This window comes from Cohnella boryungensis (assembly GCF_042651945.1).
Classification (GTDB): domain Bacteria; phylum Bacillota; class Bacilli; order Paenibacillales; family Paenibacillaceae; genus Cohnella; species Cohnella boryungensis.
Genome location: NZ_JBHSED010000013.1, coordinates 1 through 57671 on the forward strand (window position 1 = coordinate 1; position 57671 = coordinate 57671).

Here is a 57671-nt window from a genome sequence, read left to right on the forward strand (position 1 = left end):
TTCTTGCTGGTTTGCCTTCCGACGACCGAAGCCGTCTTCCGACGTTTTTGTTTCTTACGCTCAATGTTCAGTTTTCAAAGAACCATTCGGTGTTTCTTTTGTTTCGCTTGTCGTGCGCCCTCAAGAGGCGACCTGACTAATATATCATAGCCTAGCAACACAATGCAACACCTTTTTATACTTTTTTTCTTTCCACGTAGATATTCCTCTCTTCCGACTGCTTGCCGGGGAATCGGCACTTTCTGCATTAGATGAAGAAATAAATCATCTGCATAAATAAAGAAGCTGCAAACCATTCTCTCTTGTCATCGCCATCGCGATGATTTACGATAAGTTTAATTGCAAGTAATCTTATCTACATTTAGGTGTTTGCACATGCAAGAAATTCCTATGAGATATGTTAAAGCAAACCAGGCGGGGATTGTCCTCTTCGTCGTGCTCGCCTTTCTCGTTCATCAGCCTTGGATTCTAGCCGCATTGTGGCTCGTCCAGGTAGCCGGCTTGCTTAGCGAAGGCCGCCTTAACCTTTTTGTCCGTATAGCCAAGCTTGCGTTGAAGAACAAAGGAGAGGAAACGCAAGCGATAGAGCTGCAGCGCTTCAACAATGTGCTTGCGGTTCTTTTTCTCACACTTGCTCTCGTGTCTTTCGCCTTGGGCTGGCAGATTGTCGGACATGCCTTCTCTGCTATGCTGCTGCTGGCGGCCAGCGCCGCATTGCTGGGATTTTGCATCGGGTGCACGCTGTACTTCTGGGTTAAACAAATTCGCGCGGGGAGAATTGGAAGAAAGAAGGCCTGATGTGGAAAAGCTGTTTCGAGCTGAATCAACGATTGGACAACGCCAACAGCAAGACATCGCCGTGCACTTCTCCGGAGCTGCCTCGGATACAGAGAAGACTTGCCCTGATATCCGCCTTGCGGGGCTCGATTGCAACCTAATCACGCCAGTCAGCGTCTGCATCAGTATCAAAGACGAGGAGAGATGACGATGAGGAAGCGACTGCGGCTCTTGGCGCTAACCGCCCTTGCAGCGTTTGTTCTGTCCGGGTGCGCATCCAGCCCAAGCTCGAACCCTGCGCCGACTAAAGCTAAGCTCGTTATTCAAATCAGCAAGACTGAACCGGACGGAACTACCTACCAACGCTACAAAACCATTGAGGACGCCTCCGTCGTCGCGGAAATTCGTTCCGTTCTCATCAAAGCGGACGAAAGCCGCAGCAGCGCATCGATGTCGCGCGCATCGGATCGCAAGCTCGAAATCATGAATGCCGGTCCGACTGTCGCTTCGGAGATCCAGGTCTACGGAATATGGTTTTCACCCGAGGGAAAGCTTATTGAAGTCGTAATGGAATCCGGTCAAGGCGGTTACATCCAGTTGAATCCCGATGACAGCAAAAAAATTCGTTCCATCCTGTAAAGGACCGATCCGTCTTATTAAATATAATTAAATCAATATATAACCATGCCATTCTTGATGTTCAACTGACGGACACCTTCGCGCTTCGACTGAAGCGCGTCTCTTAACCCCGGCGTATAGATAAAGGCGAGTCCGTTGCCGGACTCGCCTTGTTCGCTATTTAGTTGCCGCGTTCCAGCAGCCGCGCCAATTCCTCTTCGTCCTCAAGCACGGGAATCCCCAAGTCGCGCGCCTTCGTCAGCTTGCTCCCCGCGCTTTCTCCGGCAATGACCAGGTCGGTTTTCTTGGATACGCTGCCCGCGATTTTCGCGCCCAGCGCCTCCAGCTTCTTCGCCGCTTCGTCTCGCGACATCAGAGACAGCGTACCGGTCAAAACGACGGTTTTGCCGAACAATGGATGATCCGAGCTTGCGCTTGCCGCAGCCGGTGCAGCCGCCTGCGGATTTACGCCCAGCTCGCGCATCCGTGAGATACTGGCTTGGTTGAGCGGATCGCGGAAATAGTGGTGAATGCTCTCCGCCACGATTCCTCCCACATCAGGCAGTCCGATCAGCTCATCAACCTCGGCCGCCATAATTCGGTCCAGCTCTCCATAATGCTCGGCTAGCATCTTCGTCGTCGCTTTCCCGGTATTCGGAATGCCCAGCGCATTCAGGAAAGAGGCAAGCCCACGCGACTTGGACCGCTCCAACGCGGCAAGCAAATTGCCGGCCTTCTTCTCCCCGAATCGCTGCAGCTTGACGAGATCGTCCAGAAGCAAGCTATACAGATCCGCAGGCTCCCGAACGTTAAGCTCCTCGTAGAGCTGCTCTGCCGTCTTGCCGCTGAACGTCTCGATGTCCATGCAATCGCGCGAAGCGAAATGCGTGATGCGCCCGATAATCTGCGGCTTGCAGCCCAGTCGGTTGTTGCAGAACAAGTGGGCGCCGCGCATCTCCAGCGGCGCTCCGCAGCCCGGACACACGACGGGGGCCTCAATCGGGCCGCCGGTCTCGTCGTCGGCTTTGCCGAGAATTTCCGGAATCACATCATTCGAACGGCGGATGAATACCCGTGTTCCCAGCGCATGCAACAGATTTTTACGCTCGATATCGCCGATATTGTTCAAAGTACAGTTCTGCACCGTAACGCCGGCAAGCTCTACCGGCTCGACCCGGGCCAACGGCGTCACTTTGCCCGTACGGCCAAGTTCCCAAGAGACCGATTCAAGCACCGTTGTCGTTTCCTCCGCTTCGAACTTGAATGCGACTGCCCATCGAGGGAATTTATCCGTATAGCCGAGCGCCTCTCTCGTCCGCATATCGGTCAGCTTGACGACCGCTCCGTCGATCAAGTAATCCAGACTACTTCTCTTGGCGACGATGGTCTCCAGCTCTTCCACCAGCTCCTCGATCGTTGAATGGTAGGCGACATAAGGATTGACCGGAAGCTTGTTCTCGCGCAGGAACGCCATCATCTCGCGATGATTGGCGAACGAGATGCCCGCTGAATAACCGACGTTATAGAAAAACGCGTCAAGCTTGCGGGATGCGGTCACCTTCGGATCCAGATTGCGGAGAGCGCCCGCGGCCCCGTTCCGAGCATTCTTGAGCGGCTCCGCCGCAGTCTGATTGTACGCCTCAAGGACGGATAAACGCATGAAGCCTTCTCCTTGAACCTCTATCGCGCCTCCGCGATATCCAATCGACAGCGGAACGGTGCGAATGGTCTTCACCTGGGCCAATATTCCTTCGCCGACCTCCCCGTTACCACGCGTGGCCGCTTGCGCGAGCTGCCCCCCGTCATACGTCAGATTCAAAGAAAGACCGTCGAACTTCAGCTCCACGACGTACTCCGGGGGCGGAAGCGGCTGCTCCGGGTTTTTGGCGTTATAATCCGCGATCAGCTTGTTCACCCTTGCCGACCATGCCGTTAGATCCTCAAGATTCTGAGCCTTATCCAAGCTCCACAGCCGGGTAAGGTGCCGATGAGGCTCGAAGCCCTTCAGAATCTCTCCTCCGACTCTGCGGCTTGGAGAATCGGGCAATATCGCCCCGCTCTCCGCTTCCAGCTTCGTCAATTCATCGTACAGCGCATCGTATTCCTTGTCGCTGATCGTAGGATTGTCTTCTGTATAATAGCGATGGCCATGCTCGTTCAGCTCCTTGACGAGCTCCTGCATGCGTTCCATAATACGGCTCTGAGACACAGCTCTCAACCTCACTTGTTCGATAATGGCGGACTTTTCCCTAAGTCTATTTCAGCGCGCGAACGGTTGTCAAATCAAGCCTTGTCCGCTCGTCACAATTCCGGTTTGTTTCATCCTTCGCTCCGCCCGTTTAATAAGGGAATAGTCACATTACTAGGAGGTGGGGGAAATGGACAAGCTTCGTTACTACGTCTCCGTATCGGCCGGTATCGTGGGCACCGAGCCTGCATTGACGGATCAGTTGACCGTGCTGGCAACGGATGAGGAACGAAACCATTTAATCGCCCTGTTGGAAAAGGAGCGTAAAGCGCTGGAATCGACTTACGTTCGCGCGCCTATCCCTTACAAATCTGCGGATCATGATTCCGCAACCAACCGATACAATGACAGTATGATCGAAATTTACAGGTTTATATATCGAATCGGCACCATCGAGACCAAACGCCATATCGAGTATATGGATATTCTAAGGGAGCTCCGAACGCCGGATTATCGTCACCCCGGCTACTAAAGCAAGGATACTCCCGGCTCCAGCCGGTCATAACATGCACAAAGGGTTGGACGCCAGAAACGGCAGTCCAACCCTTTTATACGTTTATACTTTAGTTACCGGAGCAAACGCCGCCAGCAGCCGCTTTACCCCGGTAGGCGCCGGGAACGCAATCTGCAGCTCGGCGTCGTTGCCTGTCCCCTTCACGGAAACGACTGTTCCGACTCCCCATTTGGCATGCTGGACCTTGTCGCCCGCCACGATTGCCATGCCGTCGCCGACAGGCTTGGCCGCCGACGGCGTCTGCGCCTGAGGCCGGGCCGCGGAGCTGCCCGTCATATTCGTCGGAGCTACGGTCGGGCGTGCCCCCAAGCTCGACGGCGGATATCCGCCGTTTCCATTCCCGTAGGACGGGCCGCGCGACGAGCCGTAGCCCCCTGAGCCCGATCGCGAGCCGTAGCTTCCATAGGATCCGGAGCGTCCCCCGCTTGCAGGCTGAACCGCTTCCTTGAGCTCTGTAGGAATTTCCCCCAGAAACCGGGAAGGAGGATTGGAGCTTGTCCTCCCGTATAGCAGCCTCATTCGCGCGCAAGTGAGGTACAGCTTCTTCTCCGCTCTCGTGATGCCGACATAGGCCAGCCGTCTCTCTTCTTCCATTTCCTCATTGTCCATCAGCGAACGGCTTCCCGGGAAAACCCCATCCTCCATACCGATAATGAACACGACAGGAAACTCCAGCCCTTTGGCGCTGTGCATCGTCATCAGAACGACCGCATCGCCGCCCTCTTCCTCGTCATCCATCGAATCGATATCTGCGACAAGCGCCAGCTCCGTCAGGAACGACAGCAACGACTTGTCCTCGTTGCGCTTCTCGAATTCCTGCGTAACCGACAGAAACTCGTCGATATTTTCGAGACGGGATTTCGATTCGAGCGTATTCTCGCGCTGAAGCTCAAGCCGATACTCGGTCAGCTCAAGCATCTTTTCCGTCAGCTCGGTGACCGACAGATAGTCGACCATGGCAGTCAGATTGCGTATAAGCTCGCGGAACCCGGACAACGCAGCTTTGGCGCGCCCTTGAATGTCCAGATGATAAAGTCCGTCGCCCAGCAGGCCGTCGCCTTCATTCAGGAAGCGTAGAATAGAAACGCCCTTCCTCGACGCCTCCTCCTGCACCCGCGCCATCGTCGTGTCGCCAAGCCCTCGCTTCGGAACGTTCACGATCCGCAGCAGGCTGTTATCGTCGTCCGGGTTGGAGATCAGCCGCAAGTACGACAAGATATCCTTGATTTCTTTGCGATCGTAGAACTTGATGCCTCCGACGATCTGGTACGGAATCTCGGATTTGATCAGAATTTCCTCCATTACCCGGGATTGCGCATTCGTTCGGTACAGGATGGCATGATCGCCGTATCGGTAAGAGGCCTGACGATTTTTACGAATTTCCCCGGCGACGAAGTACCCTTCCTCATGCTCGGAATCGCCTTGGTACAGCGTAATCTTGTCCCCGCCGGACTGATCGGTCCAGAGGTTCTTGGCTTTGCGGCCCAGGTTGTTCTTGATCACGGCATTCGCGGCATCCAAAATGTTCGAGGTCGATCGATAATTCTGTTCCAGCAAAATGCTGCACGCCTCGGGGTAATCCGCCTCGAAGTTCAGAATGTTCGTAATATCCGCGCCTCGCCAGCGGTAAATCGATTGGTCGCTGTCCCCAACGACGCAAATATTGTGATGCTTCTCGGCCAGCATTTTGCACAGCGTGTACTGCGCTTTATTCGTATCCTGGTATTCGTCGACGTGAATATATTTGAATTTGTTCTGATAGGAGTCCAGCACTTGCGGATCGTCCTTAAACAATTGAATGGTCAGCAGAATGAGATCGTCGAAATCCAGCGAATTGTTCGCTTTAAGCCTGCGCTGATATTGCGTATACACCTTGGCAACCAGAGATTGAAAATAATCGCCTTGCCGCTGCTCGTATTGCGCCGGGGACAGCAGCTCGTTCTTCGCTCCCCCGATGGCCGCTTGAATCGCCTTCGGCTCGAACTTCTTCGTGTCGATGTTGTTATCCTTCATCACGTTGCGAATGACGGATAGCTGGTCGGTGGAATCGAGAATGCTGAAGTTCGTGCCATATCCGATCCGCTCGATATCCCGGCGCAGAATACGCACGCACATCGAGTGAAACGTGCTGACCCAGATATCCTTGCCTGACGGACCGACGAGCTTGGCCACCCGCTCTTGCATCTCCCTGGCCGCCTTGTTCGTGAACGTAATCGCCAGAATACTCCACGGCGCAGCCAATCGCTTGGAAATCAGATACGCAATGCGATGCGTCAGCACGCGCGTCTTGCCGCTTCCCGCTCCGGCCATAATCAGCAGAGGCCCTTCGGTGGTGACAGCCGCTTCCTTCTGTCTCGGATTTAACTTGTTAATAGAGTCGTCAATTTGGATGGAATGGGCTTGATCCCGTTCAAAAAACATGCGTTTACCCCTTTACCGCTTGGTTGACCGCACTTACCGTAGCAAGCGCGGCATCCAGATTTTCGTATATCGCGTTGCCTACGACTACGGTGTCTGCAAAGCAAGCGGCCATCGCCGCACGCTCGGGGCTGTTGATGCCGCCGCCGTAGAACAGATGCGCTTGCTGCAGGCTGTTTTTAATCGTGCTCAGCAAATCCATATCCCCGAAGGTTCCGCTATATTCTACATAAAGCACAGGCACGTTCCAGAGTCGGTCCGCCACCTGGCTGTAAGCCACCGCCTCGCCAATGGACAACGAGGCATTCGCCCCGGTTAATCGGGCGACCGTCGAGTCCGGATTCAGCACAAGGTAAGCCTCGCCTGCGATCGACTCCCACGGAAGCAAATGTCCGAAGTCTCTCAGCGCCTCAGCGTGACGGCCGATAAGCCATTCCGCACGATTCGTGTTTAAGACGCTTGGGATAAAATAACCGTCGAAGCCCGGAACGCCGCACGCGGGATCGGACAGCTCGAAGGCGCAGGGAACCTCGTATCTGCGAATGCGCGACATCAAGTCTACCGTATTGTCGAACGTTACGCCGCTGGAGCCGCCGACAAGAATTGCATCCGTACCGGACTCGCATAACGCATCAAGCGAGGCATCCGTGATTTCCCGATCCGGGTCAAGCTTAAAAACATGTTTCCAGTCGCTATAAAAAGAAGGACGCATACTGCCTCCGAAGATCATCTAGGATATCCTCTAGTCTACAGGAATTCTCCGGTTCTTCCAAGAAGGAATGACAGGGAGCGCCGCTCCCGTCTCTCGCAGCCTCTCTCTCCCCCTTGGACAATAAAACGCCGCCTGTCCCTCCGAAGAAGTACAAGCGGCGTGTGCTTCATGCCAGCCAAACCTATAGGGTTCAAGCGACAGCCCTCTTCCTGCAACGCTTCAAAACTTTCTGGTCGTTCGGCTCAACGTCCCAGCTTCTCCTCCAGATATGCCCGAACCTCGTCCTTCAGGTCGGGGCGCTCCAGCGCAAAGTCGATAATCGTCTTCAGGTAGCCGAGCTTCTCGCCGGTGTCGTATCGCGTGCCTTCGAACTTGTACGCATAGACGGATTCGTGCCCCATCAAGCGATAGATCGCGTCCGTCAATTGAATCTCGCCTCCTGCGCCGACGTCCTGCGTTTCCAGAATGTCGAAGATCGCGGGCGTCAGCACATACCTGCCGATAATCGCCACATTGGAAGGAGCAAAGCCGGGAGCCGGCTTCTCCACCACGCCGCGCACCCTTAGAATGCGGTCGCCGTCCCCGCCGTCGGGGTCGGGGTCAACGATGCCGTAGCGGGAAACCTCGTCGTCCGGCACGTTCTTCACCGCAAGCACAGAGCCTTGTACCCGGTCATATACGTCCATCATCTGCCTTAGACAGGGGACCTCGGATTGCACGATATCATCGCCAAGCAATACGGCGAACGGCTCATTCCCGATAAACTTGCGGGCGCACCAGATGGCGTGGCCGAGTCCCCTCGGCTCCTTCTGACGAATATAGTGAATGTCAATCAGATCGGACGGCTTCTGTACTTCGGACAGCAGATCGAGCTTGCCCTTCTTAAGCAAGCTTTGCTCCAATTCGTAGGAGCTGTCGAAATGATCCTCGATGGCGCGTTTGCCTTTGCCTGTCACGATCAATATATCTTCAATGCCGGCGGCGACCGCTTCCTCCACGATGTATTGAATTCCCGGCTTGTCGATAATAGGCAGCATTTCCTTCGGCATCGCTTTCGTCGCCGGAAGGAACCTTGTTCCCATCCCCGCCGCAGGTATGATGGCTTTGCGAATTTTCATCCCAGGTATCCCCTCTTCTCGGATTCAGTGCGAGTTTGCCCGCATTCAGCGGCAACCTCTCGGAAAGAACGCCGACCCCGAGTCCGCGCCTTCTTGGCCAACACGTTTCAACAGCGTATTTCTCTCCACGTTATCGGTTGATTTCCGTTTGTTGTGAAGGCCTCCCGCCAACAACCGGCGTCATCGGATATTCTTCAATAATATACCAATTCGACTTCTTTTGTCCTTTTCCTTCACCGCTCGCGATCTTCCCCTTATCACAATAGGAAAGCCCGCCGTCCGCATGGCGCGGAAGACGGGCACCCCCTGCATTATTTCACCAGCTGCCCGCGCGTGACGCCGAGCTGATTAATCGCCTTAAGCTTGCGCCAAACCTCCGTGCCGCCGATTTTGCCGTCGATTGCCGCCCGATAGAGGGTCAACACCTCGTGTACCTTCTCTTCGTTTTCTTCAAGAAACTCGACGCGGTACGAGCTCACGCCCAATTCCATGAACAGATCGAGGTATTCCGCCCCGGACTGCTCGATGGCATTGTAGACGGTATTGCGACAGCCCTCATCCACGCGTACGGGGTGCGACATCCCGATCCGATCCTGCAGAGAAGCCCGCTTCTCTTCGCAGGGACGTCCGCAGTTCGTGAAGTTGGTGCCTTCGCTCATGAACGTGCAGTAGACGCAATGCTCCGTATGGAACATCGGCATATGCTGGTGAATCACGAGCTCCAGACGGGACGTATCCGCGCGGCGAAGCATATCCACCATCTGCTGAATGTTCAGGTCGTAAGAAGGCGTCACCCAGTCGCAGCCCGCTTCGCGGAAAAGATTCACTGTCTTATGGTTCGCTACGTTTAACGAAAAGTCGCCGATCAGGAGCGGATGCGCTTCGTCCGGCTTCTCCATTCGCTCCCGCAAGTAGTAGTAGAGTGCGCCTGTATTGCGAACAAGCACAGCATCCGGCTTCAGGTTCAGGATATTGCGATGGTACCCGTTCTCTCCCGGCATATGAATGCGGGGAGTCGCAAGCGCAATCCGTTTGCCCGCCTCGCGGCAGACTTGAATGGCATCGGGAAATTGCTTGATGAATTCAAAGTCGGCGTAGATCAGCTCCACTTCCGTCTTGACGACGGCCTTCACCTGCTCAAGCGTGCGGCACAGCGCAGTCAGCTTAACTTCGCCGGGCTGGACGGATACGTCCTCCGAGGATACGAAGGCATCCGCGAACTCGTTGACCTGCCGCTTGACGTACCTTGGAGGCAGCTCTCGCATCGCCTCCAGCTTCTCGGCAGCCTCGCGCCTCATCCGGTTCAGCTCGCGCATCGGAACGATCACATCGCCCTTCAGCGCCACCTCAAGCTGATCGAGATAATAAAGCGTGCCGCCCAAGCGTCCCAGTTGCTCTCCCAGCACCTCATGACCCAGCGGACGCTTCTCCGCCAGCTCCAGAGGCATCTCCGATTCGACCGCCACGGTAGTGCCCTTGCCGACATCCGTCCAAATCGTTCTCAGCGGAATGCCTTCCTGACCGAACACCGATACGGCAAGCGGGAACGTCCGGTAGGGCTTCTCCGTCTCGAAGGTGGTGCGCAGGCGCCGATCCAAGGCGGGATCGCTGGTCTTCCATATCCGATCCCCTTCGTGGATTCGGTTCAGATCGACATCGTTGCGGCCAGGCACAATCTCGATCAGCAGGCCTTCCGCCGCCTCGCCCTCCAGCTTTTTGCCGGACAGACGAACGTCATAGACTCGACCGCCCTCTTCCTTCTTCGTCGGATCGCCGGCATCGAAGACGATGCCGTCCCCTCGCTTAAGCGGGGCTTCCAGTCGGCAGACTAGGGCGTCGCGCATAATCTTCTGCACGGTGCCCAGGTAAACGCCGCGGCTCTTGGGGAAAGTCCCTTCCACGAGCTGCTTGTTATTCGTGCCGTCCAAAAAGCCGTGCGTGAATCCCCGGGAGAAGCTTTGCTGCAGCTCCCGCACTTCCTCTTTGGACGGTCCGTTCTCGTCTCCTGAGAAGTACTTGTCAATCTCCCGATTATACTTGCTCACGACGTTCGCCACGTATTCCGGGCTTTTCAACCGTCCCTCGATCTTGAAGGAGGCTACGCCCGCCTCAATCAGCTCCGGGACGATATCGATCGCAGCCAGATCCTTGGGAGACAGCAAATACGCGATATCCCCCATAGGCTGATGAACGCCGTCCACCATCAGATCATAAGGCAAACGACAAGCCTGCGCGCATTCCCCGCGATTGGCCGACCGTCCGCCCCATACCTCGGAGGTTAAGCACTGCCCTGAATAGGACACGCACAGCGCTCCGTGCACGAACACCTCCATCGGGAGCTTGGCCTGCTCGCCGATCTTCTGGATCTGCTTCAGGTTGTTCTCCCGCCCGAGAACGACACGTTCCATCGCGAAGGGCTTCGTGAACTCCACCGCCTCCGGCGAAGTGATCGTCATCTGCGTCGAGCCGTGGATCGGGAAGTCCGGAGATATCTCGCGAATCATTTTGACCAGACCGAGATCCTGAACAATAACCGCATCCACTCCCGCGTCGATGCAGGCTTCGATCAGCTTGCGCGCCTCGGGGAGCTCGTCCTCGAATACGAGAATATTAAAGGTAAGAAAGCCTTTGACCCCGTACTTGTGGAGAAACGCCATAATCTCCGGAAGCTCGTTCGTCTGAAAATTGTGCGCCCGCGCGCGGGCATTAAACTTCTCCACTCCGAAGAAAACCGCATCGGCGCCGTTGGCTACGGCGGCCCTCATGCATTCCCAATCTCCGGCCGGAGCCAGCAATTCAATATCTTCACGCCGCAAGGCGAGCTTGTCCTTCATGTACCATTCCTCCAAACCGCGTACCATACGCGGCATTCGCTGTTCTCATTATTGCTTGAACGAATGAGGAGGTCAAGGCATCAACCGATTCCTTCAAATTATTACCTTCGCAATTCGACTGGTGTAGATAGCTGCATCCTATCGTCCCTCCACGAATGTGAGGGAGCTTAACGTATTTTCAAGGTTTCTGATCACAAATTCGCTTCCGTTAGCAAGGAAATAAGCGCCCCATACGCGGTACACTTTATCTCCTTTGAGGACATAATATTCTATCATCCGATACGGCGAGACGTTAGTGTTTGTCGTATCCTCGGTTACAACCTTGATTGCCGTATATCCCGCATACTGTGTTTGTTGCTTAGAAATGAGTCGATACTTCGAAGACTTAGAGGTTTTCTCGCGATAGAATTCGCTAATAGAAGCATCCAATTCGTAGAACGAATACGACTCCTCCCACGCCTCTACAGAAAACAGCCCGCCCACGAAGCTGTATTCCACCGTTGCCTCCTCGAAGTTTTTCTGATCTCCATACCAGAATTCCGGTAGAGTTACCCGATAGCCATACTTATCGCTTTGTTTCGTAACCTTCGCCTCACGATCTGCATTGTCATAGTCGTCAGGCAGATCCCCCATATTTTTTTCTACCGTAGCGAAGTCTACCTTCATCGTACGCAATACCGTATCCATCAAATTCGAATATTTTGATGCTGAGCTCTTTAGATAAGCCACGGAGGTATAATAACGATATTTCCCCTCGACAGCGAAAATCTCATACTCCTCCCACCATCTTTCGGTGTCCCACGAATAAGAAATCTTCATCGCTTTGGCCGGAATCCCGTTCCAGATAACATCCTTCAGTTCCGGCTCCTTTCTATACGCAGGAGCAAAGGACTGCTCCAGACGGGTCGTCTTCCGCTTCACCCAAGCATCCAGCGTATCCCCGGCAACGACGGACGTCACATCCAGATACAAATACGCATCTTCGGTTTCATAGTAAGGATAGGTAGATTTCTCATCAACCTTCCATTCTTTAGGCAGCTTAACATTTAACCCGTAATCTTCATCGGTGAAGCTCTTGAAGCCATCAAGAATCTGCGTCATGTCCTTAATCGATGAGCTCGAACGGTCGAAAGAGGTACGAAAGCTATCCAGCAAGCTTCCCGATTGCGTCAGCTCGCTCGCCGAGCCCACTCTCTTGCCGTAAACAATAATGTAGAAAAACCCATTTGCCTGAAAGCCGCGGTATTCGTAGAAGAAGCCGCTCTTGAATTTCGTGATTATGCGCTCATAGCTTTTGTCTCCTTCGCCGACCGTTTTTTTGTCGACGGTTTTCTCTCCTTCATCCTGATACTCGGTCATCGCGCTACGCTTCTCGTTAACGCTCATGGTATTTCTCGCTTCCTCGACAAAGATTCCCAAATAATACTCCTTCTTTACATCTTCGAAAATAAGGGAATCTCCATCTTGCGACTGTGCGGATTTCACCAGGCCCGTCGGATAATTCATCGACCACTGATAATAGCTGTCCCCGATCTGGGACTTGCCTGCATCCGTATCGATTGCAGAGTTCTTGCCTCCCGCTGCTCCGGCAGCCGCTTTGAACTTGATCACGATCTCTTTGGTCGTCTCGTCCTTGGCTTGGGAAGCGCCGAAGCTCTTCGCGAGCGGAGTGAGCGGCACCATGGCGACGCCTTGCTTGCTGGCCGGGGCGACGGGAAGCGTCAGCTTCTTACCGTCGATCGTTGCGGCTTTGCTGCCCAGCGTAAGCACGGCTACATGCTTCCCGTAAGTCAGCTTAATAATCTTATTGTTCGTCAACTGCACCTTGGCTCCGAAGCCTTTCGGATTCGTGAATACGGCCAGAGGCACCATAACATGGCCTGCCGATGCGTAGGGAGCCTGCTGGATTTTCACCGTCTCCCCATTTATGTTCATCTGCCCGCTGCCGAGCTTCAGACGAATCTCCGATTGCTTGGCAGCCTCTTCGGCAGCTGCGGGCAGCGCCCCGATTACAAGCAATACAACCGAGAGCAGCAATGCCAACACAGCTGCGCTTCTGGTGCGAAAAATAGCTGTCATTTCTTTATCCCTCTCATCCTATGAATTGTGTAATTAATGAGCCGAACTGGCCGATAATACCAGCTTGCGAGTAACCAGATCACCCTCGGAGAGCAAGGTGACGCTGACGGTCTGTCCCGGAAGATAGGCTTTCAGAAGCTCGTTCAGCTCCACCACCGTCGATACCTGCTTGCCGTTCACCGCATAGAGCTGATCTCCGACAGCGATTCCTGACTTCTCGGCCTGGCCGGAGGTGAGCGCCAGCACGGTCATCGGCTCCTCCGTAGGCAAGCCTACGACAGCAGACCAGCTCTCCTCCAGCTCCAGCCCCAAGGAAGGACGCTTAACCTGACCATACTTGTAAAAATGGCTCAACACATATTGAACCGTATCTGCCGGGATGGCAAATCCCATGCTGTCGATATCGACATCGACGAACTTCATCGAGTTGATGGCTACGACCTCGCCTTTAAGGTTAACCAACGGTCCCCCGCTGTTTCCCGGATTGATGGCGGCATCGGTCTGCAGCAAGTTATAGTCGGACGAGAGCGAGCGGTTCATTCCGCTGATCACGCCGACGGTAGCCGTATTGCGAAGCGCAAAGGACACCGGGGTGCCGATGGCGATGACGGTCTCGCCGACTTCAATCTTCAACGGTGATGCGGCGAATTTCGCGGCCTTGAGCCCTTTCGCGTTAATCTTAACCAGCGCAAGATCGCTTGTGACATCGATCTGCTTGCGGGTACCTGCGTATTCCTTGCCGTCTGATGTGACGACGATAATTCGGTCCATATCCTTGACGACATGCGCATTCGTCACGATCCAGCCGTCGCTTTTTACGATAACGCCCGTGCCGTGAGCAAGCGAAAAGCGATTGCCGCCTTGTCCGTCCGCAGGCTTGCCGATGATGGCAACGACCGAAGGCGATACCTTCTTGATCACATCCGGTATAATTGAAGCTTTAACATATAGCTCTCCATCAATGATTCTGGAAGAGGCCGATGTGTTGCCGCCCGCTGCCGCAACGCTTCCCGCTCCTCCGGCCCATGTCAGCAGAGCTGTCAGCAGAACGAATGACAGCAGCTTTTGTTTCCTCTTGGTAAACAAACGATTCTCCCCCAATGATTTCTAGTAAACAGATTAACTCTATCACAATTATTTCAGGATGAACACGATAATTCAGGATAATTTTCCCTAATGAAACACGAAAAAACGAGTCCAGGGACTTCTCGTCCCCGACTCGTTTATGTATAACGATATTTACCTTACCAGCCGCTAATCATTTTGTAATCCGCTACCACAAATACAAGCAAAGAAACTGCGGCAAAGCCGATTGCAAGCATGTTTTTGCGAGGTCTCTGCATCAGCAGACGTACCAGCCCGATTCCAATGAGAACGGTAAATATAACCATGAAAATATCGAAATGCTCGTATGTGCTCTCCACAGCCGCAGTTGCCGCCTCGGCTAGAAACATGAAGGAGCCCTCCTTTGTCTGTCCTGATAAACCCACCTTTATCTATGTTAGCTTCTCATCGCCCGGGTTGCAAGCCTGAAGTTGCTGTCGTAACAACTTTGTCACACTTTCGCAATGCCCTTTTGCCAGAACAGGTTGACTTTAGTATTCGTAATTTCCACCCATCGTATTCCCCGGCACGAATCTTCGGCACAGCATGAATGACCGAATGTCTTCCTTCATCATACTAACGACTATCCCCGAGGAGGTGCAACCTAGATGGAAACACAGGATTACGCGATTGCCGCGCTGGAGCCGGAGCAGTTGGACGAGCTCAGAACAATGGAGCGGCGTTTGTCCGAGCGCGCCGGACACCCTATCAGCCTTGTCGCTTACGAGGCGGCTCCGGGTTCGACAGACTCCGATTAAAGAAAAAATGGGCTGCCCAGAGAATGGAAAGATTTAAGATGATCATACTAAGGGAGAGTCTACGTATCAGGAGGAACCTACAATGAAACGCATCTTGTACGCCCTGCTTATGATGACGGCGCTAGGGGTCGTCGTGCCCTCGTTGACGTTCGCAAGCTATGGCGAACCCGGTCATCACCACTCGAAGCCTGCGCCGTCTATTGACTGGAGCGCTCTGCCGGCCGACATTCAAACGCTCAAGTCGCAGCTGGATCAGATCGGATCGGAACAGAAAAGCCTGTTCCTGCAGATGAAGACCCAGAATGACCAAATCAAGCAAGCCCGCAGAACGCTGACCTCGGAGCAGCGCAAATTGCTCAAGAAGCCGGCCAAGCAATTGATTATGCAGATGAGAGCGGCGAAAGACGAGATTCGCGATATGCGCGACCGGAAGCACGAAGCCTGGGACAGCTTCCATGAGCACGTCGACAGCAAGGAGTGGGCTTCCGCCAAAAGCGATCTGACTACGATTATTCAACAAAAGCGCTTGATCGTCTCCAAGCAGCAAAACGTCGTTAAGCTGCAGCAGCAGCTCATTACTCTGATTCAACCCCAGCAGCAGCTTCACGTTCACTAGCCCGCAAACAAAATCGTTCCGGCCCGAGAACAAGCGTCTCTGGCTGGAACGATTTTTTCGTCAGGCGTTGGACATTGCGGCTTCCGTACGGGCGCGATCCCGCTCCAGAACCGGCCCGAGATACTTGCCGGTATAAGAAATCGCGACTTGCGATACCTCCTCAGGCGTTCCGGTGGCTACGATTGTTCCGCCGCCGCTGCCCCCTTCCGGACCCAGATCGACGAGATAATCGGCCGTCTTGATGACATCGAGGTTGTGCTCGATGACAAGCACGCTCTCTCCCGAGTCAACGAGACGATGAAGCACTTGCAGTAGGCGGTCGATGTCATCCACATGAAGGCCCGTCGTAGGCTCATCCAGAATGTACAGCGTCTTCCCGGTGCTGCGCCGATGCAGCTCAGCGGCCAACTTCACGCGCTGCGCTTCTCCTCCGGACAATGTCGTTGCCGGTTGCCCCAAGTCCATATACCCTAGCCCGACATCCATAAGCGTCTGCAGCTTTCGATGAATCTTCGGAATGTTCACGAAAAACTCGGTCGCATCCTCAATGGTCATCGCCAGCACTTCGGCAATGCTCTTGCCCTTGTATTTAACCTCCAGCGTCTCGCGATTATAGCGCTTGCCTTTGCAGATTTCGCAAGGGACGTAAACGTCCGGCAGGAAGTGCATTTCGATCTTGATAATTCCGTCGCCCTTGCAGGCTTCGCAGCGTCCGCCCTTGATATTGAAGCTGAACCGGCCCTTCTTATAGCCGCGCACCTTGGACTCGTTCGTAATCGCAAATACGTCGCGAATATCGTCGAATACGCCGGTATACGTAGCCGGATTGGAGCGCGGAGTCCGGCCGATCGGAGATTGGTCGATATCGATCACCTTCTCCAGATGCTCCAGGCCTTTCATCTCCTTATAGGCTCCCGGACGCGTCTTCGCCCTGTTCAGATCGCGCGCAAGCGTCTTGTACAAAATCTCGTTGACGAGCGTCGACTTGCCCGAACCGGAGACGCCCGTCACCGCCGTAAATACGCCCAGCGGGAACTTGGCGTTCAGATTGTTCAGGTTGTTTTCCTTGGCTCCCTTGATCTCGATCCACTTGCCGTTGGGCTTGCGGCGACTCAGCGGAACGGGAATAAACTTGCGGCCGCTTAAGTAGGAGCCCGTAAGCGAATTCTCGTTAGCCATAATCTGCTCCGGGGTTCCTTCTGCAATGACATTGCCTCCGTGCTTGCCCGCTCCCGGCCCGATATCGATAATCCAGTCTGCGGCCATCATCGTATCTTCGTCATGCTCGACGACGATCAGCGTGTTGCCCAGATTGCGCATATGGCTCAGCGTCTGAATCAACCGGTCGTTGTCCCGCTGATGAAGCCCGATGCTGGGCTCATCCAGTATATAAAGAACGCCCATCAGACTGGAGCCGATCTGAGTAGCCAACCGTATGCGTTGGGCTTCTCCGCCGGAGAGCGTACCGGCCGCTCGCGACAATGTCAAATATTCCAGGCCTACGTTCACAAGGAAGCCCAACCGGTTGTTGATTTCCTTCAGAATCAGGTTGGCGATCGAACGCTCCTTCTCCGTAAGCTCCAAACCCGCGAAAAACCGCTGGGCCTCGCCGATAGAGAGAGACGTCGCGTAGGCGATATTCTGGTTGCCGATCGTAACCGCCAGCGTTTCCTTCTTCAGACGGAGTCCCTTGCACTTGGCGCAGGGCTTGGCGCTCATATACGTTTCGATGAATTCCCGAATGCCTTCGGACCCGGTCTCCCGATAGCGTCTCTCCAGATTGTGAACGATACCCTCGAACGGAACCTGCGCGTCGCGGGTGTGACCGAATTCATTCTCGTAACGGAAACGAACCCTCTCCCCGCCCGTACCGTACAGAATGACCTGCATCTGCTTGTCGGTAAGGTCCGCGACGGGCACGTCGGTCGGAATGCCGTAATGAGCGCATACCGCCAGCAGAAATTGCGGGTAATAGTTGGAGGTGCTTCCCGCCCAGGCCTCGAACGCTCCGTCCTCAATGCTCTTGGAGCGATCGGGCACGAGAAGCTCGGGATCGATCTCCATCTTCACGCCCAGACCGTCGCATTCCGGACAGGCGCCGAACGGCGAGTTGAACGAGAACATCCGCGGGGCGAGCTCATCCATGGAAAAGCCGCATTGCGGACAGGCCAGATTGGAATTGAACATCAGCTCTTCCTGATCGATGATGTCCACGATCACTTGTCCGCCGGACAGCTTCAACGCCATCTCCAGCGAATCGGCAAGCCGCGTCTGGACGTCGTCCTTGACGACAATCCGGTCGACGACAACCTCGATCGAATGCTTCTTGTTCTTCTCCAGCTCGATCTTCTCGGAGAGATCGCGAATCTCCCCGTTCACGCGAATGCGCACGTAGCCCTGCTTCTGAATGTCGGCCAGCAGCTTGGCGTGTTCGCCCTTGCGTCCCGATACGACGGGAGCAAGAATCTGCAGACGCGTTCTTTCCGGATATTCCATAATGCGGTCGACCATCTGCTCGACCGTCTGGGACGTGATCTCGATGCCGTGATCCGGGCAGTGAGGCTTGCCGACTCTCGCGTACATCAGACGCAAATAGTCGTAAATCTCCGTAACCGTGCCTACGGTCGAGCGAGGGTTGCGGCTTGTCGTCTTCTGGTCGATCGAGATCGCCGGCGACAGCCCCTCTATAGAGTCCACGTCGGGCTTGTCCATCTGCCCGAGGAATTGGCGTGCGTAGGCGGACAAGGATTCCACGTATCTGCGCTGGCCTTCGGCGTAAATGGTATCGAAGGCCAGCGAGGATTTGCCGGAACCGGACAGGCCGGTCAGCACGACGAACTTGTCCCGCGGAATGCTGACGTCGATATTCTTCAGGTTATGGGCGCGGGCGCCCTTGATCATGATTTTCTCGTTAGCCAAAACGAAAAAGCCCCTTTCGCGACAAAGCGGGGGCTGTGGTGCAAAAAGGCCGGCCGCAGTCGCACTCCGAATAGGAATGTGTGTTCCCATCCATTATACCGAACTGCGACTGGCCTTGCAAATGGTTTGTCTATCCTTTATCTATCCGGTCCGAATCTTATCCTGTCTGGTTGTTCTATAAAAGCTCCTTGCGAAGCTCTTCGGGAGACTTCGGCGAGAGCAGGCCGTAAGGAATGTCGAACACGGTTTGAGCTCCGACTTGTCCGGCTTTCGCCATACGGTATGCCGCACGCGCGTAAGCGACGAGCACGCTTGCCGTAAATTCAGGGTTGCTGTCCAGCTTCAGGCTGAATTCGATCAATTGCGTGCTGCCGTTCTCCGGCCCGGTTTGACCGCTGCGGATGACGTTGCCGCCATGCGGCATCTTGCCGTGCTCCGCCTTAAGCACTTCTTCGCTTACGAAGTGAACGACGGTGTCGTAATCGGCGAAGTAGTTCGGCATGTTCTTGATTTCGTCGGCGACGGCTTCGGCGTTAGCCCCTTCCTCGAGGACGACGAAGCATTCGCGCAGGTGCTTCTCACGCGTCGTCAGCTGCGGATTGCTGCCGCTGCGTACGCGCTCGACCGCCTCTTCGCGAGGGATCGTATACTGAATGCCGTTCTTGACGCCTTCAACCCTGCGAATGGCATCGGAATGCCCTTGGCTTACGCCCTTGCCCCAGAACGTATACTCTTTGCCCTCTGGAAGGATCGCTTCCGCCAGCAGACGGTTCAGGGAGAACAACCCCGGGTCCCAGCCCGTGGAGATCACGCTGATGTTGCCGCCCGTACGCGCCGCGTCGTCGACTTTATTGAAATACTCCGGGATGAGAGCGTGCGTGTCGAAGCTGTCCACCGTGTGGAAATGCTTGGCCAGCGCCGGCCCTTGCTCGGGCAAATCCTTCGCGGAGCCGCCGCACAGAATCATGACGTCGATCTTGCCCTTGTACTGCTCGATATCCGCAATGGATACCATCGGCGTTCCCGATTCCAGAGAACCCGGGTTGCGGCGCGTGAAAATCGCCTCCAGCTTCATGTCCGGATTTTGGCGAATCGCCGCTTCGACTCCCCGTCCCAGGTTGCCGTAGCCTACGATTCCTACCATAATCGTCGTGCTCATCTTCGATATTCCTCCCAAATTATGCGAGGCTCAGCCTCTTGTTGCGTTTTTCACATTGCATCGGCCTCGGCGGCTAATGCCGTCAGGTCTGCGAAACGACGCGCTTCCATATATTTTACCTTAACCTTACTAAGGGAAAAAGCTTAAATTTGTGGATATTATACAAAATAAAATATTGGCAGAGCGGCCGACTTCAGCGCGCAAACAAAGCTGCGTACAAGCCCGGAAAAATCCTCAGCGAGAAGGGCCGGATCGGAGCTCTTGCCTTGCGCTCTCCGATCCGGCCCAGTCCGCTGCTTCGCCTGTTTTCACCGGCAACGCCTCGTTACATGCCCGCCTTCAGCTCAAGCAGCGCATCCCGAAGCTCCGCCGCCCGTTCGAACTGAAGGCTCTTCGCCGCTTCCTTCATCTCGAATTCCAAGCGCTCGATGACGGAGGCGCGGTCCTTCTTAGATAGCTTGCTCAGATTCTCCGCTTCCGTCAAATAGCTGCTCTTCGTTTCCACCGCTTTGGTCGCTTCGATCAGATCCCGGACTTTCTTCACGATCGTCTGCGGCGTAATGCCGTGCTTCTCGTTGTACGCAAGCTGAATGCCGCGACGGCGTTCCGTCTCGCCAATCGCCCTTTCCATCGACTCGGTGATTTTGTCCCCGTACATAATTACGCGGCCCTCCGCGTTCCGCGCGGCTCTCCCGATCGTCTGAATCAAAGAGCGCTCGGACCGAAGGAAGCCTTCCTTGTCGGCATCCAGAATAGCGACCAGGCTGACCTCCGGCAAATCCAATCCTTCCCGCAGCAGGTTGATCCCGACGAGGACGTCGAACACGCCCAGCCGCAGATCGCGCAGGATCGCCATCCGCTCCAGCGTCTTGATGTCCGAATGCAGGTAGCGGACCTTAATGCCGACTTCCTTCATGTAGTCGGTGAGGTCCTCCGACATCTTCTTCGTAAGCGTCGTGACGAGCACCCGCTCATCCTTCGCGATCCGATCCCGAATCTCCCCGAGCAAATCGTCGATCTGCCCCTTGGTCGGGCGAACCTCGATGACGGGATCGACCAGCCCCGTCGGCCGGATGATCTGCTCCACGACCGTCGGACAATGCTCCAGCTCGTAAGGACCGGGGGTTGCGGATACGTAGACGAGTTGTTTGGCCTTCTCCTCGAATTCCTCAAACCTTAACGGACGGTTGTCCTTGGCGGAGGGCAAGCGAAAGCCGTGATCCACGAGCACTGTTTTGCGCGCTTGGTCCCCGTTGTACATCGCCCTGATCTGAGGAAGCGTCACGTGGGATTCGTCAATGACAACCAGATAATCGTCAGGAAAGAAGTCCATCAGCGTATATGGGGTCGCTCCGCGCTCCCTGAACGTCATCGGTCCCGAATAATTCTCGATGCCGGAGCAGAAGCCCATCTCCGCCATCATCTCCAGATCGTAACGAGTGCGTTGCTCCAGCCGCTGCGCTTCCAGCAGCTTGCCCGCTTCCCGCAGCTCTACCAGCCGTTCCTCCAGCTCGTTCTCGATGTTGACAAGCGCCCGCTTCATCTTCTCCTCGCCGGTGACGAAGTGAGAGCCCGGAAAGATGACGACATGCTCCCGCGAGCCGGTAATTTCCCCCGTCAGCACGTCGATCTCTGTAATCCGCTCGATCTCGTCCCCGAACATCTCGACGCGGATGGCAGAATCCGCTCGGGAAACGGGGAAAATCTCGATCACGTCTCCGCGAACGCGAAACGTCCCGCGCACGAAGTTAAGATCGTTGCGTTGGTATTGAATATCGATCAGCTTATGAAGAATGGCGTTGCGCGACTTCTCCATGCCCACCCGCAAGCTAAGGCGAAGATCCCGGTACTCCTCCGGGGACCCGAGGCCGTAGATGCAGGAGACGCTGGCCACGATAATGACGTCCCTCCGCTCGAACAATGATGCGGTCGAGGAGTGGCGCATCTTATCGATCTCGTCGTTGATGCTTGAATCCTTCTCGATATAGGTATCCGTGGAAGGAATATAGGCTTCGGGCTGATAGTAATCGTAGTAGCTGACGAAATACTCCACCGCGTTTTCCGGGAAAAACTCCTTGAACTCGCTGCATAGCTGCATCGCCAGCGTCTTGTTATGCGCGATGATCAGCGTCGGCTTGTTCACCTTAGCGATCGTCTGGGCAATCGTGAACGTCTTCCCCGTGCCCGTCGCGCCGAGCAGCGTCTGATGCCGCTTCCTTGCCTCGATTCCTTCCGCCAGCTGGCCGATCGCGCCCGGCTGGTCGCCGGAAGGCGTATATTCCGACACCAGCTTAAACGACTTGCTCTCTACTTCAGATGCCGCCAATTGCTTGTTAACCCCTTTCGCCTCCGCAGCCCTGTCCAGCCGTAGCTCTGCCCGGCTCTTCAAGCTTGTCGGACTTCATCTGTTCCTATCCGTCAGCAGAATGTGTGTTCCCATCCATTATATCGGTTTGCCGTGTTACCGTCAAAATCTCCAGAAGACGATCGACGCCTTTCCTGCAGCTCTCCGAATTCCGCGAAGGTCGCGCAAATTTCGTGTTTTCCCGTCAGTCGTTCGCCATTTTGTGATAGGATAAGGGAAAAAGGTCCGTCGCCTCGTGGGCTGCGGAGGACTGGAGAGTGGCGCATGGGTTTGTTTGATTTCATCAGGGGGCAGTTTATCGAGGTCATCGAGTGGCTGGACGATCGGGGCATCATGGTGCACCGCTTTCCCGCTTACGACAATGCGATCAAGATGGGAGCCAAGCTCATTGTGCGCGAATCCCAGACTGCGATCTTCGTTAACGAGGGGCAGATTGCCGATGTATTCGGTCCCGGCACCCATACGCTGAGCACGCAGAACCTCCCGGTGCTGACCGCGCTTAATTCCTGGAAGTACGGATTTAACTCTCCCTTTAAGTCCGATGTTTACTTTCTTAATATGACCAATTTCACCGATCAGAAATGGGGAACGACCAACCCCGTCATCCTTCGCGATCCGGAATTCGGTATCATCCGCATGCGCGGGTTCGGCAACTGTTCGTTCCGCATCAGCGATCCCGTCTTGTTCCTTAAGGATATCTTCGGCACGAAGCAGGAGCTGACTACGACCGGCATTACCGGCTTTCTGAAGGCTTCGGTCGTATCCGGCATCAGCGACATGATCGGCGAATCGAAAATTCCCGTCGCGGACCTGGCCAGCTCCTACGACGAGCTCGGCAGACTCGCCATCGACAAGCTGCAGCCGAATTTCTCCGCGATCGGCTTGACGCTGACGAATGTCACGATCGAAAACCTGTCGCTTCCCGAGGAAGTGGAGAAGATGATCGATCGCAAGTCGTCGATGAGCATCGCCGGCAACCTCGACGACTATATGAAATACCAGACGGCGGAAGCGATTCGCGAAGCGGCGAACAATCCCGACGGCGGCGCCGCCGGAACCGGAGCAGGCCTCGGGGCGGGAATGGCCATGGGGCAGATGATGGGGCAAATGTTCGGGCAGATGAACGGACGTCCCGCCGAGCCCTCCGCGGGCGGCGATCAGCGCTCTCCCCAGGCAGCCAATGCCGGCCAGCCTTCCGCTTCCGGCAGCAAGAAGTTCTGCTCCGAATGCGGCAGCCGGCTGAACGACAACGCGAAATTCTGCTCCGATTGCGGCAGCAAAGTCTAGACGGAGGCGCACATGAGCAACTCACCGGCCGTCATTCGTTTTCCATGCGCCAGCTGCGCGGGACCGATGGTCTTCGATGCGGAAAGCCAGAACTTGAAATGCCAATATTGCGGCTCGGAGCAGCAAATCGAGAACGCCATGAAGGCGCCTGTCGAGCATCCCTTCCACAACCTGTCCGAGCAGTTGGACGGCCTTCAGGATTGGGGGACGGAGCAGCAGGCCATTCATTGCGACGCCTGCGGAGGCGAAACGTTGATCCCCGCCGGACAGACGACCTCGACTTGCGTATTCTGCGGCTCTCCCAAGGTGCTCGGTCAGGCCAACGTCCGGAGCATCCGTCCGGAATCCGTCATTCCGTTTCAGCTGTCCCGCGACGAAGCGCTGACCTCGTTCGCCGCCTGGAAGAAGAAACGCTGGTTTCTTCCGAACGGCTTCAAGAGGGCGAACGTCAGCTCGCAGCTTCACGGAATCTATATCCCATACTGGACCTATGACACCGAGACGTATTCAATCTACTCGGCAGAGGTCGGCATCTATCATTATCGCACGGTAACCCGCACGAGAGTCGTCAACGGAAAGACCGAGACGTATACCGACACCGAACGCTATACGGTCTGGCATTCCACGCGAGGGGATTACGACAGAAGCTTCGACGATATTCTGATTCCCGCCTCCGGGCATTACGATGGGACGCTGCTGGAGAAGCTGGGAGATTTCAAGCTCGGCGAGCTGATCGGCTACAAACCGGAGTATCTCAGCGGCTATATCTCCGAGCGTTATTCGATATCGCGGGACGAAGGCTGGGAAAGGGCTCAAGCGGCCGCGGACAGCACCCTCGATTCGGAAATTCGCAGAAAGATCGGAGGCGACGAGATTCGCAACCTGAGAATCCGCACGACCTTCGATCAGGTCACCTTCAAGCATCTGTTGCTTCCCGTCTGGAACGCGAACTATAGCTATAAATCCAAAACCTACTATTACATGGTCAACGGACAGACCGGTACGGTATCCGGCCGGGTTCCGCGCAGTGCGGCCAAAATCGCGCTGTTCACTTTGTTCTGTCTCGGAATAGCGGGGACGATCGCCTGGTTTTTCTTAAGCAACCCCGAGTATTTCTCCTCCTGATCGGCGGAGCCGATCTCATTCAAGATAACGTCTTCTCCTAAGAGGACGTTTTTTTTGTTTGGCCTCGCCCTCTTTAGGCCTCTATTCGCCTGTCAAACCGTCTGTGAAAATGTCACCTTAACTCGTCCGAGAAAATGTCATGTTCAAGTGGTGCCGAGGCGATTCACCAGAGCGCATCGACATAGCGATTATGTTGAGAATACAGGACGCCATGGGAATTGCCCTTGCTTGTGGTATGCTGGATACCTGCTCCGTGCTGGCCGTTAGTTTCACTTTGCAGCACTATTCTGCTCCTCACCTGCTCCGTGCTGGTCGTTAGTTCGATTTTGCAGCACTACTCTTCTCATCACCTGCTCCGTGCTGGCTGTTAGTTCGACTTTGCAGCACTATTCTGCTCAGCACCTACTCCGTGCTGGTCGTTAGTTCGACTTTGCAGCACTACTCTTCTCATCCCCTGCTTCGTGCTGGTCGTTAGTTCGACTTTGTAGCACTATTCCTCTTCTCACCTGCTCCGTGCAAACTCTGACTCTGAGGAATTAATGTTTTCCAAACACATACTCGCTCGGGCCAAGTGCTGCCGCTCCTTCCGCATTCGTCATATGTCCATTAATAATTTTCTCCACCACGATAACTTTCTTCATCTCTGCTCAGTGTCATTGTCTCCTGTCTCAGGGTGACATTATCACAGACGAACAACATTAGGCCTCTATTCGCCTTGACATATTTTAATATTTAGCTTATTGTCTAAATACAAGTTTAGATATTTGTCTAAATGTCTAATTCACTTAAAGATTACCCCCTTCCTGAAAGGAGGGAACGCAAGTCATGAACGACGCATTCAAAGCGCTGTCCGACCCTACCCGGCGCAAAATTCTTCAACTGCTGAAAGAGAGCGATCTATCGGCCGGCGACATCGCAGAGCATTTCAACATTTCGAAGCCAAGCATCTCTCATCATCTAAACATTCTCAAGCAGGCCCACCTGGTTCAAGACGAGAGACGCGGGCAAAGCATTATATACTCCCTCAATCTAACCGTTATGCAGGAAGCCATGAGCTGGCTGCTCGGCATGATCGGTACAAAAGGAGCCCACCCGGATGACGAACCCAAATGAAACCTTCAAGGCTAGCTGGTCGCGCAACGATTGGTTTCTGCTCGGCACGAACGTAATCCTGTTTGCCGTCCTGTTCTTCCTCTTCGACAAGCGGCTTCCCGAGCATGTCGCCTCGCACTTCAACCTGCAGGGCGAACAGGATCGGTCCATGGCTAAAGGCGGCTTCTGGCTCATGTATGCCGGACTCGGCATCGCCCTGCCTGCCTTTCTGTCGTTCGCTCGATATCTGGACCCTCGCAAAGCCAATTACGCCCGGTTCGAACGCTTCTATACGCTGACGCGCTGGGCAATCAGCCTGTTCCTGCACGGAATCATGCTCTGCATGATCTTGGTCAGTCTCGATTACCGCATTTCCATTCCGAATGTCGTCATCGGAGGTCTGGGGTTGCTGTGGATGGTGATCGGCAATGGAATGAGTCAGGTTCGCAGCAATTTTTTCATCGGCATTCGTACGCCCTGGGCGCTCATGGACGAGCGTAACTGGCAGCTCACTCATCGCTTCGGCGCACGAATGTGGTTCCTTGCGGGAGCCGTGATGTTCATCTCTGCCTGGTTTGTTTCTCCGGTTGGGGGCTTTATCGTCGTGATAACCGGTGCGCTGGTCAGCTCACTCGTTCCGCTCGTTTACTCCTTTATCCTGTTCAAACGGAATTCCCGGGCTTGATAAGCCGCAAGCTTCTAAATCTCTGGAGGTGCTTTATATGAAAAAAATATCGCTCGTTGTCCTCTCCCTCATCCTGCTGCTCACCTCGCTTCCGGTCACGGCTTCGGCATCCTCGCTCAAGCTGAGCGTCGACAACCGTGAGGTTCGCTTCTCCGACGCGCTGCCCTATCGAAACGGAAGCACGATCATGATTCCGCTCCGGCAAACGCTCGCGGCCCTTGGCTTGAAAATCGGCTTTGCGCAATCCAGAGCAGAGATTAGCATTACCGCATCGGGAGCTGCGCTTTACCATAAAGCGGGCAGCGATCAAATCCGCTTCTCCGACGGCCGCACCCTTACCCTCGGAGCCAAATCCGCCGTAAAGCATAATCGGATTTACGTACCGCTTTCCTTCTTCGAGCAAGCGCTTGGATTTGCCGTCTCGTTCCATGAAGACACGGGAGAAGCCGTCATCATCGCCTCCCGCGGCAACGAAGAGGTCGTCAAAAGCGTTGTCCAGCATCTCGCTTCAGGCAAATATGCCGAGTTGTTCGACGATTATCTGGAAGGCGAGATTAAACAGGTTGTTTCAGCAGAAGCGCTTAAAGCCGGATGGGAGCAATTGATTGCTGCCATCGGCTCCTACTCGGGCATCGAACGGATTGAGCCTGACTCGGACACAATTCGGGCTCTGCTCGCATTCTCCAAAGGGAAAGCCGTGTTGACCTTGCAATTGAACGCGGATAACCGCGTGACCGGCCTCTCCCTCAAGCCGATCGCGCCGCAAGCCGACCTCCCCAACGGCCTGACCGAGGAAGAGGTCGTCTTCCAAGCGGATGCGAGCTATCCGTTAACCGGCACGCTGACGCTGCCGAAGGGGGCTAGCGGCCCCTTGCCCGCCGTCGTGCTCGTGCACGGGTCCGGTCCAAGCGATCGCGACGAAACCGTAGGCACTCTGAAGCCGTTTCGCGATATCGCTTGGGGACTTGCCCAGAAGGGCATTGCCGTACTTCGCTATGAGAAGAGAACCTATGCCTACGGGCAAAGCTTCACTCCCGATATGCTGTCCCGTTTCACGGTTAAGGAGGAGACGGTCGACGATGCGATCGCAGCCGCCAAGCTGTTGAAGGACGACAAGCGCATCGACGCTTCCCAAGTGTACGTTGCCGGCCACAGCCTGGGCGGCATGCTTGCTCCAAGAATCGACGCGGATGGCGGGAACTTCGCCGGACTGATTATTCTGGCCGGATCGACCCGAACCCTGTGGGAAATTATCGCCGACCAGAATGCGGACTATATCGCGACGCTGGGAGATCAAGACCCGCAGAAGAAAGCCAATGAAGCGTGGCTTGCAGCCGAGCTTGAGAGAGCCCGCAGCCTTGGCAAGCTGTCGGATGCGGAAGCGATGGCCCAAACCTTATTCGGCATTCCGGCTTTTTACTTCAAGGAAATGGACAGCAGAAGCGCCGCAGAGCTGGCTCCCAAGCTGACCAAACCGATTTTCGTGCTGCAAGGGGAGGACGACGTCCAAGTATACGCAGACAAGGATTATCCGCTATGGCAGAAGGCGCTTCATCATAACGTTAAGGCAAGCTACAAGCTCTATCCGGGCCTGAATCACTTTTTTGCCGACAGCAAGGGCTCCGTAAGCACCAACGCTCAAGTGATCCAAGATATGGCCGAATGGATTAAGAAACCTAAATAACCGCCGTCAAAGCTGACTGCGAATCAAAGACAAGCAGAAGGAAACTTCTCTTGTCTTTTTTTGCGCAACAATAAAGCCCGATAGCATCGTTGAGCAGCCGCCGCGCCTGTCGGGCAGCCAGCCGTCATCGATACTCCCGGGCAATTATCCTTCCGTACCGTACACCCTGCCGGGTTGTCAAGATTTCTTCTGGGCGCCCGCAGAGCGCGGAGGAAGTCCTTCCATCGCCTCGAGCTTCGCCTGCTCGGCGGCCAGCGCTTCCGCTTGTCTGGCGGCCGCTTGCTCCGCCGCAGCCTGCTCCGCCTCCCTGAGCGCCCTCAGCTTCATCGTGGGCGAATTGCGCAGCCGTCTTGCGCCGGATGCTCGCAAGATTTGCCACAGCGAAGCGGAGCGCGGAGCCGCCACAAACTCCGCGTCCTCGTCAGGCGCCAGAATAATGCCGAGCTGATGATGCTCGCCTTCATATCGCGCTCGTTGAACAAACTTCACATGGCCCTCGCGATTAACCACTTCCAGCTTGCAGAAGGCCGACTGAAGCTGCATCGCCGCATGCAGCTGCTCCTTGTTGCGGACAACCGCTCCATTCACCTTCTGAATTCGCTCCCCGGCCAGCAGGCCCATCTCGGCGGCCGGAGTCCCCGGCAGCACCGCCAATACCTTGACGTCGTTGCCCTCCTGGGCAAACCGGGGCTCCTTGCCCGCTTCCCCCATCCGGCTGGTCCAGAGCAAGCCTTCATGCAGCGCGAAGGCCGCAATCGCAGCTATGACGCTTGCCGGAGGCCAGTATACGGCCGCGATGGCCATTGCTCCGATAATTGCCCCGTACAGCATTAACCGGTTGCCCGATGATTTCGCCTTGTCCTCCGGCCATTGCGTCGTCGTGCGGTCGCTAAAGCCGATCAATACCGGGAATGCCAGCAGACTCCACAGGCCGACCCCGTCTCCGAAGAGCGGCTGCCAAGGCAGCGCAAAGCCTCCGTCGCCAGACGGCACAAGCCACAGCAACGGGATCGGCCAGACGCCCGACAGCGCGTAACCGCCCAGGGGCTTGCCTCTCTTTCCTTGCAGGAACAGAGGCACCGCCAGCTTTCTGCGCTGTAGCCTTACCAGCAGGCCTTCGGCAATATGCAGAAGGCCTGCCGCGAGAATCAAGCCGGGGACGTCCAGCGCCGCTACGACCCGAATCGCTTCGGCTGCCGGCTCGTAGGCTTGCGCCGCCTCCGAGGCTTTCAGTCCCGTCCAATCCGCGATCCCCTGCAGCAGACCGAGCGCCCCCGCCGCATAAGCTAGACAAACATATCTGAGCCGGAACAGCGCCAGAACGGCCATGGCGATCCATAAGGCGGCCAGCGTTTCTCCGTTAAACCTCGCTCCGATTCCCAAGCTAGCCAGCGAAAGCACGAGTCCGACGGCAAGTCCCGCTCCAACCCTCGTCAGAGTGAGCGTCAGCATGCTGTATAGCCGAACGTGGTATAGCCTGCGTTGAAGCGTAACCGTATGCCGGGCATGCCAGACAACCAGCGCGATCGCCATATAGAAATACGGATAAGTGAACAAGCCGATAGCGGCTCGCCCCGATTCCCGTACAATATCCAGAAGAGAATCCACTCGCCTCTCCCCTTTCGTCCAAGTCGCTCCCGCCTGCCGACCCGTCAAGCCGACAAACGAAAAAAGGAGGTTGACCGCATAAGGTCAACCTCCTACGTATTCGACGGCGGGCCTTAAATTCCTGCTCCCGGGCCCTCCTCCGGGCTCTGCCGTTTTATGGTCACGGGGCGGACGCCCGCAATTCCCGGGCCTTGTTCATCGCCGCTTGCCACTGCGCATCGTTCTCCCGCTTCTGAATGCCCGCATACAGCCTCTCTTCCAGCCTTTGCGCCGTTTTGGCGTCCACCTCTCCTGTAACGGGCAACGATTCGCTCGTCTGAAACCGTTCAACGGCCCTTTTCGTCTCCTCGCTGAAATAGCCGTCCTTGCGGTCCGCCGGATAGCCGACGCCGGCAAGAATGCTCTGGAGGTTGCTGACCGATTCGCCCGTTGTGTCATACTTCAACTCGATGTCGCGAGGAAGACGCCAAGCCTGGAAGTAGTCCGGCTGGGCGACGGGGATGTCGGGCTTGATGCCCTCGCCGTTAATCCACGTGCCGTCCGGCAGAAGCCATTTGTACACGGTGAGCTTAATCAGGCTGCGATCGCCGAGCTCGCCGTTAAAGGGAACCTGCACCGTGCCCTTGCCGTACGTCGTCTCCCCGATGAGCACCGCTCCGCCGGACTGCTTCAGAGCTCCCGCCAGTATTTCCGCCGCGCTGGCGCTTCCCTTGTTCATAAGAACGACCAGCGGATACCGTCGGTCATTCTTCGCGCCGTTCTGGGCGACATCCGTCTTCCGCTCGCCATCGCGGTATTCCGATTGCACAATCGGCTGCCCTTGCTCCAGCAGCTGATCCGCCACCTCGACGACCGATTGCAAATATCCTCCCGGATTGTCTCTCACATCGAGCAAGAGCACCTTTAGGCCCCTCGCCTCCAACGCTTTCAGCTCCTGAGCCACCTGAGCGGAAGTATCTTCCGTAAACTGATTGATCGTCAGATACCCGATGCCGTCCTCGCTCATCTCGGAATGGACCGTCTCCAGATCGATGCGGTCGCGGACAAGCTCAAGGTCGAGCGGCTCGGCCAGGCCGCTGCGCTGCACCTTAAGCTTAGCTTTCGTCCCCTTGGGCCCTCTGATCTTCGTGACCGCCTCGCTTAAAGTCAGTCCTTGCAAGCTCTCGCCGTTAATGGACAACAACACGTCAAGCGGCTGAAGGCCCGCTCTCTCCGCTGGCGAGCCGCGAATCGGAGATTCGACGATAACCGCCCCGTTCTCCACCCTCAGCTCCGCGCCGATCCCCGTAAAAGCGCCTTGAAGCGCATCATTGAATTTCTCCGCTTCCTCCTCCGGCTTATAGACGGAATACGGATCGCTCAGGGATTCAACCATGCCGTTCACGGCGCCGTCGAGCAGTCTGTTGCGATCCGTGGGCAGCAGGAAGCGTCGTTCGATAAGCGAAACCGCTTTATTCAGCTTGTTCACTTCCTCTTCCCGCAGTGCCGCCTGACCGGCTTCTTTGCCGCTTACCCCGGAAGAGCCCAGCTTCCAGTCCGGGAGCTCCAGCAAGGCGTAAGTCGCCGAGCAGGCAACGACTGTCGTCAGCACCAGCAGCGCCGCGACAGTGCGACCTCGAAACCACACGAACCTCACTCCCCCGAATACCCGATAGTAGTAGATTATGTCAAGCTTATTCCAATTATCTGCTTTGTACAAGCAAAAACACCTCCGGTGTCTTCAGACAGCAGGAGAAGCTTTGCGGAGACGATACAGATAAGGATAAGCGTGAAACTTATAAAGTCTGTATCGTCAAGTAAAAACGGCTTCGCCATTCTTGGACGGCGGCAGACGTTTTGTATCGAGCTATCAGATGAGTATAAAGGAGGTCAGCATCTTATACTTTCTGATAGTACAAGTAAAAACGGCTTCGCCGTCCTTGGACGGCGGCAGACGTTTTGTATCGAGCTATCAGTTGGGATAAGCGGTCTAAATTTTATACTTTCTGATATGGCAACAAAATCCGGTTAAAGTCGCCCGAATATAAAACAGCCGACATCCGACAGCAATTGTCGGAGGATCGGCTGCTCCTCGATTCCTACTTCAAGTAAGGCGCGGGATCGACCGGCTCGGCATTCTTACGTACCTCGAAATGCAGATGGTTGCCCGTCGATTGTCCGGTCGAACCGACAAGCCCGATCTTGTCTCCTCGCTTGACCGTCTCGCCTTTCTCGACCAGAATCTCGCTCATATGCCCGTACAGCGTCCACAAGCCCCCGCCGTGATCGATAATGACGCAATTGCCATAGCCGCTCCACGATTGGGCGATCGTTACGACGCCCGTCTCGGCCGCATAGATCGGCGTCCCCTTGGGCGCAGCCATATCCATGCCCGCATGCAGCTTCTTCTTCCCCGTAATCGGGTGATTCCGATAACCGAAGGCCGAGGACATCCGATAGTCCGATTTCAGCGGCATGCCCAGCTTCCCGCCTGTGTAATAGGTCTTAATCCGATTCTTCTTCGCTTCCAGAGCCGAAGCTTCCTTGGCAAGCTCTGTCAACTGGCGTTCGGATTCCTCGCTGATTTCCTCCATATCCTCGATTTCCTTGGCCAGCTTGGAGATCAGCACTTCCTTGTCCTTCTCTTCCTGCTCAAGCGAGCTCTTATGGCTCTCGACTTCCTCGTACAGCTTCTTGATTTCCACAAGCTCCTGCTCGCTTTGCTTCTTCAGATCGGCGACCTCGATCGCATATTTCTTCTTCTCGTCCAGAATGCTGCGATCTTGGGAGGCGATCGATTCGACGGCATCGAACCGATCCAGGAAATCGGAGAAGCTGGCCGCGCTCAGCAGCACATCCAGGAAGGATACCGGACCTGCCGTATAAGCCATTCTGACCCGGTTAGCCATCAGCTCGTCGCGGTTGTCGCGCTGCTTGATCGCATCCTCCAACTCCTGCCCGGTCTGCAGCAGCTTTTCCTCGGCCGCGGCGATTTTATTCTGCGTGTTCTCCAGCCTCTTCTGAACCGTCTCGATTCGGCTGAGCAGTTGCTCGATATCCTCTTTGGTCGCCTGTTGCTTGCCGGTCAGCTCCAGGACCGACTTTTCCGCGTATCTCTGGTTGTGGGCCGCACGCTCCATATCTTGCTTGACCTTCTTCAGGTTCTGCTCGATTTTCTCAAGCTCCGACTGGGCCTGTCCTTCGTAAGGGTTGACGAGCATTCCCGTAACCAGCAGCATGGCGATCAACAGCAGCATTTTGCTTTTCACAATAGTCCTCCTTCAGATGATGGCCCCTCGTTCTCCATTCTCTGTTGCTTATCCTTAAACTCTTAGATATCTGCGGACGGAAATCGTGCTGCCAAAAATTCCTAGAAGCGTTCCCAAAGCCAAAAGCGTTCCTCCGACCATGCTCCTGACTTCGTCCATGCCTGCAAATTGCAGCATATACAGGCCGACTGTCGCGCTGGTCGATTCAACGAGCTGCGAATATCCGAAGAGCAGAATCAACGCGCTGAGCAGCGAGCCGAAAAATCCGATAATCGCCCCTTCGATGAAAAAAGGCCAGCGGATAAAGCTGTTGGTCGCGCCGACGAGCTTCATAATGGCGATTTCCCGACGTCTGGCGAGAATGGTCATCTTAATGGTCGTAGAGATCAGGAACATGGCCATCACGGTCAGGCCGAGCACGATCACGATTCCGATATTGCGCACTGCGTTGGTGATGCTGAACAGCTTCTCGATCGTGTCTTTGCCATACTTGATCTTCGCGATCGACTTGTCGGGATCGGTCAGGTTAATCGCTTCAATCTGCTTGGCTATGTAAGCGATCTGCTGCGGATCGAAGGCTTCGATCTCGAATGCGTCGGGCAGCGGGTTGTTCTCCTTGTCATAGCCGTCCAACGCTTCCTTGCCCTCATCCCCCATGCTCTCGCGGAAGCGATTCAAGCCTTCCTCCTTGGAGACGAAGGTGACGGACTTCACTTCCGGAATCCGCTTGATCGAGCGTTCGATCCCTTCCGCCTTCTCCTTGGCCGTATCGACCTGGAGATATACGTTGATCTGAACCTGATTGTCCAACTGATCCGCCAGCTTGTTGACGTTCAAAGCCAGCAGCATAAATATGCCGAGGATAAATAACGAAACGGCGATGGAGCTTAAGGAGGCGAATGTCATCCAGCCGTTACGGCCGACGTTCTTTAAGCCTTCGCGCAAATGCCGGAAGAGAGTGCTAATTTTCATAGCCGTACTCCCCTCTCAGCTGATCCCGAACGATCTCGCCGCGCTCGATGGCGATCACGCGCTTGCGCATGGTGTTTACGATTTCTTTGTTATGCGTGGCCATCACGATGGTCGTACCGCGAAAATTGATCTCTTCCAGCAGGTTCATAATTCCCCAGGAGGTCTCAGGGTCGAGGTTGCCTGTAGGTTCGTCCGCGACGATGACCGCGGGGTTGTTGACGATGGCCCGGGCGATGGCGACGCGCTGCTGCTCTCCCCCTGAGAGCTGCGCCGGCAGGCTGCCGGCTTTGTGCTTCAGCCCCACAAGCTCCAGCACTTCCATCGTGCGGCGTCGGATAAGACGGCTAGGGGTCTCGATCACTTCCATGGCGAACGCTACATTCTCAAAAGCCGTAAGCTTGGGAAGCAGCTTGTAGTCTTGGAAAATAACTCCGATGTTGCGGCGGACGAACGGAATTTTGCGATGCTTGAGCTTTCCTATATTAAATCCGTTAACCGATATTTGGCCTTTGGTCGGGTATTCCTCCCGGTAGATCAGCTTCATGAACGTGGATTTGCCCGCTCCGGACGGACCCACGATATATACGAATTCATTCCGGTCGATGACGACGTTAATGCCATGAAGCGCCGTCGTACCGTCTGCATAGGTCTTCGATATGTCCTGCATTTCAATCACGCATTATCACTTCCTGTTAAGATTCAGACTTTAGATACTTCGACATCATGCCCGATATTCCTCTCTCTGTCGATGGTTTCCGGGGAGAATTGTGTCGACATGACCGAGACAATCCTATACCCTGTCTGGGTTCGCGGAATTTTTTGAGAATTTTTTAATGTAGCGGTACAACAATTTGGACGGCAGATCGTATATGTATTTAGGAACATTTGTAAAAAAGGTATGATTTTCTGAAGGGGCGGGTCGCCATGAAAAAAATAGGTCTAATCACGATGATCATCCTGTTGATGATGGTCGGGGCCGGCGTAGGCAGCGCAATGAGCTACGGCAGCGACGAGGCGCTTCCGGAGGAGTTCAGCGTAGGAGGCTTAGCGCTCGGCGGCTTGTCCCCCGATGCGGCGATTGTAAAGCTGAACTCGCGAATCTCGGAGCTGGAAGCGACTCAGGTAACCCTCGATTCGAACGGCTTGAATCTATCGTCGGAATCGAATGCCAGCGCTGGTGTCGCCGTGCTGTCGCTTAAGGAATTAGGATTGGACATACAGGCCGAGGAAGCGATTCGGGCAATCGAACGCCATCGCGGCTATTCCTGGTGGGAACGGGCGAAGCAACGGATTCAGGGAATGCCAAGCGAATCCTACGGCATTAACGTCGCCTGGGATGAAGCGGTATTATCCCGAACCGCCAATCAGGCGTGGGGAAGCCTCATTCAGGAGACGGGAGCGAATGCGACCCGAACGATCGACGAGCGGGATACCGTCGTCTACAAGCCGGAACGGATGGGGCGGCGTATCGAGCTGGAAGGCGCCATTCGGGAAATCCGCAAGCTCGCGCCCGCCTCTCTCGCCGATACCGGAGGAAATCAGGTTCATCGGGTCGAAGCGGCTGTTCTGGAAGTCCCTCCGGAAATCACGGTCGCTCGTCTGAAGGAGGACGGCCTGGAGCGCAAGCTTGTGGAGTTCACGACCTCCTTCGCCACCAGCGGCGAGGGTCGCTCTCACAATGTGACGGCAGCCGCGAAGGCTTTGAACGACACCCTGCTGAAGCCTGGAGAAGTATTCGAATACGGCAAAATCGTCGCGAAGGCAGAGAAGGAATACGGCTATAAGGAAGCTCCCGTCATTCTCAAGGGCAAGCTTACTCCGGGCATCGGCGGCGGCATCTGCCAGGTTTCGAGCACGCTGTACAATGCCGCTCTGCTGACCGGGCTTGAGATTGTCGAGCGGCGCAACCATTCCCTGCCTGTCAGCTACTTGCCGCGCGGTCTGGACGCGACGTTCGCGGATGGCTACGTCAACTTCAAGTTTCGCAATTCGACGGGCAAACAGCTGCTCATTCGTACGGTCGTCAGCGACAAGACCGTCACCGTCAAGCTGTTCGGAACGATGCCGGACAACGTATCGTATCGCACGGAAACGGCCGAGCTGAAAGTGAATCCGCCGAAGACGCAGTTCGTCGCCGACCCCGCCGTCACGCCTGGCCAGCAGAAGCTGGTTCAGAAGGGCGCCAGCGGCTACGTCGTCGAAGCCTTCCTGATCAAGAGCGTCGATGGGATCGTTGCGGAGCGGAAGAAACTGTCCAAGGATACGTATCGCACTCAGGATACGCTGATCGCCGTTCATCCGGACGATCCGCGGCTGCTTCCCAATGGCAGCGGGAAGATCCCGCAGACGGACCGCAGCGAGACACCTCCGTCCGGGGAACCTAGCAGGGAGATCATAGAGCCGATATAATCAAAGCCTTCGGATCGGGATCGCCCGGACAGCAAGATTATCCCGTTCCGATATTAAGAAGAAGCGCGCCCCTGAAGATTCCGGCAGGGCGCGCTTCTTTATGCTGAATGATCCGGTTTACCGGCTTCTTTCCTCGTATTCCTCGACCCATGCCGCCGTGCGGGAAAGCCCGGCTTCCGCGCGCGCGATGGCGGCCTCCACTTGCGGAGTTGCCGTGCCGCCGTAGACGTCGCGGGCGTTGACGACGGCTTCCGGCTGAAGCACGGCATAGATCCGGTCGTCGAACAGCTCGGAGAATTGCTTGAACTCGTCCAGAGTCAGATCGAGCAGGAACTTGTTCTGCTGGATGCAGTACAGAACAGTCTTGCCGATGACTTCGTGCGCTTGGCGGAAAGGCAAGCCCTTGCCGACGAGGAAGTCCGCAATGTCCGTCGCATTCGAGAAGTCCTGGTCGACGGCGCGCCGCATCTTGTCCTTGCGCACCTTCATCGTCTCGATCATGGAAGCGAACAGCTGCAGCGCTCCTTGCAGCGTTTTGACCGTGTCGAACATGCCTTCCTTGTCTTCCTGCATGTCCTTGTTGTAGGCAAGCGGCAGCGACTTCAGCACGGTCAGCAGGCCGACGAGGTTGCCATAGACGCGGCCGGTCTTCCCGCGGACGAGCTCCGGCACATCCGGGTTTTTCTTCTGCGGCATGATGCTGGAGCCGGTGCAGAAGGCGTCATCGAGCTCGACAAACTGGAACTCGGTGCTGGACCAGAGAATCAGCTCTTCGCTCATGCGGGACAGGTGCGTCATGATCAGCGATGCCCCGGCCAGGAATTCGACAATGAAGTCGCGGTCGCTGACGGCATCGAGGCTGTTCTCGTAGACGCGGCCAAAATTCAGCTGCTCCGCCGTAAAGTGGCGGTCGATCGCGAATGTCGTGCCGGCCAAAGCGCCAGCGCCGAGCGGCAGCGCGTCGACGCGCTTGTAGCTGTCCTGCAGGCGCTCGATATCGCGGCCGAACATCGAGACGTACGCCATCAGGTGATGTGCGAACAGAATCGGCTGCGCCCGCTGAAGATGCGTGTAGCCCGGCACGATCGTGTCGAGGTTTTGTTTGGCTTGTCCGATCAGCGCCGATTGAAGCTTGCGCAGCATCTCTACGAACTCGACGACACGCTTGCGAAGGTACAGGTGCATGTCGGTGGCGACTTGGTCGTTGCGGCTGCGTCCCGTATGCAGCTTGCCCCCGACCGGTCCGACCTCTTCGATCAGCGCCTTCTCGATGTTCATGTGGATGTCTTCGTCGGCGATCAGGAACCGCTGCTCTCCGCTGCGGATTTTCTCGCGCACCTTCAGCAGACCCGCTTTGATCGTCTCCACGTCCTCGGCCGGGAGAATGCCGCATTTGCCAAGCATCGTCACGTGCGCCAGGCTACCTTGGATGTCCTCTTCGGCCAATTCCTTGTCGAACGTAATCGATGCCGTATATTCTTCAACCAGTTGGTCCGTTTGCTTCGTGAAACGGCCTCCCCACAGCTTGCTCATTTATCGAATACCCCTCTCTTCTGAAGAACTGCTCCGAACGGCAAAAGGGGAGCGCCGCGCGGCGAAGGTGCCTCCCGTCATGGCCCCGGCTGACGGGGGATGGTTCGGCAGGCTTCGGGCGCGGTTCTCCCTTTTGCTCTTTATCGATTAAATGCCGGAAGCCCCGTTGACGCCGGAAGAAACCTTCAGGCGAAGAGCGTTCAGGCGGATAAAGCCGGTAGCGTCGCCTTGATCGTACGCTTGCGTAGGATCGGCCTCCATCGTCGCGATGTGCGGGTTGTAGAGGCTGACCGGGCTTTTCAGTCCGGCGGCGATGATGTTGCCTTTGTAGAGCTTCAGGCGGACGGTGCCCGTCACGTTATTCTGGCTCTCGTTCACGAGCGCTTGGATGGCCAGACGCTCAGGCGCAAACCAGAAGCCGTTGTACACCAGGGTGCTATATTTGGAGATCAAGGAATCGCGGAGGTGCATGACGTCGCGATCCATGGTCAGGGACTCAATCTTGCGGTGAGCGGCGAACAGGATGCTGCCGCCCGGCGTTTCGTACACGCCGCGGCTCTTCATGCCGACGAAGCGGTTCTCGACCATGTCGACGCGCCCGATGCCGTGCTTGCCGCCGACTTCATTCAGCTTCTCCATCACGTCCAGCGGGCTCAAGCGTTCGCCGTTGATCGCGACGCAGTTGCCGGCTTCGAAGTCGAGCTCGATATACTCGGCTTGATCCGGAGCTCTCTCCGGCGATACGCTGAGCACATACATCTCCTCGACCTCCGGCGCGCTCGGATCGAACCAAGGGTCCTCCAGCATTCCGCTTTCGAAGCTGATGTGCAGCAGGTTGCGGTCCGTCGAGTACGGCTTGGCGGCCGACGCCTGAACCGGAATACCGTGCTTCTCGGCGTAAGCGATCATCTCGGCGCGGCCCGGAAAGGCTGCGCGGAACGCTTCGTTGCGCCATGGCGCAATGACTTCGATGTTAGGCGCCAGGGCCGCGGCCGTCAGCTCGAAACGAACCTGGTCGTTGCCCTTACCGGTCGCGCCGTGCGCGATGTAGGTTGCGCCTTCCGCTTGCGCGATCTCAACCATGCGCTTGGCGATGAGCGGACGCGCGATGCTCGTGCCGAGCAGGTATTGTCCCTCGTACAGGGCTCCCGCTTGGAACATCGGGAAGATGAAGTCTTTGGCGAACTCCGCGCGGAGATCGTCGATGTACACTTTGGAAGCGCCGGTCTTGAGCGCTTTCTCCTCGAGGCCGTCGAGTTCGTCCTTCTGGCCGATGTCCGCGGTGAAGGTGATGATCTCGGCGTCGTACGTTTCCTTCAGCCACGTGAGGATGACCGAGGTGTCCAGACCGCCGGAGTAGGCGAGCACGATTTTGTTTTTTGCCATGGGAATGGGTAGCTCCTTTGAAATCAATATCGTTCGTAAATGGGGTCTCCCCTTCGCTCGGGAGGGCTTGCCGCTGATGCGATGGCGCTCTGCCTCGGTGGATTTCCCATCCGCTCAGAATTGTCGGATTCGTCCCTGCACCGTTCTCCCATCCGCATAGGCGCCGGAATTCGGTTGCTGCCACCGCCCTCCCATTCGCTCAGTGCGCCGGGATTCGGTCATCAAAGACAATTGCAAAAACTGCAACTAACTACCGAGTTCTAGCTACCGTTAAACAGAATAGATGCAATTCATACAACTCTATCCGACGAAACGTCTGAGCAAAGGGCAATCCGCCGTAATTAGTTGTACAAAATACAATTCATGCGCCACATGACACCCGGAGGCGATTAATTAATTGTACTCTATACAACTAACACCTGTCAGAGTACGCGATTGGCCTTGAAGAATCGGCCTATCCAACTTCCTTCCGCAGCTTACATAATTGCGGCCATGATCGCTTTCTGAGCGTGAAGACGGTTCTCGGCTTCGTCGAAAATGACGGAGTTTTTGCCGTCGATCACGCCTTCGGTGACTTCCTCGCCGCGGTGGGCGGGCAAGCAATGCATGAACAGGTAGTCCGCTTTAGCGTATTTGACGAGTTCCTCGTTGATCTGGTAGTTTTTGAACGCTTTCTCGCGTTCCTTCTGCTCTTCCTCGAAGCCCATGCTCGCCCACACATCCGTATAGACGACATCGGCTCCTTCAATTGCTTCCCGAGGATCTCTGAGAATTTGGACGCTGCCTCCGGTTTCGGCCGCCGCTTCCTTGGACGACTGGACGGACCGCTCGCTTGGATCATAGCCTTCCGGCGACGCGCTGGCGAAATTCATCCCCAGCTTGGCCGCGCCCATCATCAACGAGTGGAGCACATTGTTGCCGTCGCCGATGTAAGCGACCTTGAGGCCTTCCAGCTTTCCCTTGTGCTCAAGGACCGTCTGATAGTCGGCCAGCGCCTGGCACGGATGGGATTGGTCGGACAACGCATTAATGACGGGAATCGTCGCTCCGCGAGCCAACTCCACTACATTGCGGTGTCCGAAGGTACGGATAATCATGCCGTCGAGGTAACGCGACATAACCTGTGCCGTATCCAGTATCGTCTCGCCGCGTCCCATCTGAATGTCGTTGCGGCTCAGGAACAGAGCCTGACCGCCAAGCTGGTACATGCCGACCTCGAACGAGACGCGGGTACGCGTAGAAGACTTTTCAAAAATCATGCCCAGAGATTTGCCCTTCAAGGGCTGATAGATCTCGCCGGCTTTCTGCTTCCGTTTAATATCGATAGCCAGATCGAGCAAATACCGAATTTCTTCCGGCGAGTAATCCACCAGACCGAGAAAGTCGCGGCCCTTCAATTGAATGGCGAGCTGTTCCAGATTCGCTGCCGTAGTCAAGGCTGCCGCCTCCTTTAATAGTAAGATACAACGCCCTTGCGCCTTCGCGAAGAACGGCTGATTTAAGAACTAACGGGCTTGGCGGCCGCTTGCTCCGCAAGCACGGTTGCAATCAGACCGACTGCCGTATCGATCTCTTCGTGCGTAACGAGCAGATTCGGAAGCAGTCGAATGACGTTGGGACCGGCCGGTACAACCAGCAAGCCCCGCTTGTGCAGCTCCGCGATCGCTTCGGCGGAAGGCCCATGGCATAGGATGCCGACAAGCAGTCCCTTGCCGCGCACCTGATCGACGTTCGGCAGCCCATCCAGCTTCTCGTGAAGCTGCGCCAGCAGGTAATCTGCAGCCTCAGCCGCGCGCTCGACAACATTCTCCTTAAGCATCGTCTCGATCGTAGCTGCGACTACCGCCATCGCAATCGGCGTGCCGCCGAATGTCGTCGCATGCGCGCCAGGCACGAATGCGGGGCTCACGTGCGCCTTCGCCAGCATCGCGCCGACAGGGAAGCCGCTTCCGATGCCCTTGGCCAAGGTGAAGATGTCAGGCTCCACATCGTAATGCTCGTAGGCGAACAGCTTGCCTGTACGCCCCATTCCGGTCTGAACCTCGTCGAGGATCAGCAGCAGGCCATGGCGATCGCACAGAGCGCGCACTCCCCGCAGGAAGTCCGGATCGACGGGGATGACGCCGCCTTCGGCTTGCACCAGCTCCAGCATGATCGCCGCCGTCTTGTCGTTCACCGCCGCTTCGAGCGCCGCCAGGTCGTGCAGAGGCACGTGCGCGAACCCTTCCGGCAAAGGCAGGAAGCCTTCCTTGACTTTGTCCTGTCCCGTTGCGGTCAGCGTTGCGAGCGTTCGTCCGTGGAACGACTGGTTAAAGGTAATTACCTCATAACGGTCGTTGCCCTTCAGCTTCTGCTGATAGCGACGGGCAAGCTTGATCGCGGCTTCGTTCGCCTCTGCGCCGCTGTTGCAGAAGAACACCGCGTCGGCGCAGCTATTGTCGACCAGCAGCCTTGCCGCCTTCTCCTGGTTCGGATTGCTGAACAGATTGGACACATGCCAAAGCTGGTCGAGCTGCTTCACCAGGGCATCCTTGACCGCATCCGGCACATGGCCAAGATTGGTTACCGCCAGCCCGCTCATGAAATCAAGGTATTCCTTCCCTTGATCGTCCCACAGCCGGCTGCCCTTCCCCTTCACCAGCGTAATGGGATATCTTGCATACGTCGAGAACATCGCGCTTTCACTCATTCGTATCTCTCCTTTATCCGCCGAATCTCCTTGGCCTCTCTAGGCTCTGACGATTCGGGTCCCAATGTCGCCTTCCGCGAGCGCCCGGCTTAGTACGCGTTCGATGGAGCCGTCCACGATCAGCACTTCCTTCACTTGGCCGTGCAGGCAGCTCATAGCGGCTCGCACCTTCGGAATCATGCCGCCGTAGATTTCCTCCGTGCGAATCATCTCTTCGATCTCCGCGAACGTAACCTGAGGAAGCACTTGTTTCTTCCCGTCCACGCTGCGCATAATGCCCGGCACATCGGTCACGACGATCATTGTATCGACGCCGAGAGAAGACGCGACCGCTCCTGCCGCCGTATCTGCGTTAATATTGTACCGCTGACCGGCCTCGTCGATGCCGATCGGGGCGATCACGGGCAAAAAGCCCAAGCCGATGATGCCTTCTACCATCGCCGCATTCACGCCGGTAACGTCCCCGACAAGACCGACCTCGTTCGCGTTCTCGACCGGCTTTGCCAGAATGAGCTTGCCGTCCGTGCCGGAGAGTCCGATCGATTGCGCTCCGTTCTGCTGCAGCTTGCGAACGATCTCCTTGTTGATGCGTCCCGCCAGCACCATCTCCACGACATCCAGCGTCGCCTCGTCGGTCACGCGGAGTCCGTTCACGAAGCGGCTCTCGATGCCCAGCTTGCCTAGCGTTTCGTTAATGGCGGGTCCTCCACCATGCACGATAACCGGCTCAACGCCTTGCGATTGCAGCTCGCGCAAATCCTGAAAAAATACGTCCGGGAGCGCCGCGAGCGTGCTCCCCCCGCATTTCATGACGAATCGTCGTTTGCTCATGTCCCTCTTCCTCTCCTTACGTCCGATACGCAGCGTTGATACGCACGTAATCGTACGTCAGATCGCAGCCCCAAGCCGTAGCCTGCCCGCTGCCCATGTTAAGGTTGACGTGAATGCCGACGGTATCGCCCTTTAAGTAAGCCAAAGCCAGCTCCTCGTCAAAAGGAATCGGACGGGACTGCTCCAGAACGACAATCTCTCCCAAGCGGATATCGACCGTAGCCACGTCGACCGGCTGTCCGGCACGTCCTACGGCGGCAATGATACGTCCCCAGTTGGCATCCGCGCCGTAGACAGCGGATTTCACGAGACTGGAGCCGATAATCGTCTTGGCGATCGCTTGCGCGGCTTCGTCGCTGCTCGCGCCGACCACCGTCGTCTCAATCAGCTTCGTAGCGCCTTCGCCATCCCGCGCGATCGCCTTGGCCAACTCCGCGCACACATGACGCAAGCCGTCCGCAAACGCGGCGAAATCCGGATGCTCGCGGGTAAGCTCGTTGTTCTCGGCCAAGCCGCTGGCCATTGCGACCAGCATGTCGTTCGTGCTTGTATCGCCATCCACCGTAATCATGTTAAAGCTCACGTTGGTCACTTCGCGAAGCACCTCTTGCAGCAGGGAAGATCCGATGAGCGCATCCGTCGTGACGAAGCCGAGCATCGTCGCCATGTTCGGATGAATCATGCCGGAGCCCTTCGCCGCCCCCGCGATCGTTACGGTTCTGCCGTCAACGTCCAGCGTCACGCAGCTAACCTTCTTCACGAGATCCGTAGTAAGAATCGCCTGGCAGAAATCATCCGAGCCTTGAGCGTCGCTTCTCAGCTTGCCGGGAAGCTTCTCAATGCCGGCATTTACCCGGTCCATCTTCAACAGCTCGCCGATGACTCCCGTGGAGGCCACCGCTACCTCATCTGCGCCGACGCCGAGCGCCAGCGCCGCGTTCGCCTGCATCGCGCGGGCGTCCGCTTCCCCCTGCGCTCCCGTGCAGGCGTTGGCGTTGCCGCTGTTCACGATAACCGCGCGGAGAACGCCGCCCTTGTCCAGCGCTTCCCGCGTGACCAGAAGCGGAGCCGCTTGGAATAAATTCGTCGTATATACGGCAGCGGCAGCAGCCGGAACCTCGCACGCAATGACCCCCAGATCGTGGCGCTCCGTCTTCTTCAAGCCGCAATGAAGACCTCCCGCCTTAAAGCCCTTAGGCGTTGTTACGCCGCCATCCTCCACGATCTTGTAGCTTTGTTTTCCCATGATTGTCGGTTCGTTCCTCTCGTCCGTATATTAAGGGTACACCGGCGTGAATTGAAGCCCGAGCGTCTCGTCCCAATTCATGAGCAGGTTCAAATTCTGAATGGCTTGGCCAGCCGCGCCCTTCACCAGGTTGTCAATGACGGAAATGAATGTCACGCGACCGGTTCTCTCGTCGACCGAGAACCCGATGTCGCAGTAGTTCGTGCCGTAGACCTCTTTCGTCGCCGGCCAATGCCCTTCCGGGCGGACGCGCACGAACTTGCGTCCTTCATAGAACTGACGGTACAGCTCCACGAAGTCCGCGCTCGATCTTGGCTCCGTCAAGGTCGCGTACATCGTTGTCATGATGCCGCGGGTCATCGGCACGAGGTGAGTCGTGAACGTCGTCACGACCGGACGCCCCGCCGCCTCGGACAGCACTTGCTCGATCTCCGGCGTATGCTGGTGCTTATTCACCTTGTAGGCTTTGAAATTTTCGTTGATCTCGGAATAGTGAGCGCTCAGATTCAAGCCGCGACCCGCGCCGGAAACGCCGGACTTCGCGTCGATGATCAGGCTGTCGGGATTAACCCAGCCCGCCTTCACCGCCGGATACAGTCCAAGCAGCGCGGAGGTTGTAAAGCAGCCGGGATTGGAAATAAAGTCCGTCCGGGGCACCTGATCTCCGTACACTTCCGCCAAGCCGTACACTGCCCGGTCTATCAGCGCCTTGTCGGCAGGCTCGTGCTTGTACCATTGTTTATAAACATCGCCCGACTTCAATCGGAAATCGCCGGACAGATCGATCACCTTCAAGCCCGCTTCAAGAAATTGCGGCGCCAGCTTCATGCTTACGCCATGCGGCGTAGCCAGAAATACGACATCCGCCTTGTCGCGAATGGCTGGAATATCGAGTCCGTCCAACAGATCCGTGCGAATCTCCGTCAGATGGGGGAAGCCCTCGGCGATCGGAGTCCCTGCGGTCGAGGAGGAGATCACGGAGGTGACCGTTACGTTAGGATGAGATTGCAGCAATCGGATCAACTCTACTCCGCCGTAGCCGGTGGACCCGACAATTGCCGCGCGAATCAGCTTTGCATTCATAAGGATATTCCCCCTGCGTATAAAAAAGTATGGCTTGTATAACGCATTGCCTCCGCCATGCGCGGAGCAAAAACCATCCTCAATTGTAACGGATTACGTTGGCGAATGAAAGAACGGATGTGAAGATGGGGCCGAATTTGAAATATGTATTATTATACATCCGAAGTATTATTTATTCAATGGCCGTTTAAATATAAGTTTATCCCTCATCGCTATGCCCCTATCGGCTCTTTTCCCGCATATCGGGCTGTCTCCGGGCAGGTGATCGGCTTCGTCTGTCGGTCACTTTCGCCGGCTCTATTGAAACCGATCTTCGTGAAAGCCCTCCCCCAGCACTTCGGCTGCGTTCGTGATGATCACGAACGCGTCCGGGTCCGCATCGCGAACGAGCAGCTTCAGCCGGACCACTTCGTTCTGTCCGACGACTACCAGCAGAACCGGACGATCGTCGCCTGTGTAGCCGCCCACCCCTTGAAGCCTTGTCAGCCCCCTGTCCAGCTCGTGAAGGATGGCTCCCGATACGCGGTCGGGGCACTTGGAGATGATAAAGGCGGCTTTGGAGGTTTGCAGTCCGGACTGAATCAGATCAATGGTCTTGCTCGTCGTAAACAAGCCGATCAGCGCATACAGCGCGTTTTCGAGCGAAATGAACAACCCCGCCGACAGAATCACCAGACCGTCGAGCGTCGCCACCGCCAAGCCGAGACGCAGACCCAGCACTCGATGTATAATTTGCGCCGCGACATCCAGTCCGCCCGTCGATCCTCGTCCGCGAAAAACAAGTCCCAGGCCGACGCCGACTCCCAGACCACCGTATAAAGCGGCAAGGAGCGGATCGTGAGTCGGCGGCGTCCAGTGAGAGGTCAACAGCACAAACAAAGGCAAGCACACCGAGCCCACTGCCGTTTTCATGCCGAAATGCTTGCCCAGTACAAGCACCCCCGCGATGAAAAGGGGGATGTTCAATGCCCACTGCGTATAGGCGGGGGGAATCTGCGCAAGCGTATATATAATGACGGAAATACCGGAGATGCCTCCTGAAGCGATCTGATTCGGCAGAAGGAACAGGTTAAAGCTGGCCGCAATGAAAAAAGCACCCAGCAGCATAGAAATATAACTGAAGATCGTATATGTGCGCTTAGAGAATCGCGGCGATCTTCGCTTGTTCGGAAGAGTTGGAATCAAGGTCGCTCTCTCTTCATTCTGGACCATGGCGTGAACCTCATCTCGCTTTAATCGGTTGGCATCCCGCGGCTTGCTTGTTCTCCGGTTGAAGAAGCCATGAGACCTCATCTTTCATTATATACGGAAAGCTTAGGATTTACAGATGGTTGCGGAGGCAGGGACGCCTCCTCCGATTCCACGCAGAGGGGCGCCTCACTCGCTTAATGACGCAAAAGAACCTCCTGCGCAAGATCGCGCAGGAGGTTCTGTCGGAATTACAAGGCTTACTGGACTTCCTGCTTGATCTGGCTGCGCAGGTAGCCGTCGATGAAAGAGCCGATATCGCCATCCATCACCGCGCCTACATTCCCTGTCTCAACGGATGTCCGATGGTCCTTGACCATGCTGTACGGGTGAAAAACGTAAGAGCGGATCTGGCTGCCCCAGGCAATCTCCATCTGCTCGCCGCGCACTTCGGCCAGCTCCTTCTGCTGCTCTTGAATCTTAAGCTCGTAGAGCTTGGACTGGAGCATCTTCATCGCCTTCTCGCGGTTCTGAATCTGCGAGCGCTGCGTCTGGCAAGCGACGACAATGCCGGTGGGCAAGTGGGTGATGCGAATAGCCGAATCGGTTTTATTGATATGTTGGCCGCCCGCTCCGCTGGAACGATAGGTATCGATGCGAAGATCGTCCGGACGGATGTCGACCTGAATCTCGTCGTTGATCTCCGGCACGACATCGCAGGATACAAAGGAAGTATGTCGTCTCCCCGAAGCGTCGAACGGAGAGATTCGCACCAGTCGATGCACACCCTTCTCCGCCTTCAGGTAGCCGTATGCGTTGTGGCCTCTCACTTGAATCGTTACGCTCTTGATACCCGCCTCGTCGCCGGGAAGATAATCCAGCAACTCAACCTTAAAGCCGTTTTTCTCCGCCCATCTCGTGTACATCCGGTACAGCATCTGGGCCCAATCCTGCGACTCGGTGCCGCCGGCTCCGGGGTGAAGCTCAAGGATCGCGTCCAGCTTGTCGTAAGGCTGATTCAGCAGCAATTGCAGCTCGAAGGCGTCGACTTTGGCGGAAAGCTTCCCTACACTTTCGTTCCACTCGCCCGCCATGGACTCGTCGGCTTCCTCTTCCAAAATCTCCAGCATGTCTTCGAGATCGCGGCATTCGCTCGCCAAGCCTTCGTACTGATCGACAACCGACTTGATGGCGTTCATCTCTCCGATAAGGGATTGCGCCTTCTCGTTATCGTCCCAGAAATTCGGATCGCTCATTTTGACTTCGTAGTTCTCGATCTGTTCTTTCTTCAGATCTAAGTCAAAGAGACCCCCTAAGTTGCTGAAGTCGCTTCGCATTCGCGCGAAGGTCTTGCTTAACGGAAACATCTAGCTCGAACATCGTTGAATCACCTCGTCGAAATCTTGTGCCGGCAACGCGGCTGCGCCTCGTTGATTCAGGCTTTAATCAGTCTATGCGGCCATGGCACATTTTGTATTTCTTCCCGCTTCCGCACGGGCATGGATCGTTGCGACCGACAGCGCTGACGTTGCGGGTCTTCGGCTTCTTCGGACCTTCCTCCGCTTTCGCGTCAACGGCTTGTCCTTCCGCAACGGCCTCACGCTTGGGCGCGGCTTGCACCTGGGCTTTCATAATGTAGAGGGTAACCTCTTCCTCGATCCTTTCGATCATGGAGAGGAACATGTTATGGCCTTCGAATTGATATTCGCGAAGCGGATCGTTTCCTCCGTAGGCGCGCAGATGTATGCCTTGGCGCAAGTGATCCATGGAGTCGATATGATCCATCCACTTGCTGTCTACCGCGCGAAGGACGACTACTTTCTCGAATTCCCTCATCGTCTCCAGGCCGATCGTTTCTTCGCGTTCGTCGTAGAGCTTGTTCACCGACTCGACGAGCATCTCGATCATTTCTTCCTTTTCCTTGCCCCAGAGATCGTCCTTCGTCAGACGATCCTCCGGAAGGAAGTGCGTATGCGCGTAGGTAATCAAGCTGTCGAAGTCCCAATCCTCCGGCACGTCGTTGTCGGGACAGTGGCTTTCGACCGCCTTGGCAATGACCGAGCGGATCATTCCGGTAATGATCTCGCGAATATTGTCGGAATTGAGAATCGCCCGGCGATCTCCGTAGATTCTCTCCCGTTGCAGGTTAATTACGTCGTCGTACTGAAGGACAATTCTTCGAGTATCGAAGTTGCTGCCTTCGACGCGTTTCTGGGCAGACTCGATCGCCCTTGTAATGAGGCGGCTCTCAATAGGAGACTCCTCATCGAAGCCAAGCCGCTCCATCATACCCATGATGTTGTCTGCGCCAAACCTTCTCATTAGCTCGTCCTGCATGGACAGGTAAAACTGCGAGGACCCCGGATCTCCCTGGCGTCCCGCACGGCCGCGCAGCTGGTTGTCGATCCGGCGCGATTCGTGACGCTCCGTACCGATAATGTGCAGGCCGCCCTTGTCAGCCACGCCTTCGCCGAGCAGAATGTCCGTACCGCGTCCGGCCATATTCGTCGCAATCGTTACTGTGCCATACTGGCCGGCGTTCGTAATGATGGCGGCTTCCTCGGCATGGTACTTGGCGTTGAGAACCTGGTGGGTGACACCCTTCTTCTTCAGCATCTCCGAGATGCGCTCGGAGTTCTCGATCGAGACGGTGCCGACGAGCACAGGCTGTCCCGTCGCATGACGGCTGACGATCTCCTCGACAACCGCCTTGTACTTGCCGTTCTCGGATTTGTAGACGACATCCGGAATATCGGTACGGATCATCGGACGGTTGGTCGGCACCTGCACAACCTCCAGACCGTAGATCCGCTTGAATTCCTCTTCCTCCGTCTTTGCCGTACCGGTCATGCCGGCCAGCTTGCCGTACATTCGGAAGTAGTTCTGGAACGTAATCGTCGCAAGCGTCATGCTCTCGTTCTGTACGGTGAGCTGCTCCTTCGCCTCGATGGCTTGATGAAGGCCCTCGCTGTAACGGCGGCCGGCCATCAGACGGCCCGTAAATTCGTCGACGATGACGACTTCGTCTTCCTGAACGACGTAATCGACGTCGCGCTTCATAATGTAACGGGCGCGCAACGCCTGGTTAACGTGATGGTTCAACGTGACATGCTCATGCGAGAACAGGTTGTCGATGTTGAACGCGCGCTCGACCTTGGTAACCCCCGTCTCGGTTAAGGCGATGCTGCGCATCTTGATGTCGACGGTAAAGTCCTCTGTATCGGTCAGGCGGCTGACAAGACGATCGGCCGCGTAATACAGCTCGGTAGACTTCTGGGCTTGACCGGATATGATAAGCGGCGTACGGGCTTCGTCGACGAGAATGGAATCGACTTCGTCGATGATCGCATAACGAAGCGGACGCTGAACCATCTGCTCCTTGTAAAGCACCATATTGTCGCGCAGGTAATCAAACCCGAACTCGTTGTTCGTGCCGTAAGTAATATCGCAAGCGTAAGCTTCCTGCTTCTCTTCATGAGACAGACCATGAAGGTTGCAGCCCACCGTCATCCCCAGGAAGCTGTAGATTTGTCCCATGAGCGCGCTATCCCGCTGCGCCAGATAATCGTTCACGGTGATGACGTGAACGCCCTCGCCCTGCAGGGCGTTCAAATAGACCGCAAGCGTGCCGACGAGCGTCTTGCCTTCTCCGGTTCTCATCTCGGCGATCTTGCCGTGATGAAGCACCATGCCCCCGATGAGCTGCACGTCGAAATGGCGCATATTAAGCACGCGCTTGGAAGCTTCCCGGACGACCGCGAACGCCTCCGGCAAAATATCGTCCAACGACTCGCCCTTAGCGACGCGTCCGCGGAATTCCTGCGTCTTGTCGCGAAGCTGATCGTCGCTAAGCGAGGCAATCCCGGTTTCCAGTCCGTTGATCTGATCTACGGTCTTAAGAAGTCGCTTCACCTCACGTTCATTGGCATCTCCGAATATTTTTTTGACCAGTCCAAGCATATCGAATGTACCCCTCTCTCACGGGTCTAACTATATCTTTACATTTTATCAGTTTGGGCAATGCGGGGCAAGGAAGGGAGTTCAAGGAAAATGCTGAAAAAAATGCGATCGGACGCTTCAGGAATAAAGGAGCTTCATCCGTTCTAATTAAAGGCTCGCGATCTTCCGATAGCAATAGGAAGAAGTACCCATACGGAGGAATTCCCATGAACTACAGAATCAGCGGTTCCCAATCCGTCCCGACATCACCCAAATCCCACGCAGCTTCGCCCCGAGACAGCGAAATCCAGCAGCTTAACAAGCAAAAAGCAAAATGGCAAGAGGAGCTCCAGAAGGTTAACTCCAACGCGGAGCTTGACTCCAAAATCAAAGCGGAGCGCGTAAGATCGATCACAAGCAACATTCAACAGATCGAAATGCGGATCTCGGAAATTAGAGCGGAGGAAATCAAGCAGAAGACGGAGGAGGCGCAGCCCTCCACGCCTGCTCCCCAGGAAACGAAGCCCGAGCTGGACCCCCATCTCGTGGCCGTCATCGAGAAAAGCGTTTCATACGACCAGCTCAGTAAAATGGTGAGCCAAAAAACCGATATGAAGGGCAGCATTACCCGTCTGGAAGGCGAAGTGCGCATGGATCGGGCTATGCTGGAACATAATCCACATAACGACTCGGGAAAATCGTTGATGCTTGAGAATGCAGAGAATACGACCTTCAAGATGAAACGTGAAATGGCACAGGAGCTCCAAGGCCACATTCATTCCACGAATCAGAAAATCGGAGAGCTGATATCAAGCATTAACGAAACGAACGAAGCCGTTGAGCCGGCCAAGCAAGAAGATAAATCGACAGACAACGGTGTAACCGGGCAGCCGTCCAAGCCGAGCGACAAAAGTGCTGGAGACTCTCCTGTCTCGGAAAGCCGGAACGAACCTGCGGCCATCGACATTAAGGTGTAGCCGCGTTCCGGATTTCTATGGGTTGGCTCTTCAAGAACAATGCCCCGAAGCGTTCGGGGCATTGTCCTTTGCGTAGCTTCCCTTCTCCTCTCATCTTCCTTGCTCATACTCGCCGATTTGCCGCAAGCACAGCTCCTTGACAGGGTCGCCCCGCAAGAAAGCGCGATGCCATTCGACCGTTTTCTCCAGCGATGCCTTTAAATCCCACGGCGGCGCCCAGCCTAATCTGGCTCTCGCCTTGGCGCTATCCAATTGAAGAAGGTTGGCTTCTCGATACTCGACCGGATTGCGATGCCCATTGCTGTCGATAGCGCCGCCTCCCCATATTCGGCTGACCTCCTTAGCTACCTCTTCTACAGAGTGGATATCCTGCTCGCTCGGACCGAAGTTCCAAGCTTCGAACATATCGGTATTCTCCTCCAGGTAAAGGCGCTGCGCCAGCCGAAGATAGCCGTCCAAAGAAGCCAGCACATGCTGCCACGGACGCACGGAACTAGGGTTCCGAAGCGAGATGGCCGTTCCGCCGGCCAGCGCCCTCAAGCAGTCTGGAACCAAGCGATCCTCCGACCAATCTCCTCCCCCGATAATGTTGCCGGCCCGCGCGGTAGCGACGGCAGCCCCATGCCCGCCGCTGACAGCCCGCCGAAGCAGGAAAGACTCGGCATAGCAGCGAGTGGCCAGCTCCGCGCAGGCTTTAGAAGCCGAATAAGGGTCTTTGCCTCCCAGCCGCTCATTCTCGCGATACCCCCACAGCCATTCCCGGTTTTCGTATACCTTGTCTGTCGTCACGATCACCGCCGCACGAACGGAGGGGCACTGCCGAATCGCCTCAAGCAGATGAACCGTCCCCATCACATTGGTCGCGAAGGTGCCGACAGGTTCGGTATAGGATTGCCGTACGAGCGGCTGCGCAGCTAGATGGAAGACAATCTCCGGTTCGCACCGATTTACCGCTTGCCGTAGACGCTCCTCATCCCGAATATCTCCCTCATCCTGCGTGAAGCTCGCCTGCAAGCCGCTTAGCTTGAACAGGGCAGGCTCGGACGCAGGCGAAAGCCCGTAGCCCGATAGACGAGCGCCAAGCTTGAGAAGCCACAAGGAAAGCCAGCTTCCCTTAAAGCCGGTATGGCCTGTAACAAGCACTTTTTTCCCCGACCAGAACGTTGCGTTCATCCAGCACCTCCGAATAGGGGCGAAGCCCGATGCTTCATCCTATTACGGCAAACCGTAAAACGACTGTACAGCAGACCAAGTCATAACGCGAAGCCGCTTCAGGAGCTTCTCCTTTCTATTTTGTCAGACAACCAAAAGATCCCCTCCGGCAACCGCGTCAGCGCAATATACATGGGCGCGCTTCTGCGGGATCCGGGAGGGGATCGTCTTATTCGAATTTATTCAGCGGACTCGATGAGCCCGTATTTGCCGTCCGTCCGACGGTAGACGACATTCACTTCCTTCGTATCGGTATTGGCGAATACGTAGAAGTTGTGCCCGACGAGGTTCATCTGGAGGATGGCTTCTTCCACGTTCATCGGCTTCAGGTTAAACCGCTTCGTGCGAACGAGCTCCAGATCGTCCTCTTCGTCGCGGGACAGCGTCGTCACGCCGTTTCCGTTGCCGAAGTCTTCCTTGAAGAGCGCTCTGGCCGAGCCAGGCTCGCGGAAGTTGCGGTTGATTTTCGTCTTGTGCTTGCGAATTTGCCTTTCTAATTTGTCCACTACGAAATCGATAGATGCGTACATGTCGTCCCTCTTCTCCTCGGCGCGCAACAGCGCTCCCGGAAGAGGAATCGTAACCTCGACAGCCTGCTGACCTTTTGTCACGTTCAAGGTAACATTGACATCGGATTGCGGAGGTGCTTCAAAATACCTTTCCAAACGACTCAGCTTCTTCTCGACGTAATCTCTCAATGCATCCGTAACTTCTAAACGCTGACCTCGAATGTTGTATTTCATGGGGCAACTCCTCCTTTGCTTACCCACATCATACCACATTCGGATTAACCGTATCAAAACATTCCACAAATAATTTTGAATTATTTGAAAACTTAAAATAGAAGAGTTTGACAGAGACGACGCAAGAAAAAAACCCTGGATTTCTCCAGGGGATCGTTGGACATACAATAGCTTTGTTGCCCAAAACATGTATGATGGTTCGACGCCTCGGACGTCGGGATGATTACACTTTTGTAACGTTCGCTGCTTGAGGACCTCTCGCGCCTTGCACGATGTCGAATTCTACTGTTTGGCCTTCTTCAAGAGCTTTGTAACCGTCCATTTGAATAGCGGAGAAGTGAACGAACACGTCGCCACCTTGCTCTGATTCGATGAATCCGTAACCTTTTTCTGCGTTAAACCATTTTACTTTACCTTGCATGTGTTAAACATTCCCTTCATATTCAAATGACGTTAAGCATAAGCGTTTTGCCCAGCTTACATTTCGAATATAACATCAGGCAAAGATTGGTGTCAACAACTTTCTGAAAGCGGATACAATGGCGCTGCGCCAGTATATCGTTCCAACATACGTCATACATTCTAACTACGGTACCGCCGATCCTAGTATGCTTCGCTCATGGCTCCTTGACTCCAAGAAACTCTCTTAAGGCCTCGCGCCACGGACGCAAGTCGGACAAGCCGTTACGGGGAATCGCCGCGCGATCCAACACAGAATACGCAGGTCGCGGCGCCGGACGACGAAACTCTGCCGTTGTGCACGGTTCCACGCGCACATTCATGCCTTTCTCAGAGAATATCTCCCGTGCGAAAGTATACCATGAACAACTGCCAGAATTGGTGGCATGATAGATGCCGTACTTCTCCGTATGCACCAACTGAATTAAGAACGCCGCGAGATCGCGCGCATACGTCGGCGATCCTATCTGATCCGCAACGACCGTAATCGTATCCCGTTCCGTTGCAAGCTTCAACATCGTGCGCACGAAGTTGCTGCCATATTGGCCATACACCCAAGAGGTTCGCACGATAAAATAACGGCTCGACAAATCGAGCACGAACTCCTCGCCCGCTCGCTTGGTCTTGCCGTATACACTCTGCGGGTTCGTCTCGGTCGACTCTTCGTACGGCGTCGTCCCCGTCCCGTCGAACACGTAATCTGTGCTGACGAATACCAGCTTTGCCCCTATCTCCTCAGCCGCGACTGCCAGATTACGTGTGCCGATCGCATTCACGCGGTAAGCTTCGTCCGGTTCCGACTCTGCCTTATCGACCGCAGTATACGCCGCGGTGTGGATAATTCCATGAGGCTTCACTTCAGCCAGAACTTCACGGCATCGGTTGAGATCCGTAATGTCGAGTTGGTCACGGCCGAACCCGGCAATCTGGATGCGGGCATTGCCCATATGAACCAGCTCTTGGCCCAATTGCCCGTTCGCTCCCGTCACCAATAGCTTCACCGCATCCGTTCCCATTATGCTATCCTCCCAGATGTTCACCGTACTGCTTTTCGTAATATTTTATGTAACTCCCGGACTTTACCCGTTCCATCCATTCATGGTTGCTCAAATACCAGCGAATCGTCTCCACTATGCCGGTTTCATAGTTATATTTCGGAAGCCAGCCCAGCTGTTCGCGAATTTTGGTCGCATCGATCGCATAACGGCGATCGTGACCGGGACGATCCTTAACAAATGCGATCAACGACTCCGGCTTGTTCAGCTCCTTCAGAATCGTCCTCACCACCTGCAGATTGTTCCGCTCGTTATTGCCGCCGATATTGTAAACCTCGCCGTTCTCGCCTTTACGAATGACCAAGTCAATCGCGCTGCAATGATCTTCGACGTAAAGCCAATCTCTCACGTTCAGTCCATCGCCATAGACCGGCAGAGATTGGCCGGCGAGTGCGTTCTGTATCATTAGCGGAATAAGCTTCTCCGGGAATTGATAAGGACCGTAGTTATTCGAGCAGCGCGTAATGTTTACCGGCAACCCGAAGGTCTCATGATACGCGCGTACAAGCAGATCAGCGCCTGCCTTGCTGGCGGAGTAGGGACTATTGGCGGCAAGCGGCGTAAGCTCTGTGAATAAACCCGTGTCGCCGAGCGTTCCGTACACCTCGTCCGTGGATACCTGAACGAATTTCTCAATCCCGAACTCCTTCGACAGGTCGAGCAACGTCTGCGTCCCTAGAACATTCGTGCGCACGAACACGTCCGGTTCCAAGATGCTGCGATCCACATGCGACTCAGCGGCAAAGTTGACTACCACCTCAATCCCCTGCTCGAAGATTGAACGAAGTGCGCTGCGATCCGTAATGTCGATACGGGCGAATTGGTAGTTCGGCTGTTGGGCAGCGGCATGCAAGTTCTCCAGATTCCCTGCATACGTCAACGAATCCACATTGATAATCGTATCCTCAGGATGTTCACGCAGCATATAGTGGACAAAGTTGCTGCCGATAAATCCGGCTCCGCCGGTAACGAGCAGTTTCATGATTCATTCACCCTCAAATACAAAGTTGTGCTTAGTCTGAGCAAGCGTCGGATGCTTCTCGTCTTTATCCGATAGAACGGGCGAACGGGTCGGCCACTCGATGCCAAGCGACGGATCGTCCCACGCGATGCCGCGGTCGTGCTCCGAAGAGTACAGTTCATCCACCTTATACATGACCTCGGAATTCGCTACCAACGTACAGAAGCCGTGCGCAAAGCCTTTCGGCACGAGCAGTTGACGCTTATTCGCCGCGGACAGAATAAACCCTTGCCACTGTCCGAATGTTGGGGAGCCTTGACGAATATCGACAACGACATCGTAAATCGCTCCCGCCGTGACACGAACCAGCTTCGTCTGCGCCTTCGGGTTCAATTGATAATGCAGCCCGCGCAGCACCCCGGCTTCCGCAGACAACGAATGATTGTCTTGCACAAAACGATTCGTTATTCCGTTCTCCGCGAACCGTTCGGCATTATAGGACTCCATGAAAAACCCGCGATGATCGCCGAATACACTTGGTTCGATCAACTTAACGCCTGCTAATCGAGTTGCAGCTATTTTCACGTAAGGCGCAGTCCTTTCTTAATAGCTATAATACGTGACTATGATTCCCTACAACTTCAACTTGCCAAACTCTTCGCCGAACTGGAGGTTCTGGGCAAGTTCATTCGCCTTCGCTAATGAAGCGTGCGTACCGGCGTCCGTCCACCAACCCTTAAGAATCTCGTAACCCAATTCACCTGCTGCGATATATGCATTATTAACATCGGTAATTTCTAGCTCTCCGCGTGCCGATGGGCGGAGCCTCTTGATGATATCGAACACGCGAGCGTCGAACATATAGATTCCTGTGACCGCGTAGCTGCTCTTCGGTTCGTTCGGCTTCTCCTCGATCGACACGATGCGGCTCTCATCCAGCTCCGGCACACCGTAGCGCTGCGGATCGTGAACCTCATGCAACAAAATCTTCGCTCCCTTGCCCTGTTCGGCAAAAGTTCGTGCGTACGGAGCAATACTATCAGAAAATACATTATCGCCGAGAATGACGACGACCGGGACGCCGCCGGCGAAGTTCTCCGCAAGCCCTAGAGCTTGCGCGATGCCTCCCGCTTCATCCTGCACTTTGTACGTGAAAGTGACCCCCATATCGCTGCCGCTGCCCAGGAGATTCACGACGTCTCCCATATGTTCTTTGCCCGTTACGATCAAGATATCGGTTATTTCCGCTTCTTTCAGCTTGGCGACCGCATGGAAGATCATTGGATACTTGCCTACCGGAAGCAAATGCTTGTTGGTGACTTTCGTAAGCGGATATAAGCGCGATCCTGTGCCACCTGCTAGTATTATACCCTTCATGATAGATCCTCCTAAACCTAAACTATTCCACTTTTGAGAACTTGATTGATTCATGATGGTCGCCATCCCCAAATAAAATAGGCAGCATCTGGTCCTGTGTGAAATAAAAGATCCATAATGGAGACATAGTGATCAAATGGCGGATTTAGTTGCGGGTATTCTGGATAGCCTGAATAGTCTTTATAAACAAGCTCTATACCTGCTTCAAAAAAGCTTTCGCTCTTAATATACGAGTTCGCCGCTGGACCTGAAATGTAGGTATCCGCTTGCACTTGCTTCAATAAATCGATCAGACGGTCCAAGCTTACTCCTGATGCCGAATACTCCCTAGAATCCGCAAACAAGGTTTCAATTCCTAAAAACTCTTTGGAAATGATCTTGATCAGATACTGATTCAATTCAGATAAATAGCACCATTCTCTTTCTAAATACACATGCTCTAGGAATGCCAGGTAGCGATGAAAATATGGAGTTTTCGAATAGTTCATTTTCAATGTGTTGAAATGTTTTTTTGCCCATAACTTATTGGAAATTTCCACCTCGTTAATCAACTGGCTATTATGCGAGCCAATTGGCACCGTTATCCACTGGGTTCCTTGGTTGGACTTAACTCGGTTACGGTTTCTCCAATCATTCTTTGTAT

Annotated in this window: 46 protein-coding genes (1 of these 46 running past the window's edge); 12 read left to right on the forward strand and 34 right to left on the reverse strand. The window is 55.4% G+C overall.

Going from position 1 to position 57671, the window contains the following annotated elements:
• The first annotated feature begins 375 nt into the window (after positions 1-375).
• Positions 376-798, forward strand: coding sequence for a DUF4395 domain-containing protein (locus ACFO1S_RS07850; RefSeq protein WP_204602906.1), 423 nt, complete (start codon positions 376-378; stop codon positions 796-798).
• A gap of 189 nt (positions 799-987) precedes the next feature.
• Positions 988-1416 (forward strand): hypothetical protein, encoded by a 429-nt coding sequence (locus ACFO1S_RS07855; RefSeq protein WP_204602905.1) that lies wholly within the window; start codon positions 988-990, stop codon positions 1414-1416.
• 160 nt (positions 1417-1576) lie between these two features.
• On the opposite strand, the gene ligA is transcribed toward ACFO1S_RS07855, so the two are convergent.
• Complete coding sequence (gene ligA / locus ACFO1S_RS07860) at positions 1577-3586, reverse strand: NAD-dependent DNA ligase LigA (protein ID WP_204602904.1); 2010 nt, start codon at positions 3584-3586, stop codon at positions 1577-1579.
• Positions 3587-3773: 187 nt separating this feature from the next.
• On the opposite strand from ligA, the gene ACFO1S_RS07865 reads away from it, so the two are divergent.
• A complete protein-coding gene (locus tag ACFO1S_RS07865) occupies positions 3774-4115 on the forward strand; it encodes a hypothetical protein (RefSeq protein ID WP_378126557.1) in 342 nt (113 codons plus the stop codon).
• 84 nt (positions 4116-4199) lie between these two features.
• Here the strand turns inward: ACFO1S_RS07865 and pcrA are convergent, their stop codons facing one another.
• From pcrA to ACFO1S_RS07900, 7 genes are all read right to left on the reverse strand, one after another.
• Complete coding sequence (pcrA, locus tag ACFO1S_RS07870) at positions 4200-6578, reverse strand: DNA helicase PcrA (protein ID WP_204602902.1); 2379 nt, start codon at positions 6576-6578, stop codon at positions 4200-4202.
• Positions 6579-6582: 4 nt separating this feature from the next.
• Positions 6583-7287: a heptaprenylglyceryl phosphate synthase gene (pcrB, locus tag ACFO1S_RS07875; RefSeq protein ID WP_204602901.1), complete on the reverse strand. Its 705-nt coding sequence runs from the start codon at positions 7285-7287 to the stop codon at positions 6583-6585.
• Positions 7288-7529: 242 nt separating this feature from the next.
• Entirely contained in the window at positions 7530-8405 is an 876-nt protein-coding gene (galU, locus tag ACFO1S_RS07880; RefSeq protein WP_204602900.1) for a UTP--glucose-1-phosphate uridylyltransferase GalU, read from the reverse strand.
• A 311-nt stretch (positions 8406-8716) separates the two neighbouring features.
• The gene (locus ACFO1S_RS07885; RefSeq protein ID WP_378126560.1) at positions 8717-11275 is read right to left on the reverse strand and encodes a U32 family peptidase; all 2559 of its coding nucleotides are present in this window, start codon (positions 11273-11275) and stop codon (positions 8717-8719) included.
• 102 nt (positions 11276-11377) lie between these two features.
• A complete protein-coding gene (locus ACFO1S_RS07890; RefSeq protein WP_204602899.1) occupies positions 11378-13318 on the reverse strand; it encodes a stalk domain-containing protein in 1941 nt (646 codons plus the stop codon).
• Positions 13319-13351: 33 nt separating this feature from the next.
• Entirely contained in the window at positions 13352-14404 is a 1053-nt protein-coding gene (locus ACFO1S_RS07895) for a S1C family serine protease (RefSeq protein ID WP_204602898.1), read from the reverse strand.
• Positions 14405-14562: 158 nt separating this feature from the next.
• Positions 14563-14772, reverse strand: coding sequence for a hypothetical protein (locus ACFO1S_RS07900; RefSeq protein WP_204602897.1), 210 nt, complete (start codon positions 14770-14772; stop codon positions 14563-14565).
• Positions 14773-15030: 258 nt separating this feature from the next.
• Between ACFO1S_RS07900 and ACFO1S_RS07905 the strand changes: the two genes are divergently transcribed.
• Positions 15031-15180 (forward strand): hypothetical protein, encoded by a 150-nt coding sequence (locus ACFO1S_RS07905; RefSeq protein ID WP_204602896.1) that lies wholly within the window; start codon positions 15031-15033, stop codon positions 15178-15180.
• A gap of 82 nt (positions 15181-15262) precedes the next feature.
• A complete protein-coding gene (locus ACFO1S_RS07910) occupies positions 15263-15796 on the forward strand; it encodes a hypothetical protein (RefSeq protein ID WP_204602895.1) in 534 nt (177 codons plus the stop codon).
• A 60-nt stretch (positions 15797-15856) separates the two neighbouring features.
• Here the strand turns inward: ACFO1S_RS07910 and uvrA are convergent, their stop codons facing one another.
• The 3 genes from uvrA to uvrB form a co-directional block, all read right to left on the reverse strand.
• Complete coding sequence (uvrA, locus tag ACFO1S_RS07915; protein WP_204602894.1) at positions 15857-18715, reverse strand: excinuclease ABC subunit UvrA; 2859 nt, start codon at positions 18713-18715, stop codon at positions 15857-15859.
• Between the two features lie 175 nt (positions 18716-18890).
• Positions 18891-19874 (reverse strand): diaminopimelate dehydrogenase, encoded by a 984-nt coding sequence (locus ACFO1S_RS07920; RefSeq protein WP_204602893.1) that lies wholly within the window; start codon positions 19872-19874, stop codon positions 18891-18893.
• A 325-nt stretch (positions 19875-20199) separates the two neighbouring features.
• Positions 20200-22200, reverse strand: coding sequence for an excinuclease ABC subunit UvrB (gene uvrB, locus ACFO1S_RS07925; RefSeq protein ID WP_204602928.1), 2001 nt, complete (start codon positions 22198-22200; stop codon positions 20200-20202).
• Positions 22201-22503: 303 nt separating this feature from the next.
• On the opposite strand from uvrB, the gene ACFO1S_RS07930 reads away from it, so the two are divergent.
• The 5 genes from ACFO1S_RS07930 (at position 22504) to ACFO1S_RS07950 (ending at position 28112) form a co-directional block, all read left to right on the forward strand.
• On the forward strand, positions 22504-23526 hold the full coding sequence (locus ACFO1S_RS07930; RefSeq protein WP_204602892.1) for an SPFH domain-containing protein: 1023 nt from the start codon (positions 22504-22506) through the stop codon (positions 23524-23526).
• Between the two features lie 12 nt (positions 23527-23538).
• Positions 23539-24651 carry a TFIIB-type zinc ribbon-containing protein gene (locus ACFO1S_RS07935; protein WP_204602891.1) on the forward strand — a complete coding sequence of 371 codons (1113 nt, stop codon included), beginning with the start codon at positions 23539-23541 and terminating at the stop codon, positions 24649-24651.
• Between the two features lie 825 nt (positions 24652-25476).
• The gene (locus ACFO1S_RS07940) at positions 25477-25764 is read left to right on the forward strand and encodes an autorepressor SdpR family transcription factor (RefSeq protein ID WP_204602890.1); all 288 of its coding nucleotides are present in this window, start codon (positions 25477-25479) and stop codon (positions 25762-25764) included.
• Entirely contained in the window at positions 25748-26428 is a 681-nt protein-coding gene (locus tag ACFO1S_RS07945) for an SdpI family protein (RefSeq protein ID WP_204602889.1), read from the forward strand. Before ACFO1S_RS07940 ends, ACFO1S_RS07945 begins: the two co-directional genes overlap by 17 nt.
• A 37-nt stretch (positions 26429-26465) precedes the next feature.
• Entirely contained in the window at positions 26466-28112 is a 1647-nt protein-coding gene (locus ACFO1S_RS07950) for an alpha/beta fold hydrolase (protein ID WP_204602888.1), read from the forward strand.
• A gap of 177 nt (positions 28113-28289) precedes the next feature.
• Here the strand turns inward: ACFO1S_RS07950 and ACFO1S_RS07955 are convergent, their stop codons facing one another.
• From ACFO1S_RS07955 to ftsE, 5 genes are all read right to left on the reverse strand, one after another.
• Positions 28290-29720 carry a PDZ domain-containing protein gene (locus tag ACFO1S_RS07955; protein WP_204602887.1) on the reverse strand — a complete coding sequence of 477 codons (1431 nt, stop codon included), beginning with the start codon at positions 29718-29720 and terminating at the stop codon, positions 28290-28292.
• Between the two features lie 160 nt (positions 29721-29880).
• Positions 29881-31419 (reverse strand): S41 family peptidase, encoded by a 1539-nt coding sequence (locus ACFO1S_RS07960; RefSeq protein ID WP_378126564.1) that lies wholly within the window; start codon positions 31417-31419, stop codon positions 29881-29883.
• A gap of 379 nt (positions 31420-31798) precedes the next feature.
• Entirely contained in the window at positions 31799-32968 is a 1170-nt protein-coding gene (locus tag ACFO1S_RS07965; protein ID WP_204602886.1) for a murein hydrolase activator EnvC family protein, read from the reverse strand.
• A gap of 54 nt (positions 32969-33022) precedes the next feature.
• The gene (gene ftsX, locus ACFO1S_RS07970) at positions 33023-33940 is read right to left on the reverse strand and encodes a permease-like cell division protein FtsX (RefSeq protein WP_204602885.1); all 918 of its coding nucleotides are present in this window, start codon (positions 33938-33940) and stop codon (positions 33023-33025) included.
• Entirely contained in the window at positions 33930-34616 is a 687-nt protein-coding gene (gene ftsE, locus ACFO1S_RS07975; RefSeq protein ID WP_204602884.1) for a cell division ATP-binding protein FtsE, read from the reverse strand. The genes ftsX and ftsE overlap by 11 nt, the downstream gene beginning before the upstream one ends.
• A gap of 248 nt (positions 34617-34864) precedes the next feature.
• Here ftsE and ACFO1S_RS07980 point away from each other — a divergent pair, with 248 nt between their 5' ends.
• A complete protein-coding gene (locus tag ACFO1S_RS07980; RefSeq protein WP_204602883.1) occupies positions 34865-36349 on the forward strand; it encodes a VanW family protein in 1485 nt (494 codons plus the stop codon).
• 117 nt (positions 36350-36466) lie between these two features.
• On the opposite strand, the gene argH is transcribed toward ACFO1S_RS07980, so the two are convergent.
• The 10 genes from argH to secA form a co-directional block, all read right to left on the reverse strand.
• Entirely contained in the window at positions 36467-37882 is a 1416-nt protein-coding gene (gene argH, locus ACFO1S_RS07985) for an argininosuccinate lyase (protein WP_204602882.1), read from the reverse strand.
• Between the two features lie 147 nt (positions 37883-38029).
• Positions 38030-39268: an argininosuccinate synthase gene (locus ACFO1S_RS07990; protein ID WP_204602881.1), complete on the reverse strand. Its 1239-nt coding sequence runs from the start codon at positions 39266-39268 to the stop codon at positions 38030-38032.
• A gap of 476 nt (positions 39269-39744) precedes the next feature.
• Complete coding sequence (gene argF / locus ACFO1S_RS07995) at positions 39745-40704, reverse strand: ornithine carbamoyltransferase (RefSeq protein ID WP_378126567.1); 960 nt, start codon at positions 40702-40704, stop codon at positions 39745-39747.
• 62 nt (positions 40705-40766) lie between these two features.
• Positions 40767-41957: an acetylornithine transaminase gene (locus tag ACFO1S_RS08000; RefSeq protein ID WP_204602880.1), complete on the reverse strand. Its 1191-nt coding sequence runs from the start codon at positions 41955-41957 to the stop codon at positions 40767-40769.
• 39 nt (positions 41958-41996) lie between these two features.
• Complete coding sequence (gene argB / locus ACFO1S_RS08005) at positions 41997-42788, reverse strand: acetylglutamate kinase (RefSeq protein WP_204602879.1); 792 nt, start codon at positions 42786-42788, stop codon at positions 41997-41999.
• A 16-nt stretch (positions 42789-42804) separates the two neighbouring features.
• Positions 42805-44034, reverse strand: a complete 1230-nt coding sequence (gene argJ / locus ACFO1S_RS08010; protein WP_204602878.1) for a bifunctional glutamate N-acetyltransferase/amino-acid acetyltransferase ArgJ — start codon at positions 44032-44034, stop codon at positions 42805-42807.
• Positions 44035-44064: 30 nt separating this feature from the next.
• Positions 44065-45117, reverse strand: a complete 1053-nt coding sequence (gene argC / locus ACFO1S_RS08015) for an N-acetyl-gamma-glutamyl-phosphate reductase (RefSeq protein WP_204602877.1) — start codon at positions 45115-45117, stop codon at positions 44065-44067.
• Positions 45118-45414: 297 nt separating this feature from the next.
• A complete protein-coding gene (locus tag ACFO1S_RS08020) occupies positions 45415-46329 on the reverse strand; it encodes a YitT family protein (protein ID WP_204602876.1) in 915 nt (304 codons plus the stop codon).
• A 236-nt stretch (positions 46330-46565) separates the two neighbouring features.
• Positions 46566-47685, reverse strand: a protein-coding gene (gene prfB / locus ACFO1S_RS08025) for a peptide chain release factor 2 (RefSeq protein ID WP_378126569.1) whose coding sequence is annotated in 2 segments (ribosomal slippage) — positions 46566-47606 and positions 47608-47685 — 1119 coding nt in all. Because the reading frame shifts where the segments join, the coding sequence is not laid out codon by codon here.
• Between the two features lie 66 nt (positions 47686-47751).
• Positions 47752-50265 (reverse strand): preprotein translocase subunit SecA, encoded by a 2514-nt coding sequence (gene secA / locus ACFO1S_RS08030; RefSeq protein WP_204602874.1) that lies wholly within the window; start codon positions 50263-50265, stop codon positions 47752-47754.
• A 206-nt stretch (positions 50266-50471) separates the two neighbouring features.
• Here secA and ACFO1S_RS08035 point away from each other — a divergent pair, with 206 nt between their 5' ends.
• The gene (locus tag ACFO1S_RS08035; RefSeq protein WP_204602873.1) at positions 50472-51221 is read left to right on the forward strand and encodes a FlxA-like family protein; all 750 of its coding nucleotides are present in this window, start codon (positions 50472-50474) and stop codon (positions 51219-51221) included.
• A 90-nt stretch (positions 51222-51311) separates the two neighbouring features.
• On the opposite strand, the gene rfbG is transcribed toward ACFO1S_RS08035, so the two are convergent.
• From rfbG to ACFO1S_RS08075, 8 genes are all read right to left on the reverse strand, one after another.
• The gene (gene rfbG, locus ACFO1S_RS08040; protein ID WP_204602872.1) at positions 51312-52394 is read right to left on the reverse strand and encodes a CDP-glucose 4,6-dehydratase; all 1083 of its coding nucleotides are present in this window, start codon (positions 52392-52394) and stop codon (positions 51312-51314) included.
• A gap of 218 nt (positions 52395-52612) precedes the next feature.
• Complete coding sequence (gene hpf / locus ACFO1S_RS08045; protein WP_204602871.1) at positions 52613-53176, reverse strand: ribosome hibernation-promoting factor, HPF/YfiA family; 564 nt, start codon at positions 53174-53176, stop codon at positions 52613-52615.
• Positions 53177-53399: 223 nt separating this feature from the next.
• The gene (locus tag ACFO1S_RS08050; RefSeq protein WP_204602870.1) at positions 53400-53597 is read right to left on the reverse strand and encodes a cold-shock protein; all 198 of its coding nucleotides are present in this window, start codon (positions 53595-53597) and stop codon (positions 53400-53402) included.
• Between the two features lie 196 nt (positions 53598-53793).
• Positions 53794-54651 carry a dTDP-4-dehydrorhamnose reductase gene (rfbD, locus tag ACFO1S_RS08055; RefSeq protein WP_378126570.1) on the reverse strand — a complete coding sequence of 286 codons (858 nt, stop codon included), beginning with the start codon at positions 54649-54651 and terminating at the stop codon, positions 53794-53796.
• 4 nt (positions 54652-54655) lie between these two features.
• Positions 54656-55672 (reverse strand): dTDP-glucose 4,6-dehydratase, encoded by a 1017-nt coding sequence (gene rfbB / locus ACFO1S_RS08060; protein WP_204602869.1) that lies wholly within the window; start codon positions 55670-55672, stop codon positions 54656-54658.
• A gap of 3 nt (positions 55673-55675) precedes the next feature.
• Positions 55676-56236 (reverse strand): dTDP-4-dehydrorhamnose 3,5-epimerase, encoded by a 561-nt coding sequence (gene rfbC / locus ACFO1S_RS08065; protein WP_204602868.1) that lies wholly within the window; start codon positions 56234-56236, stop codon positions 55676-55678.
• 48 nt (positions 56237-56284) lie between these two features.
• Positions 56285-57028 carry a sugar phosphate nucleotidyltransferase gene (locus tag ACFO1S_RS08070; protein WP_204602867.1) on the reverse strand — a complete coding sequence of 248 codons (744 nt, stop codon included), beginning with the start codon at positions 57026-57028 and terminating at the stop codon, positions 56285-56287.
• A gap of 50 nt (positions 57029-57078) precedes the next feature.
• Positions 57079-57671: the 3' portion of a WbqC family protein gene (locus tag ACFO1S_RS08075; RefSeq protein ID WP_204602866.1), read on the reverse strand. The gene runs 103 nt beyond the window's last position; 593 of the gene's 696 nt are visible here — the last part of the coding sequence; its start codon lies off the right edge, out of view; its stop codon occupies positions 57079-57081.

What these genes read in the sequence shown, in the direction of transcription:
- ACFO1S_RS07850 (WP_204602906.1), top strand. Translation starts at nt 376, where the DNA reads ATGCAAGAAATTCCTATGAGATATGTTAAAGCAAACCAGGCGGGGATT.
- ACFO1S_RS07855 (WP_204602905.1), top strand. Translation starts at nt 988, where the DNA reads ATGAGGAAGCGACTGCGGCTCTTGGCGCTAACCGCCCTTGCAGCGTTT.
- ligA (WP_204602904.1), bottom strand. Translation starts at nt 3,586, where the DNA reads ATGGAACGCATGCAGGAGCTCGTCAAGGAGCTGAACGAGCATGGCCAT.
- ACFO1S_RS07865 (WP_378126557.1), top strand. Translation starts at nt 3,774, where the DNA reads ATGGACAAGCTTCGTTACTACGTCTCCGTATCGGCCGGTATCGTGGGC.
- pcrA (WP_204602902.1), bottom strand. Translation starts at nt 6,578, where the DNA reads ATGTTTTTTGAACGGGATCAAGCCCATTCCATCCAAATTGACGACTCT.
- pcrB (WP_204602901.1), bottom strand. Translation starts at nt 7,287, where the DNA reads ATGCGTCCTTCTTTTTATAGCGACTGGAAACATGTTTTTAAGCTTGAC.
- galU (WP_204602900.1), bottom strand. Translation starts at nt 8,405, where the DNA reads ATGAAAATTCGCAAAGCCATCATACCTGCGGCGGGGATGGGAACAAGG.
- ACFO1S_RS07885 (WP_378126560.1), bottom strand. Translation starts at nt 11,275, where the DNA reads ATGCCGCGTATGGTACGCGGTTTGGAGGAATGGTACATGAAGGACAAG.
- ACFO1S_RS07890 (WP_204602899.1), bottom strand. Translation starts at nt 13,318, where the DNA reads ATGACAGCTATTTTTCGCACCAGAAGCGCAGCTGTGTTGGCATTGCTG.
- ACFO1S_RS07900 (WP_204602897.1), bottom strand. Translation starts at nt 14,772, where the DNA reads ATGTTTCTAGCCGAGGCGGCAACTGCGGCTGTGGAGAGCACATACGAG.
- ACFO1S_RS07905 (WP_204602896.1), top strand. Translation starts at nt 15,031, where the DNA reads ATGGAAACACAGGATTACGCGATTGCCGCGCTGGAGCCGGAGCAGTTG.
- ACFO1S_RS07910 (WP_204602895.1), top strand. Translation starts at nt 15,263, where the DNA reads ATGAAACGCATCTTGTACGCCCTGCTTATGATGACGGCGCTAGGGGTC.
- ACFO1S_RS07920 (WP_204602893.1), bottom strand. Translation starts at nt 19,874, where the DNA reads ATGAGCACGACGATTATGGTAGGAATCGTAGGCTACGGCAACCTGGGA.
- ACFO1S_RS07930 (WP_204602892.1), top strand. Translation starts at nt 22,504, where the DNA reads ATGGGTTTGTTTGATTTCATCAGGGGGCAGTTTATCGAGGTCATCGAG.
- ACFO1S_RS07935 (WP_204602891.1), top strand. Translation starts at nt 23,539, where the DNA reads ATGAGCAACTCACCGGCCGTCATTCGTTTTCCATGCGCCAGCTGCGCG.
- ACFO1S_RS07940 (WP_204602890.1), top strand. Translation starts at nt 25,477, where the DNA reads ATGAACGACGCATTCAAAGCGCTGTCCGACCCTACCCGGCGCAAAATT.
- ACFO1S_RS07945 (WP_204602889.1), top strand. Translation starts at nt 25,748, where the DNA reads ATGACGAACCCAAATGAAACCTTCAAGGCTAGCTGGTCGCGCAACGAT.
- ACFO1S_RS07950 (WP_204602888.1), top strand. Translation starts at nt 26,466, where the DNA reads ATGAAAAAAATATCGCTCGTTGTCCTCTCCCTCATCCTGCTGCTCACC.
- ftsX (WP_204602885.1), bottom strand. Translation starts at nt 33,940, where the DNA reads ATGAAAATTAGCACTCTCTTCCGGCATTTGCGCGAAGGCTTAAAGAAC.
- ACFO1S_RS07980 (WP_204602883.1), top strand. Translation starts at nt 34,865, where the DNA reads ATGAAAAAAATAGGTCTAATCACGATGATCATCCTGTTGATGATGGTC.
- argH (WP_204602882.1), bottom strand. Translation starts at nt 37,882, where the DNA reads ATGAGCAAGCTGTGGGGAGGCCGTTTCACGAAGCAAACGGACCAACTG.
- ACFO1S_RS07990 (WP_204602881.1), bottom strand. Translation starts at nt 39,268, where the DNA reads ATGGCAAAAAACAAAATCGTGCTCGCCTACTCCGGCGGTCTGGACACC.
- ACFO1S_RS08000 (WP_204602880.1), bottom strand. Translation starts at nt 41,957, where the DNA reads ATGAGTGAAAGCGCGATGTTCTCGACGTATGCAAGATATCCCATTACG.
- argB (WP_204602879.1), bottom strand. Translation starts at nt 42,788, where the DNA reads ATGAGCAAACGACGATTCGTCATGAAATGCGGGGGGAGCACGCTCGCG.
- argJ (WP_204602878.1), bottom strand. Translation starts at nt 44,034, where the DNA reads ATGGGAAAACAAAGCTACAAGATCGTGGAGGATGGCGGCGTAACAACG.
- argC (WP_204602877.1), bottom strand. Translation starts at nt 45,117, where the DNA reads ATGAATGCAAAGCTGATTCGCGCGGCAATTGTCGGGTCCACCGGCTAC.
- ACFO1S_RS08020 (WP_204602876.1), bottom strand. Translation starts at nt 46,329, where the DNA reads ATGGTCCAGAATGAAGAGAGAGCGACCTTGATTCCAACTCTTCCGAAC.
- secA (WP_204602874.1), bottom strand. Translation starts at nt 50,265, where the DNA reads ATGCTTGGACTGGTCAAAAAAATATTCGGAGATGCCAATGAACGTGAG.
- ACFO1S_RS08035 (WP_204602873.1), top strand. Translation starts at nt 50,472, where the DNA reads ATGAACTACAGAATCAGCGGTTCCCAATCCGTCCCGACATCACCCAAA.
- rfbG (WP_204602872.1), bottom strand. Translation starts at nt 52,394, where the DNA reads ATGAACGCAACGTTCTGGTCGGGGAAAAAAGTGCTTGTTACAGGCCAT.
- hpf (WP_204602871.1), bottom strand. Translation starts at nt 53,176, where the DNA reads ATGAAATACAACATTCGAGGTCAGCGTTTAGAAGTTACGGATGCATTG.
- ACFO1S_RS08050 (WP_204602870.1), bottom strand. Translation starts at nt 53,597, where the DNA reads ATGCAAGGTAAAGTAAAATGGTTTAACGCAGAAAAAGGTTACGGATTC.
- rfbD (WP_378126570.1), bottom strand. Translation starts at nt 54,651, where the DNA reads ATGGGAACGGATGCGGTGAAGCTATTGGTGACGGGAGCGAACGGGCAA.
- rfbB (WP_204602869.1), bottom strand. Translation starts at nt 55,672, where the DNA reads ATGAAACTGCTCGTTACCGGCGGAGCCGGATTTATCGGCAGCAACTTT.
- ACFO1S_RS08070 (WP_204602867.1), bottom strand. Translation starts at nt 57,028, where the DNA reads ATGAAGGGTATAATACTAGCAGGTGGCACAGGATCGCGCTTATATCCG.